This is a genomic window from Novosphingobium clariflavum (genome assembly GCF_026420865.1).
In the GTDB taxonomy this organism is placed as follows: domain Bacteria; phylum Pseudomonadota; class Alphaproteobacteria; order Sphingomonadales; family Sphingomonadaceae; genus Novosphingobium; species Novosphingobium clariflavum.
The window spans coordinates 227,337-285,007 of record NZ_JAPCWC010000006.1 but is presented as its reverse complement, the minus strand read 5'-3'; the positions used below and the strand labels follow the sequence as shown (position 1 = coordinate 285,007).

Annotated in this window: 50 protein-coding genes and 1 tRNA gene (2 of these 51 cut by a window edge); 17 read left to right on the top strand and 34 right to left on the bottom strand. The window is 66.2% G+C overall.

The window, feature by feature from the left end:
* Both OKA11_RS11035 and trmFO read left to right on the top strand, forming a co-directional pair.
* A protein-coding gene (locus OKA11_RS11035) for a DUF952 domain-containing protein (RefSeq protein WP_267220220.1) crosses the window boundary here: on the top strand, window positions 1-12 show its 3' portion. Its footprint begins 330 nt before the window's first position; the window shows 12 of its 342 coding nt (coding positions 331-342); its start codon lies beyond the left edge, outside the window; it ends in the stop codon at window positions 10-12.
* Window positions 13-66: 54 nt separating this feature from the next.
* Window positions 67-1,413, top strand: a complete 1,347-nt coding sequence (gene trmFO, locus OKA11_RS11030) for a methylenetetrahydrofolate--tRNA-(uracil(54)-C(5))-methyltransferase (FADH(2)-oxidizing) TrmFO (protein WP_267220219.1) — start codon at window positions 67-69, stop codon at window positions 1,411-1,413.
* Window position 1,414: 1 nt separating this feature from the next.
* Here the strand turns inward: trmFO and OKA11_RS11025 are convergent, their stop codons facing one another.
* The 10 genes from OKA11_RS11025 to OKA11_RS10980 all read right to left on the bottom strand — a co-directional run bounded on the left by OKA11_RS11025 (window position 1,415) and on the right by OKA11_RS10980 (window position 12,414).
* Window positions 1,415-1,879 (bottom strand): EF-hand domain-containing protein, encoded by a 465-nt coding sequence (locus OKA11_RS11025; RefSeq protein ID WP_267220218.1) that lies wholly within the window; start codon window positions 1,877-1,879, stop codon window positions 1,415-1,417.
* Window positions 1,880-1,962: 83 nt separating this feature from the next.
* A complete protein-coding gene (locus OKA11_RS11020; protein ID WP_267220217.1) occupies window positions 1,963-2,643 on the bottom strand; it encodes a hypothetical protein in 681 nt (226 codons plus the stop codon).
* A 103-nt stretch (window positions 2,644-2,746) separates the two neighbouring features.
* Window positions 2,747-4,102: a pyruvate dehydrogenase complex E1 component subunit beta gene (locus tag OKA11_RS11015; protein WP_267220216.1), complete on the bottom strand. Its 1,356-nt coding sequence runs from the start codon at window positions 4,100-4,102 to the stop codon at window positions 2,747-2,749.
* On the bottom strand, window positions 4,102-5,190 hold the full coding sequence (gene pdhA, locus OKA11_RS11010; RefSeq protein WP_142633781.1) for a pyruvate dehydrogenase (acetyl-transferring) E1 component subunit alpha: 1,089 nt from the start codon (window positions 5,188-5,190) through the stop codon (window positions 4,102-4,104). Before pdhA ends, OKA11_RS11015 begins: the two co-directional genes overlap by 1 nt.
* Before the next feature lie 179 nt (window positions 5,191-5,369).
* On the bottom strand, window positions 5,370-5,684 hold the full coding sequence (locus tag OKA11_RS11005) for an FtsB family cell division protein (protein WP_142633783.1): 315 nt from the start codon (window positions 5,682-5,684) through the stop codon (window positions 5,370-5,372).
* 140 nt (window positions 5,685-5,824) lie between these two features.
* On the bottom strand, window positions 5,825-7,330 hold the full coding sequence (locus OKA11_RS11000) for an efflux transporter outer membrane subunit (protein ID WP_267220215.1): 1,506 nt from the start codon (window positions 7,328-7,330) through the stop codon (window positions 5,825-5,827).
* A 12-nt stretch (window positions 7,331-7,342) separates the two neighbouring features.
* The gene (locus tag OKA11_RS10995; protein WP_267220214.1) at window positions 7,343-8,491 is read right to left on the bottom strand and encodes an ABC transporter permease; all 1,149 of its coding nucleotides are present in this window, start codon (window positions 8,489-8,491) and stop codon (window positions 7,343-7,345) included.
* A gap of 4 nt (window positions 8,492-8,495) precedes the next feature.
* Window positions 8,496-9,644, bottom strand: coding sequence for an ABC transporter permease (locus tag OKA11_RS10990; protein ID WP_267220213.1), 1,149 nt, complete (start codon window positions 9,642-9,644; stop codon window positions 8,496-8,498).
* Complete coding sequence (locus OKA11_RS10985; RefSeq protein WP_267220212.1) at window positions 9,641-11,401, bottom strand: ATP-binding cassette domain-containing protein; 1,761 nt, start codon at window positions 11,399-11,401, stop codon at window positions 9,641-9,643. Before OKA11_RS10985 ends, OKA11_RS10990 begins: the two co-directional genes overlap by 4 nt.
* Entirely contained in the window at window positions 11,398-12,414 is a 1,017-nt protein-coding gene (locus tag OKA11_RS10980; protein WP_267220211.1) for an HlyD family efflux transporter periplasmic adaptor subunit, read from the bottom strand. The genes OKA11_RS10985 and OKA11_RS10980 overlap by 4 nt, the downstream gene beginning before the upstream one ends.
* Before the next feature lie 175 nt (window positions 12,415-12,589).
* Between OKA11_RS10980 and OKA11_RS10975 the strand changes: the two genes are divergently transcribed.
* The gene (locus OKA11_RS10975) at window positions 12,590-14,470 is read left to right on the top strand and encodes an ATP-binding cassette domain-containing protein (RefSeq protein WP_267220210.1); all 1,881 of its coding nucleotides are present in this window, start codon (window positions 12,590-12,592) and stop codon (window positions 14,468-14,470) included.
* Window positions 14,467-14,925 carry a GreA/GreB family elongation factor gene (locus OKA11_RS10970; RefSeq protein WP_267220209.1) on the top strand — a complete coding sequence of 153 codons (459 nt, stop codon included), beginning with the start codon at window positions 14,467-14,469 and terminating at the stop codon, window positions 14,923-14,925. Before OKA11_RS10975 ends, OKA11_RS10970 begins: the two co-directional genes overlap by 4 nt.
* A 121-nt stretch (window positions 14,926-15,046) precedes the next feature.
* Here the strand turns inward: OKA11_RS10970 and OKA11_RS10965 are convergent, their stop codons facing one another.
* A complete protein-coding gene (locus tag OKA11_RS10965) occupies window positions 15,047-16,846 on the bottom strand; it encodes a DEAD/DEAH box helicase (protein ID WP_267220208.1) in 1,800 nt (599 codons plus the stop codon).
* A 257-nt stretch (window positions 16,847-17,103) separates the two neighbouring features.
* Between OKA11_RS10965 and OKA11_RS10960 the strand changes: the two genes are divergently transcribed.
* The 5 genes from OKA11_RS10960 to OKA11_RS10940 all read left to right on the top strand — a co-directional run bounded on the left by OKA11_RS10960 (window position 17,104) and on the right by OKA11_RS10940 (window position 21,892).
* On the top strand, window positions 17,104-17,892 hold the full coding sequence (locus OKA11_RS10960; RefSeq protein ID WP_267220207.1) for a polysaccharide deacetylase family protein: 789 nt from the start codon (window positions 17,104-17,106) through the stop codon (window positions 17,890-17,892).
* A 163-nt stretch (window positions 17,893-18,055) separates the two neighbouring features.
* Window positions 18,056-19,246 (top strand): glycosyltransferase, encoded by a 1,191-nt coding sequence (locus OKA11_RS10955; RefSeq protein WP_267220206.1) that lies wholly within the window; start codon window positions 18,056-18,058, stop codon window positions 19,244-19,246.
* A gap of 28 nt (window positions 19,247-19,274) precedes the next feature.
* A complete protein-coding gene (locus OKA11_RS10950; RefSeq protein ID WP_267220205.1) occupies window positions 19,275-20,216 on the top strand; it encodes a hypothetical protein in 942 nt (313 codons plus the stop codon).
* Window positions 20,213-20,740 (top strand): DUF2141 domain-containing protein, encoded by a 528-nt coding sequence (locus OKA11_RS10945; protein WP_267220204.1) that lies wholly within the window; start codon window positions 20,213-20,215, stop codon window positions 20,738-20,740. The genes OKA11_RS10950 and OKA11_RS10945 overlap by 4 nt, the downstream gene beginning before the upstream one ends.
* 3 nt (window positions 20,741-20,743) lie before the next feature.
* Complete coding sequence (locus OKA11_RS10940; protein WP_267220203.1) at window positions 20,744-21,892, top strand: glycosyltransferase; 1,149 nt, start codon at window positions 20,744-20,746, stop codon at window positions 21,890-21,892.
* A 153-nt stretch (window positions 21,893-22,045) separates the two neighbouring features.
* Here OKA11_RS10940 and OKA11_RS10935 read toward each other — a convergent pair whose 3' ends face one another.
* From OKA11_RS10935 to OKA11_RS10915, 5 genes are read right to left on the bottom strand one after another with little or no spacing between them, the layout of a single operon-like run.
* Entirely contained in the window at window positions 22,046-23,428 is a 1,383-nt protein-coding gene (locus tag OKA11_RS10935) for an efflux transporter outer membrane subunit (protein ID WP_267220260.1), read from the bottom strand.
* A 41-nt stretch (window positions 23,429-23,469) separates the two neighbouring features.
* Window positions 23,470-24,426: an efflux RND transporter periplasmic adaptor subunit gene (locus OKA11_RS10930; RefSeq protein WP_267220202.1), complete on the bottom strand. Its 957-nt coding sequence runs from the start codon at window positions 24,424-24,426 to the stop codon at window positions 23,470-23,472.
* Window positions 24,423-24,638, bottom strand: a complete 216-nt coding sequence (locus OKA11_RS10925; RefSeq protein WP_267220201.1) for a DUF1656 domain-containing protein — start codon at window positions 24,636-24,638, stop codon at window positions 24,423-24,425. The genes OKA11_RS10930 and OKA11_RS10925 overlap by 4 nt, the downstream gene beginning before the upstream one ends.
* A complete protein-coding gene (locus OKA11_RS10920; RefSeq protein ID WP_267220200.1) occupies window positions 24,635-26,692 on the bottom strand; it encodes an FUSC family protein in 2,058 nt (685 codons plus the stop codon). The genes OKA11_RS10925 and OKA11_RS10920 overlap by 4 nt, the downstream gene beginning before the upstream one ends.
* Window positions 26,689-27,141: a MarR family winged helix-turn-helix transcriptional regulator gene (locus OKA11_RS10915; protein ID WP_267220199.1), complete on the bottom strand. Its 453-nt coding sequence runs from the start codon at window positions 27,139-27,141 to the stop codon at window positions 26,689-26,691. Before OKA11_RS10915 ends, OKA11_RS10920 begins: the two co-directional genes overlap by 4 nt.
* Window positions 27,142-27,398: 257 nt before the next feature.
* Here OKA11_RS10915 and OKA11_RS10910 point away from each other — a divergent pair, with 257 nt between their 5' ends.
* From OKA11_RS10910 to OKA11_RS10895, 4 genes are all read left to right on the top strand, one after another.
* Window positions 27,399-29,147, top strand: coding sequence for a gamma-glutamyltransferase family protein (locus OKA11_RS10910; protein WP_267220198.1), 1,749 nt, complete (start codon window positions 27,399-27,401; stop codon window positions 29,145-29,147).
* A 49-nt stretch (window positions 29,148-29,196) separates the two neighbouring features.
* Window positions 29,197-30,975, top strand: coding sequence for a tetratricopeptide repeat-containing sulfotransferase family protein (locus OKA11_RS10905; protein WP_267220197.1), 1,779 nt, complete (start codon window positions 29,197-29,199; stop codon window positions 30,973-30,975).
* Window positions 30,976-31,141: 166 nt separating this feature from the next.
* Entirely contained in the window at window positions 31,142-33,502 is a 2,361-nt protein-coding gene (locus OKA11_RS10900) for a TonB-dependent receptor (RefSeq protein ID WP_379489285.1), read from the top strand.
* A 13-nt stretch (window positions 33,503-33,515) separates the two neighbouring features.
* Complete coding sequence (locus tag OKA11_RS10895; protein WP_323748317.1) at window positions 33,516-34,832, top strand: amino acid permease; 1,317 nt, start codon at window positions 33,516-33,518, stop codon at window positions 34,830-34,832.
* On the opposite strand, the gene OKA11_RS10890 is transcribed toward OKA11_RS10895, so the two are convergent.
* The gene (locus OKA11_RS10890) at window positions 34,761-35,402 is read right to left on the bottom strand and encodes a TetR family transcriptional regulator C-terminal domain-containing protein (protein WP_267220196.1); all 642 of its coding nucleotides are present in this window, start codon (window positions 35,400-35,402) and stop codon (window positions 34,761-34,763) included. The two genes, OKA11_RS10895 and OKA11_RS10890, sit on opposite strands and share 72 nt — an antisense overlap.
* A gap of 39 nt (window positions 35,403-35,441) precedes the next feature.
* On the opposite strand from OKA11_RS10890, the gene OKA11_RS10885 reads away from it, so the two are divergent.
* From OKA11_RS10885 to OKA11_RS10875, 3 genes are all read left to right on the top strand, one after another.
* Window positions 35,442-36,623, top strand: coding sequence for an aromatic ring-hydroxylating oxygenase subunit alpha (locus tag OKA11_RS10885; protein WP_267220195.1), 1,182 nt, complete (start codon window positions 35,442-35,444; stop codon window positions 36,621-36,623).
* On the top strand, window positions 36,620-38,224 hold the full coding sequence (locus tag OKA11_RS10880) for a phytoene desaturase family protein (protein WP_267220194.1): 1,605 nt from the start codon (window positions 36,620-36,622) through the stop codon (window positions 38,222-38,224). The genes OKA11_RS10885 and OKA11_RS10880 overlap by 4 nt, the downstream gene beginning before the upstream one ends.
* Before the next feature lie 108 nt (window positions 38,225-38,332).
* Window positions 38,333-39,415 (top strand): acyltransferase family protein, encoded by a 1,083-nt coding sequence (locus OKA11_RS10875; RefSeq protein WP_267220193.1) that lies wholly within the window; start codon window positions 38,333-38,335, stop codon window positions 39,413-39,415.
* Window position 39,416: 1 nt separating this feature from the next.
* Here OKA11_RS10875 and OKA11_RS10870 read toward each other — a convergent pair whose 3' ends face one another.
* The 17 genes from OKA11_RS10870 to grxC form a co-directional block, all read right to left on the bottom strand.
* Entirely contained in the window at window positions 39,417-40,703 is a 1,287-nt protein-coding gene (locus OKA11_RS10870; protein WP_267220192.1) for a Xaa-Pro dipeptidase, read from the bottom strand.
* Between the two features lie 2 nt (window positions 40,704-40,705).
* Window positions 40,706-42,112 carry a M20/M25/M40 family metallo-hydrolase gene (locus OKA11_RS10865; protein ID WP_267220191.1) on the bottom strand — a complete coding sequence of 469 codons (1,407 nt, stop codon included), beginning with the start codon at window positions 42,110-42,112 and terminating at the stop codon, window positions 40,706-40,708.
* A 146-nt stretch (window positions 42,113-42,258) separates the two neighbouring features.
* Window positions 42,259-43,926 (bottom strand): acid phosphatase, encoded by a 1,668-nt coding sequence (acpA, locus tag OKA11_RS10860; RefSeq protein WP_267220190.1) that lies wholly within the window; start codon window positions 43,924-43,926, stop codon window positions 42,259-42,261.
* Between the two features lie 97 nt (window positions 43,927-44,023).
* Window positions 44,024-45,643 carry an alkaline phosphatase D family protein gene (locus OKA11_RS10855; protein WP_267220189.1) on the bottom strand — a complete coding sequence of 540 codons (1,620 nt, stop codon included), beginning with the start codon at window positions 45,641-45,643 and terminating at the stop codon, window positions 44,024-44,026.
* Between the two features lie 23 nt (window positions 45,644-45,666).
* Window positions 45,667-47,964: a TonB-dependent receptor gene (locus OKA11_RS10850; protein ID WP_267220188.1), complete on the bottom strand. Its 2,298-nt coding sequence runs from the start codon at window positions 47,962-47,964 to the stop codon at window positions 45,667-45,669.
* Window positions 47,965-48,057: 93 nt separating this feature from the next.
* Window positions 48,058-48,450, bottom strand: a complete 393-nt coding sequence (gene speD, locus OKA11_RS10845; protein WP_267220187.1) for an adenosylmethionine decarboxylase — start codon at window positions 48,448-48,450, stop codon at window positions 48,058-48,060.
* Window positions 48,450-50,057: an NAD(P)-binding protein gene (locus OKA11_RS10840; RefSeq protein ID WP_267220186.1), complete on the bottom strand. Its 1,608-nt coding sequence runs from the start codon at window positions 50,055-50,057 to the stop codon at window positions 48,450-48,452. The genes speD and OKA11_RS10840 overlap by 1 nt, the downstream gene beginning before the upstream one ends.
* Window positions 50,047-51,606 (bottom strand): polyamine aminopropyltransferase, encoded by a 1,560-nt coding sequence (locus tag OKA11_RS10835; protein ID WP_267220185.1) that lies wholly within the window; start codon window positions 51,604-51,606, stop codon window positions 50,047-50,049. Before OKA11_RS10835 ends, OKA11_RS10840 begins: the two co-directional genes overlap by 11 nt.
* Window positions 51,599-51,808, bottom strand: coding sequence for a DUF350 domain-containing protein (locus OKA11_RS10830; protein ID WP_142633839.1), 210 nt, complete (start codon window positions 51,806-51,808; stop codon window positions 51,599-51,601). The genes OKA11_RS10835 and OKA11_RS10830 overlap by 8 nt, the downstream gene beginning before the upstream one ends.
* A gap of 130 nt (window positions 51,809-51,938) precedes the next feature.
* Window positions 51,939-52,100, bottom strand: a complete 162-nt coding sequence (locus tag OKA11_RS10825; RefSeq protein ID WP_267220184.1) for a hypothetical protein — start codon at window positions 52,098-52,100, stop codon at window positions 51,939-51,941.
* 38 nt (window positions 52,101-52,138) lie between these two features.
* Window positions 52,139-53,476 (bottom strand): DUF4178 domain-containing protein, encoded by a 1,338-nt coding sequence (locus tag OKA11_RS10820; protein WP_267220183.1) that lies wholly within the window; start codon window positions 53,474-53,476, stop codon window positions 52,139-52,141.
* Window positions 53,473-54,135 carry a DUF4178 domain-containing protein gene (locus OKA11_RS10815; RefSeq protein ID WP_267220182.1) on the bottom strand — a complete coding sequence of 221 codons (663 nt, stop codon included), beginning with the start codon at window positions 54,133-54,135 and terminating at the stop codon, window positions 53,473-53,475. Before OKA11_RS10815 ends, OKA11_RS10820 begins: the two co-directional genes overlap by 4 nt.
* Before the next feature lie 27 nt (window positions 54,136-54,162).
* On the bottom strand, window positions 54,163-55,146 hold the full coding sequence (locus OKA11_RS10810; RefSeq protein ID WP_267220181.1) for an SPFH domain-containing protein: 984 nt from the start codon (window positions 55,144-55,146) through the stop codon (window positions 54,163-54,165).
* A gap of 195 nt (window positions 55,147-55,341) precedes the next feature.
* Window positions 55,342-55,418, bottom strand: a tRNA-Arg gene (locus tag OKA11_RS10805).
* A gap of 45 nt (window positions 55,419-55,463) precedes the next feature.
* Window positions 55,464-55,955, bottom strand: a complete 492-nt coding sequence (locus OKA11_RS10800) for a DUF1178 family protein (protein ID WP_267220180.1) — start codon at window positions 55,953-55,955, stop codon at window positions 55,464-55,466.
* A gap of 37 nt (window positions 55,956-55,992) precedes the next feature.
* The gene (locus OKA11_RS10795; RefSeq protein ID WP_267220179.1) at window positions 55,993-56,814 is read right to left on the bottom strand and encodes a carbon-nitrogen hydrolase family protein; all 822 of its coding nucleotides are present in this window, start codon (window positions 56,812-56,814) and stop codon (window positions 55,993-55,995) included.
* A 1-nt stretch (window position 56,815) separates the two neighbouring features.
* Complete coding sequence (gene grxC, locus OKA11_RS10790) at window positions 56,816-57,079, bottom strand: glutaredoxin 3 (protein ID WP_142633934.1); 264 nt, start codon at window positions 57,077-57,079, stop codon at window positions 56,816-56,818.
* 195 nt (window positions 57,080-57,274) lie between these two features.
* Here grxC and OKA11_RS10785 point away from each other — a divergent pair, with 195 nt between their 5' ends.
* Window positions 57,275-57,671, top strand: the 5' portion of a protein-coding gene (locus OKA11_RS10785; protein ID WP_142633936.1) for an Hsp20 family protein. The gene runs 71 nt beyond the window's last position; only the first 397 of its 468 coding nucleotides appear in the window; it begins with the start codon at window positions 57,275-57,277; the stop codon falls past the right edge of the window.

Sequence of the window (57,671 nt, the reverse complement as noted above, 5' to 3'; positions counted from 1 at the left end):
TTTCCTGCGTAAGCGGGGCGCGCTTACCCTTTCCCATCCCGTCGCAAAGGTCTAGGCGCAGGCGCCATGACATACGACGTTCACATCATCGGCGGCGGCCTTGCCGGCAGCGAAGCCGCCTGGCAGTTGGCCCGCCGCGGCTTCAAGGTGCGCCTCTCAGAAATGCGCGGCACGGGCGAGAGAAGCCCCGCGCATCAAGGCGATGGCCTGGCCGAACTGGTCTGCTCCAACTCGTTCCGCTCGGACGATCACGAAAAGAACGCCGTCGGCTTGCTCCACGAGGAAATGCGCCGCTGCGATTCGCTGATCATGTCGGCGGCGGGCAAGGCGCAGGTTCCCGCAGGATCGGCGCTCGCGGTCGACCGTGACGTGTTCTCGGCCGAAGTCGAAGCGCGCCTTGCCGCCCTGCCCAACCTCGACATCGTGCGCGAACGGATCGACGTTCTGCCCGAGGCCGGCACCACCATTGTCGCCACCGGGCCTCTCACGGCCGAAGCGCTGGCCCACAGCATCGGCGCGGCGACCGGCGCGGACAGCCTGGCGTTCTTCGATGCCATCGCCCCCATCGTCTACCGCGACACCATCGACATGGATGTGTGCTGGATGGCCTCGCGCTGGGACAAGGGCGAGACCAAGGACTACATCAACTGCCCGATGGACAAGGACCAGTACCTGGCTTTCCATCAGGCCCTGCTCGACGGCGAAAAGACCGCCTTCAAGGAATGGGAAGCCAACACGCCCTATTTCGACGGCTGTATGCCGATCGAGGTCATGGCCGAACGCGGCGTCGAAACCCTGCGGTTCGGCCCGATGAAGCCGGTCGGACTCGACAATCCGCACTGGGCGACCGAAGAGCACCCCAAGGGCCGCTGGGCCTATGCGGTTGTCCAGCTTCGGCAGGACAACAAGCTGGGCACGCTGTGGAACATGGTCGGCTTCCAGACCAAGCTCAAGCACGCCGAGCAGGTGCGCCTGTTCCGCACCATTCCGGGGCTTGAAAATGCGGAATTCGCGCGCCTCGGCGGTTTGCACCGCAATACTTTCCTGAATTCCCCGGTACTGCTGGATCGCCAGCTTCGCCTGAAAAGCGCGCCGCACGTCCGCTTTGCCGGGCAGATCACGGGCTGCGAGGGCTACGTCGAAAGCGCCGCCGTCGGCATGATGGCGGGCCTGATGACGGCAACCGAACTCGCGGGCCGCGAATGGCAGGCACCGCCGCGCACGACCGCGCTCGGCGCCCTGCTCTCGCACATCACCGGCGACGCCGAGGCGGACAGCTATCAGCCGATGAACGTCAACTTCGGCCTGTTTCCGCCGCTTCACGAGGTGAAGAAGAAGCAGCGCAAGGAGGCCTATACCGAGCGCGCCAAGGAAGACATCGCCCCCTGGCTGGCCAGCCTTTCGCCCGCCTGAGCTATTTGCAGGAACATCTGGGCTTTGGTTTCGCCGGTGGCGGAGCCGTTGACCGGAACTCCTCGGGCGTCAGGATCTGGTCGTGGTCATCGTCGGCATGGTCAAACTTGTCGACTGTCGCCACGGCCCATTCCTCGAACGTCAGCAGATTGTTGCCGTCCTTGTCGAGCTTGCGGAATGCGGATGTGCGCGTCGAGAGCATCTCCTCGCGCGTGATCCTGCCGTCACGATTGAAGTCATAACGCGAGAAACGCCGCTGTTCGCGCGTCAGCGGCGTTGCCTCCGGCAATTCGGGACCAGCAAGGTTTTCGAGATCGGCGCTGGGTATTTCGGTGGGCTGTGGCTGCGCCTGTACCACAGCCGGCGGCGGAGCGGCCTTCTCCACTTCCGCCCGGCCCTGCCACCAGAACAAGCCCAGCGACAGTAGCACAAGCACTGTCACACCGCCGAGGATGAAGCGCTGCATCGCCAAACTCCCTGAAGTCGCGCGCGGCTTATCCCCTCACCACGGCATTCCAGGGAAATTACATAACTGTTATCGCGGGCAATTCAGCGCCCCAGCAGGCCGATCTTCATGGCCTTCAGTACGGTTTTAGCGGAGCCATGCCCGCCATTGGCCATGTTCTCGCTAGCCAGCCCTTCCAGCACGGCGAGAGGACGCAGCATCCGCGAAACGCGCGCCAACCGGCCCTCCTCGGCCTGAGCCAGACGCCGCACCACCACGCTTTCACCTGGATGGTTGAGTTTGGTGGCAAGATCGGCCAGAGCCCAGCGCCGTCCGAGAGCGCGCGCAACCCCCGCCTCGCCGTCACGACCGAGCGCCTCGGCCAACCCGCCAAAAGCAGCGGCACGGCCATCCACCATCTCTTCCAGAGCCGAGGGCGCCAAGGGGGCTTCTCCCGTCAGCGCTTCCCAGCCATCGACCAGGCCGACAAGAGCACGGTGCTTGCCGTTCCAGCTTCGCAAGGCGGCCAGCAGCGGCTCGCCCTCCGGCCATTCCGCCGCGTCGCGATCCAGCGTCTCACGCCACCACGCCAGGCGGATCTGCGCCATCATCGGCTCGCGCGAATGGCGCAGCAAGCCCGCCAGGCGCTGATCGAGCGCCAGCAACGCCAGCGTCGGCAGCTTCGACCGCACAGGGGCATAGGCCAGCGCGAGTTGCATGGTCTGCGGCAGCGCAGGCAGCAAGAGATCTTCGGGGCGGCTTGAAGGGGCAGATGGCTCGAACACCCCGCCTCTCTAGCCCGCACGGCCTCGCGCGCAAGTCCGTAACGCAAAACGGCGGCGAAGCCTGAGCCTCGCCGCCGTTTCACATGTCAGCCGCGAGGCTGGATCAGCGATAGCAGACCTTGCGGACCGCCTCGACGATGCGCGGCGTATCGATCAGCGCCAGCTTCTCGAGGTTGGCCGCATAAGGCAGCGGCACGTCTTCGTTGCAGACGCGGACAACCGGGGCATCGAGGTCGTCGAAGCCGTCTTCCATGCAGATCGCGATGATTTCCGAAGCGATCGAGCAGACCGGGAAGCCTTCTTCCGCGACGACCATGCGGTTCGTCTTGGCGAGGCTGGCCAGCACGGTTTCCTTGTCGAGCGGACGCAGGGTGCGAAGGTCGATCACTTCGGCATCGATGCCTTCACCGGCCAGTTGCTCGGCAGCTTCGAGCGCAAGGCCGACGCCGATCGAGTAGGACACGATGGTCACGTCCTTGCCTTCGCGCATGATGCGCGCCTTGCCGATCGGCAGGACGTGATCATCGAGTTCGGGCAGTTCGAAGGTGCGGCCATAGACCAGTTCGTTCTCAAGGAACACGACCGGATCCTCGCTGCGGATCGCCGCCTTGAGCAGGCCCTTGGCGTCCGACGCGTCATAAGGCGCGATGACGACCAGACCCGGCACGTTGGCGTACCACGGACCATAGTTCTGCGAGTGCTGCGCGCCGACGCGGGCGGCGGCACCGTTGGGACCACGGAACACGACCGGGCAGCGCATCTGGCCGCCAGACATGTAGTTGGTCTTGGCGGCCGAGTTGATGATGTGGTCAATCGCCTGCATGGCGAAGTTGAACGTCATGAACTCGATGACCGGACGCAGACCGCCCATCGCGGCGCCGGTGCCGATACCGGCAAAGCCGTACTCGGTGATCGGGGTATCGATCACGCGGCGCGGACCGAACTCCTCGAGCAGCCCCTGGGTCACCTTGTAGGCACCCTGGTATTCGGCCACTTCCTCGCCCATCACGAAGACGCGGTCGTCGCGGCGCATTTCCTCCGCCATCGCGTCGCGCAGAGCTTCGCGGACAGTCGAGGTCTTCATGTTGGTGCCGTAAGGAACCTCAGTATCCTTCTTCGCAACCGGAGCAGGTGCTTCGGGGCGAGCCGCAGCCGCGCCGGCAGCAGGAGCAGCCTCGGCCTTGGGTGCAGCGGCCGAGACGGTCGAAGCATCTTCGCCTTCACCGGCGAGAACCGCGATCACGGTTCCAACCTTCACGCCGTCGGTGCCTTCGGCCACAAGCAGCTTGCCGACGGTGCCTTCATCGACGGCTTCGAATTCCATCGTCGCCTTGTCGGTCTCGATTTCGGCGATGATGTCACCCGAAGTGACTTCGTCGCCTTCCTTTACCAGCCAGCGGGCAAGCTTGCCCTCTTCCATCGTAGGAGAGAGCGCCGGCATCTTCAGTTCGATCGCCATCAGTAGCGCTCCACCAGGACGTCAGTATAAAGTTCAGCAGCTTCGGGCTCGGGCGAATTTTCGGCAAAGTCAGCCGATTCGGCGACGGCCGCACGCACGCGCTTGTCGATGTCCTTGAGCGCGGCTTCATCCACGCCCATGGCGATCAGTTCGTTCTTCGCGTGATCGATCGGGTCGCGCTTTTCACGCACGTCCTGAACTTCCTCGCGGCTGCGGTACTTCGCCGGATCCGACATCGAGTGGCCGCGATAGCGGTACGTGTTCAATTCCATCAGAACCGGACCGTTGCCTGCGCGGACATATTCCAGAGCCACTTCAGCAGCCTTGCGGACTTCAAGCACGTCCATGCCGTCGACCTGCATGCCAGGGATACGGAACGCGGTGCCGCGACGGTAGAAGTGCGTCTCGGCCGAGCCGCGCTTCACGGCGGTGCCCATGGCGTAGCCGTTGTTTTCGATCACGAAGATGATCGGCAGCTTCCAGAGAGCCGCCATGTTGAAGCTCTCGTAGACCTGGCCCTGGTTGGCTGCGCCGTCGCCGAAGTAGGCCATCGCGACGCCGCCGTCTTCACGGTACTTGTGCGCGAAAGCGAGGCCTGCGCCGAGCGAGACCTGCGCGCCGACGATGCCGTGGCCGCCGTAGAACTTATGCTCGACGCTGAACATGTGCATCGAGCCGCCCTTGCCGCGCGAGATACCGGCAGCGCGGCCGGTCAACTCGGCCATGATCACCTTCGGATCGATGCCGTAGGCAAGCATGTGGCCGTGGTCGCGATAGCCGGTGATGACCGAATCGCGTTCACCGTCGAGCGCGGACTGCAGGCCCACGGCAACGGCTTCCTGGCCGATGTAGAGGTGACAGAAACCGCCGATCAGGCCCAAGCCGTAAAGCTGGCCTGCGCGTTCCTCGAAGCGGCGGATGAGCAGCATCTGCTCATAGAAGTGAAGCAGCTCTTCCTTGCTGGGCTTGTAGCGCTTGTCGGCTTCCAGGGCTTCCTGGAGGCTGCGCAGCGCAAAGTCTTCGTCCTGTGCCGGTACTACGGCTGCTGGCTCGGCGCCGGACCCGGCGTCACTCTTAGCTTTGGGCAACGGGACTCCCCATCGTTGGTGCGATTGATTACCGGCCGCTTATAGGACGCCGGACGGAAATCGGAAGCGCGATGACGGAAATTTGCCGTACCCGGCACAAAAATTATGGCGAATGGAAATGTTGCATCGCAGCATGATGCTGAACGAAGCTTAGGAGCAAAGCCCTGAAAGGCGCAAAATCAGCGCTTGATCAGCATGACCATTTCATCAGGGCGCGCCACATTGAGGTTCGAGCGCAGCAGTTCACCGGCAAGATCGGGGTCAACCTTGCTGGAATCGAGCAAGGCAACGCGATTTTTCAGTCGATCGCGCTGGCCTTCCAGTTCAGCCAGCTTTTCGTGGCGCTGCTCAAGAAGACGCTGATTTTCGCCCCAGGCGAGCACGCCACTGGGTCCGGCGATTACGAAACCACCCATGAGCAGAAGCAGGGCCAGGGCACCGCCCTGAACCAGTCGCTCTTTCGCAAGGTTGTTGTCGTGATGCATGGCCCTCATGCCGTGATAGAATCACAAGTGATTCCGCGTTGCAAGCACGAATATTACCCGATTCGCCCCCACCAGCGACAGACCTGCGCGCCACGCTGCACCGCAAAATGAACAATTTAGGTGTTGATAAGTTTTACGCGCCAGCAACATCAAGCGGGCGGATCACTCGGTGGAACATTGCCGATGGCCTTGTTGATGGCAGCTAGGCGGGTTCGCAGCCGGGCATCGCTCTCGTCCAGATCCCGCTGTGCCCCCACAACCGCACGGCGAGCGTCGATCACCGGAAGGTAGTTGACCTGCCCTGCCCGGTGGCGCGCCTCCACCAGCGCGGCATGCGCCCCTGCGTGATCCAGCCGCATCGCGAGGTCGGAACGGACCTGCCATTCAGCCGTATAGCCGGTCAGCGCATCGTCGATCTCCTGCCAGGCCTTCAGCACCGTGACCTGGAAATTCACAGCAGCCTCGCGCTCTTCCAGCTTGCGGACCTGTACCGCCGCGCGGCGACGGCCACCATCGAATAGCGGCAGGCTGAGGCTGGGGCCGATCTGCCAGGTCCGGCTCGCCCAGTCGAACAGGTTCTGCGCGCGATAGCTTTCCAGGGCAAACCCGCCGCCGAGCGTGATGCTCGGATAGAGGTCAGCCGTCGCCACGCCGATCTGCGCGGTTGCCGCATGGAGCCTTGCTTCGGCAGCCCGCACGTCGGGCCGCCGAAGCGCCACTTCGGATGGCAACCCAAGGGACATGTCGGGCAGGCCCGGCGGCATCGGGCCGAACGGCGCCGGTTTCAACAAGTCGCGCAAGCCCCCGGGCTGCACGCCGAGTGCAACGGCGATTCGATTGGCCTGCACCGCCTCCTCGGCCCGTGCCTTCGGAAGACCGACCTGCGAGGCGCGCAAGCTTGCGGAATCGGTTTCGATCGCGGCGTGATCGCTCAGGCCTCCAGCCATCCGCGCGCGAGTGAGCTCGACCCGGCTTTGCAGGAGAGAGATGTCATCGGACGCTGCCCGGACCTGCATCTGGGCGCTTCGCATGGCAAAATAGGCCTGCGCGACTTCAGCGGTAACCGCCAGCCGCGTGAGGTCCAGCAAGGCACCCTGCTGATCGACGCCGGCATCCGCCGCCTCGACCGAACGCCGGACCTTGCCCCAGAGGTCGATTTCCCACCCCGCATCGAAGCCGGCCTGATAGTCGGTGAACGGATCACCGATGACCTTGGTGATCTCGTCCCGATTGGAGCCGGCAAGGGCATTGAACAGGCGCGTAGACGCACCGTTCTCGCTCATGCGTTCACGCGTCACGCCGCCGCTGGCGTTGACTTGCGGCAGAGCCGCGGAGGCGATTCCCCCGCGCTGGGCCCGGGCCTGGGCATAATGAAGCGCCGCCGTCTGAAGATCGGGACTGGCAGCCAGGGCCCTGCGCTCCAAATCGTCCAGAACAGGATCGCCAAGCAAAGTCCACCACTGCGCCGGCATCGCCTGCGTCCCTGCCGGAACGGCAACAACATCGCCGCTCCCACTGCGCCACTGCGACCAATCGCCGGGGGCGACCACCACCGGCGCCTTGAAATTCGGGCCCACCGTGCAGGCCGACATGCCGAGGCAGAGAGCAAGCGCGCCGCCAACCGGCAGCCAGGCAATGGTCCGGGCACGAGACATGGCCAATTATCCTCAGGAAAGCCGGTGGCGGAACAGCCACGCGGAAAGCGGCAGGGTCACCGCCGCGACCGCGAGTAGCGGCACGAAGTTGATGGCGATCTCGCCGAGTCCGGCGCCTTCAAGGTAGACCCGGCGTACGATGGCGACCCCGAACCTCAGCGGGTTCACATAAGTCGCATATTGGAGAACCAGCGGCATGTTGCGGATGGGGGTCAACAAGCCGGACAGCAAGGTCAGCGGCATGATCAGCACGAAGGAATACAGCATCGCCTGCTGCATGTTCAGCGCGAAAGCCGATAGCGTCATGCCGATGCCGACTGCGGCGATATTGAAGCAAAGAAGGCCAAAATACAGGAGGAACGGCGAACCGCTCATCGGTATCCGGAACCAGAGCAACACGATCAGCATCACGATCGTCGATTGCAGGAGCCCGACGACGATGGATGGCAGCGCCTTGCCGACCAGTATCTGCAAGGGTGTCATCGGCGTGACGAGAAGCTGGTCGAACGTCCCCTGCTCCCGCTCGCGCGCCACCGAAAGGGCTGCCAGCAGCATGGTCTGAAGCATCGACAGCGTCGCGATCATGGCCGGCATGATCTGCCAGCGCGACTCCAGGTTGGGGTTGAACCAGGCGCGCCGTACGACGGCGACCCCCTGCCCGCCCGAGCGCGAGGCATTGAGCGCCCGCACCACGGCACTGACGTAGGACGCCGCAGCCCCCGCCGTCGTCGAATTGCGACCGTCGAACACGACTTGCACCTCGCCATTGCCCCCGCTGGCCAGCTTGCGATCGAAATCAGCAGGAATGGTGACGGCCATCAGCACCTTCTGACGGTCTATCAGCGGTGCGATCTGGTTGGCGCTCACAAGCGTCGCCTGCCGGGTGAACACCCCCGTCCCGTCAAGCCGCGCGATGAGTTCGCTGGCAGCCTGACCCCGGCTCTGGTCAAGCACGGCATAGGGCACATGTTGCAGATCGAGGATCGCGCCATAGCCGAACAGCAAGGTCTGGATGAAAGCCGGCGCGAACAGGATGATGCGGTTGGCGGGATCCTTGAAAAGCGCCAGCACTTCCTTGCGGAACAGGAAGGCAACTTCCCCCAGCCACCCGAGGACCGAGGCCAACATAGGAGGCAGAGCGCGGCCGGATTCACGGTCCATCGCGTCAGCCCAGCCGCTTGCGCAATGTTCTGCGCGTAAGGAATGTGAGAACGACGATATAGCCTAGCAGGATTGCGCTGTTGCGGGCGACCAAGCCCCAGTCGGTGCCCGCGAGGAACAGCGTCTTAATCACGCCCATAAAGTGCGTTGCCGGAAGAATTTCCGCAACGATGCGGACGGCGAGCGGAATGTTGCGGAGATCGAAGACGAAACCGGACAGCATCAGCGCCGGCATGAAGCTGGCGAGCAGGGCCACCTGGCTGGCCGCGAACTGGTTGCGGGTAACGCCGGATATCAGCAGTCCCACCAACAGCGACACCAGCAGATAGAGGAAAGACACCAGGACGATCGCCACCAGTGACCCGCGGATCGGCACGGCAAACAGCACGACCGCCGCGATGATGCACATCGCCAGATCGATCAGGCCGATGATGATATACGGGGCCAGTTTGGCAAGCACGAGTTCCAGCGGCCGCACCGGCGTGACGAACAGCGCCTCCAGCGTGCCGCGCTCCCATTCGCGCGCGATCAGCAGCGAACTGAGGAAGGCGCCGACCAGCGTCATGATCAGCACGACGAGGCCCGGCACCAGGTACCAGCGGCTGTTGCCTTCCTCGTTGAACCAGGTCCGGGTCATCAGCGTGACCGTGCCAGTGGCCATACCACCGCCGCGATCCGCCTGCCGAGCCATGGCGGTGGCGATAGCGCCCTGCACATAGGCCTCGAGCGTCTGCGCCGTGGTCGAATCGACGCCGTTGAGGACGAGCTGCACCTGCGCACCGCCCTTCACCTGGCGACTGGCGAAATCGCCGGGGATCTGGACGATGGCATCCACCTTGCCATCCACAAGCATCCGGCTGGCCTCCTCCATCGTCTGGACGTCGACAGGGTCGAGGTACGGCGAACCGCGCAGCCCCGACACCAGCTCGCTCACAGTTTCGGAGCGATCCTGGATCACCAGTGCAACCGGCGCATCCCTGACGTCGAACGAGAGGCCATAACCGAACAGCAGGATCAGCACGACCGGTAGCAACAACCCCACCATCAGGTTGCTGCGATCGCGCAGCATCTGGCGGGTTTCCTTGCGCACCAGGGCGACCAGACGGGTGGTGAAGCCGCTGTCGTCCGCGGAGGTGTTGCGCGCATCGCTCATGCCGCGGACCTTCCCTTGACCCGGCCCTGCTCGACGATGGCGATGAAGGCTTGGTTCATGTCGTCCACGCTTTCACCGCCAGCCTGCTCGCGCACTTGCCGGGGAGTGCCAAGTGCCAGCATGCGGCCTGCGTCCTGGATGGCGATGCGGTCGCAATACTCGGCCTCTTCCATGAAGTGGGTGGTGACGATCACGGTCACCCCCGATTGCGACAGCGATGTGATCGTGCGCCAGAACGCCCGGCGCGCCAGCGGATCGATGCCGCTGGTCGGTTCGTCGAGGAACAGGATCTCCGGCGCGTGCACGAGGCCCGCCGCCATGGCGAGGCGCTGCTTGTAGCCGTGAGGCAAAGCCCCGCTGGCCGCCGCACCGTCGAGCCCGAACTGATCGAGAATGGCGTGGACGCGCTGCTTCAGCACAGTCCCGCGCAGCCCATAGGCACCGCCGAAAAATTCGAGGTTCTCGCGCACCGTGAGATTGGCATAGAGCGAGAATTTCTGCGCCACATAACCGATCTTGCGCCGCGCCTCGGAGCGCGCACGGCGCAAGTTCACGCCAGCGACTTCCAGCGTGCCGCTGGTCGCCGGAAGCAATCCGCACAGCATGCGGAAGGTCGTTGTCTTGCCCGCGCCATTGGGGCCGAGCAACCCGAATATCTCGCCGCGCCGGACATCGAACGAGGTATTGGCGACGGCCGTGAAATCCCCGAAACGGCGCACCAGATCGCGCACATGAATGACCGCTTCGCCCGCGGCATCCTCCTTTGCCGCCAGCCGTATTTCCGGGATTGCCGCATCGCGCGGCGCATTCGGCTTCGGGGCGTCATGCTGGCGCAGCAGCAGCATGAAAGCGTCTTCCAGCTCCTCGCCGCGCGGTTCGACCGGGCGCCCCTGGAGCAGATCCGCCATGCCGTCCGCCGGGCAATCGCTCTGGCGGATAAAACGGACGGCGCCGCCGCGCGGCACGGCATCCACCACCCGCTCCGGAGCATCGATCAGTCTGGCCTGCAGATCGCGCGCAGGCGTGCCGGGTTCGGGCGTGACGCGATAGGTGAGGCCAGCTGCCCTTGCGGTAATCGCCTGAGGCCGGTCCTGGGCCAGCAGCCGTCCGTGATCCATGACCAGCACGTCGTCGCAGCGCCCCGCCTCGTCCATGTAGGCGGTACTGACGAGGACACTGAGGCCATCGGAGGCAATCAACTGCTCGATGATCTCCCAGAGATCGCGGCGCGACAGGGGGTCGACACCCACGCTCGGCTCGTCCAGCAGAAGCAGGTCGGGAACGCGCACGAGCGTGCAGGCCAGCCCCAGCTTCTGTTTCATGCCCCCCGACAGATTGCCCGCTGCCCGCGCGGTAAAGCGGGCCATATCGGTCATTTCCAGCATGCGGCGGAAACGTTCGGCCCGCACCTCCTGCGGCACGCCGTGAAGATCTGCATAAAGATCGAGATTTTCCTGAACGGAAAGATCTTCATAAAGACCAAATCTTTGCGGCATATAGCTGATACGGTTCTGAACTGCCTGCGGATCGGCAGCGACATCTGTACCCAACACTTCGAGCGACCCGCCATCCGGCTTCAGCAGCCCGCTCACCATGCGCATCAGCGTGGTCTTGCCCGCACCGTCCGGCCCCACCAGGGCCGAAATCGTTCCTCGCTTCAGCGAGAACGTCAGATCGTGGACGGCATCAAACGGACGGCCGTCCGCCCCGGCGAAGACCTTGCGCAGGCCTTCGCAGACGACGGTGCAATCGCTCACCGTGGCGATCCGGCCTTCGCGGCGCCCGCGTCGATGCGTACCGTCACCGGCTGTCCGAGCCGAAGCCGGCCCTGCCGGTCGTCCACACGCACCCGCACTTCGTAGACCAGCGCGGTACGCAGCGATTCGGTCTCCACCGACTTGGGTGTGAATTCGGCGACCGAGGAAATGTACCCGATCGTTCCGGCAACCGGCTGATCGGGGAAACTGTCACTGGTCACGGCAGCCCGCTGCCCCATGCGGACCCGGCCAAGGTCGGCCTCCTCGACATAGACCCGGATCCACTTGGGACTGGTGAGCGCCAGTTCGTAAGCCGGTTTCTGCGGTGCGGCCATGTCGCCCACTTCGAGCAGGCGTGAACGCACGACCGCATCCGATGGCGCCTTGAGTGCGCCCTGATCGATCTGGTGTGTCAGCAGCGCCAGTTGCGCCTCGGCGCTCTTCACCTGGGCTTCTGCGGCAGCGATGTCCTCCGATCGCGGGCCGCGCAGGGCCAGCCGCAGCGCGGCATCCACCTCCCTGAGCTGCGCCTTGGCGACTTGCGAGGCATTGCGCGCCTGATCGAGTTCCTGGGCGCTCACGCCGCGCCCGTCGGTGCTTGCGGATACCGTTTGCGCCCGCTGGTAATCGTCCGCGGCGCGCCGTGCCGTGGCCTGCGCGGAGGCGAGCCGTGCCCGTGCCTGCGCGATGTCTTCAGGGCGCGTGCCGTTCTGCAGCTTGAGCAGGCTTTCGCGCATCGCCGCCAGCTGGGCTTCGGCATTGCGTGCCTGCAGACCGAGGCTGACCGTGTCGAGCCGGGCGATGATCTGCCCGGCCCTGACGGCATCGCCTTCCTCCACCGCCATCTGAATGACGCGGCCAGACCCGTCAAAAGCCAGTGAAACCTGACGAATATCGACATTGCCGTGCAGGATGATCGCATCCTGCTCCTTGCCGCTTCGGGTGAACCAGAATACCAGCCCGGCCGCCAGCAGTATTGCCACCACACCTGCGGCGACCACGGACTTCTTCATCGACGTACCTCGCCAAGCGTTTCGGGAATCGGAAAAGTACTCACGCTTTACCAGTCACATAGTGACACTGCGTTGGCGCAAATCAAATCGTGTTTACGCATAGGGAAGCGAGGTCTCGCAGCGCCTGCGCAGTGAGGGTTTCCCCAAGCCGCAAAAATGCTCTAGGCGCTGCGCCATGCTGAATATTCGCGATATCACAGTCCGTCTCGGCGGGCGCACCATTCTCGACCAGGCTGCCGCCACCATTCCCAAGGACGGCAAGGTCGGCCTGATCGGCCGCAACGGCGCGGGCAAGTCCACGCTGGTGAAGGCGATCATCGGCCAGCTGGAACCCGATGGCGGCTCGGTGGAGATGCCGCGCCGGGCCCGTCTCGGCTATATCGCCCAGGAAGCCCCTAGCGGCACCAGAACCGCCCTTGAAGCGGTCCTGGACGCCGATACCGAGCGCAAGGAACTGCTTGCCGAATCCGAAACCTGCGTCGACCCCCATCGCCTTGGAGACGTCCACGAACGCCTCCTCGCGATCGACGCCTATACCGGTGAGGCACGCGCCGCGCGCATCCTTGTCGGCCTCGGCTTCGACGAGGAGATGCAGAACCGTCCGCTCGACAGTTTCTCCGGCGGCTGGAAGATGCGCGTCGCGCTCGCCGGCCTGCTGTTCTCGCAGCCCGACGTGCTGCTGCTCGACGAACCTTCGAACCACCTCGACCTCGAAGCGACGCTGTGGCTGGAGAATTTCCTCCAGACGTATCCCAAGACGCTGATCGTCATCAGCCACGAACGCGATTTGCTGAACAACGTGGTCGATCACATCCTGCATCTCCAGCAGGGCAAGCTGACGCTTTATCCGGGCACGTACGACAGCTTCGAGCGCATCCGTGCCGAACGCGCCGCGCAGGCGGCCGCCGCGCGCGCCAATCAGGATGCGCAGCGCAAGAAGCTGGCCGAATACGTCGCCCGCAACTCCGCCCGCGCCTCGACCGCAAAGCAGGCGCAGTCGCGCGCCAAGATGCTGGCCAAGATGCAGCCGATCGCGGCCATGGCCGAGGATTCCTCGCTCAGCTTCGATTTCCCCAGCCCCGACGAACTGCGCCCGCCGCTGGTCACGCTGGACCTTGCCGCGGTCGGCTACGAGGCCGACAAGCCGATCCTGCGCCGCTTGAACCTGCGCATCGACCCCGAGGACCGCATTGCCCTCCTCGGCCGCAACGGCAACGGCAAGACCACGCTGGCGCGCCTGCTGGCCCGTCAGCTGGAGCCGATGGAAGGTTCGCTGAGCTTCTCGCCCAAGATCCGCATCGGCTACTTCACGCAGTACCAGGTCGAGGAACTGCCCTCGGATTCGACGCCGCTGGAACTGATGACCCGCGCGATGGAAGGCAAGCCGCCGGTTGCCGTGCGCGGGCAGCTCGGCCGCTTCGGCTTTTCCGGGGACCGGGCGACGGCGCAGATCTCCACGCTTTCGGGCGGCGAGCGCGCGCGCCTTGCACTGGCGCTGGTCACCCGCGACGCGCCGCACATGCTGATCCTCGACGAACCGACCAACCACCTTGACGTCGACGCGCGCGAGGCACTGGTGCAGGCGCTCAACCAGTTCGAGGGCGCGGTCATCCTCGTCAGCCACGACCGCCACATGGTCGAACTCGCTGCAGACCGGCTGGTGCTGGTCGATCAGGGCACGGCGGCCAATTACGACGGCTCGATGGAGGACTACATCGACTTCGTGCTCGGCCGCAACCAGCCCAAGGGCGACGGCAAGGCGCAGGCCGATGCCAAGCCCGCCCGCAAGAACGGCGCCGTCGCGCGCGAGGAACTGAAGGCCCTGCGCAAGAAGGTTTCCGAGACCGAGACGCGCATGAAGCGCATCCAGCAGCAGATCGAGGCGCTCGATGCCGCGCTGGCCGATCCCACCTCGGTCAAGGGCGATCTCGCCAAGCTGGGTATCGGTGAGATCGGCAAGCGCCGCACCCAGGCTGCCGAGGACCTCGAAGTCGCGGAACAGGGCTGGTTCGAGGCCAGCGAGGCCATGGACGAATACATGGGCGGCGGCGCATGAGTGTCGCTTTCCGGCGCGACGGGGACGAGGAGCATCTCGAGCCCAAGTTCGAAGTGCCGATCCCGCCGGGACCGAACCTCGTCACTGCCGCAGGCCGCGCCCTGATCGACACCCGCATAGCGGCGCTGGAGGCGGACATCCCTGCCCTGACCGACGAAACCGCACTCAATGCCGCCAAGCGCGACTTGCGTTACTGGCGCAAGCGGCTGGCAACGGCCGAAGTTCAACCCGCGCCGTCGGGCGAGCGGGCCATGTTCGGGCACCGTGTCCGCTTCGTGCTCAATGGCAAGGAGCGCGAGGTGCACATCGTCGGCCATGACGAGGCCGATCCCGCCAAGGGCGCGCTGGCGTTTACCGCCCCGCTTGCCCGTGCCTTGCTGGGTGCGGAAGTCGGCGAATTCGTCGATTTCAATGGGCAGGAAGAGGCTATCGAGGTGCTCGCCCTGAACAGCTGACGCACCGGCCACCGGCGCCCTGACGCCGACCGCGTTCGACCGCGTTCGAGCATCAGGGGCGCAAAAAAAGGCGGGGTGGTGAACCCCGCCTTTTTTCATGACCTGACGGCCGGAAAGCCGCTTACCAGTTGCCCTTCTTCGGCTTCTTGTGGAACGGCTTGCCGCCGCCGCCACTACGCTCGGGACGGGCGCCGCCGGTCGGGCGCGGCTGGTAGCGCTGGCCTTCATAGCCGCCACGACCACCTTCCTCACGGCCGCCATGCGGCTTGCGGCCGCGGCCCTGCGGGCCTTCGCGGCGGCGTTCACGGGCGACTTCGCGCGGGGTATCCTGCGCCTGCACGATGCGGATGGTGTTCTCCACGTCGCCGCTATCCTCGTTCGCCGTACGCTCGACGGCGCGAACGAACTGTTCGGCCTGCGCGCGCGGGATCTGGAAGTAGGTCTCGTTGGCCATGATGCGGATCTGGCCGACCGCGTTGCGGGTAACATGACCACGGCGGCACAGCAGCGGCAGGATCCAGCGCGGATCGGCGTGCTGCTGACGGCCCACGTCCATGGTGAACCAAACCACGTCGTCGAAGCCGGGACGCTGGCGCGCCTCGCGGGCCTCGGGGCTGTTGCCGATGAGCTCTTCCGGCTGCGGCATGGCGGCGCGGTGAGCGCGGACCAGGGCAGCGGCCAGATCCTCGGCGCTCACCTTTTCGAGGATTTCGCGGGCGATCTCGCGATCTTCCTCGTCAGCCTCGACCGGGGCGAGCAGCTTTTCCATCAGGCGGCCACGGTCGGCGGCGCGGATGACCTCGGGGGTCGGCGCGGCCACCCATTCGGCCTCGATGCGCGCACCGCGCAGCATGCCTTCGACGCGGCGACGGCGCGGGAACGGCACGATGAGCACGGCCGTGCCCTTCTTGCCGGCGCGGCCGGTGCGCCCCGAACGGTGCTGCAGCGTTTCGGCATCGCGCGGGATTTCCACGTGGATGACGAGCGTGAGCGAGGGAAGATCGATGCCGCGCGCGGCAACGTCGGTGGCGACGCAGACGCGGGCGCGCTTGTCGCGCAGCGCCTGGAGCGCGTTGTTGCGCTCGTTCTGCGAGTGATCGCCCGAAAGCGCCACGGCCGAGAAGCCGCGCTCGGTCAGCGTCGAGTGCAGGTGCTTCACATTGTCGCGGGTGGCGCAGAACAGGATCGCGGTTTCGGCGTCGTGAAGGCGCAGCAGGTTGACCACCGCGTTCTCGACGTCGGCCGGGGCAACGGTGACCGCCTGATAGGAAATGTCGCCGTGGCCGCGGTTCTCGCTGATCGTCGAGATGCGCAGCGCATCGGTCTGGTAGCGGCGGGCCAGCGCCTCGATCGGGCGCGGCATGGTGGCCGAGAACAGCAGCGTGCGGCGGCTCTCCGGCATCGCGTCGAGCATTTCTTCCAGGTCTTCGCGGAAGCCCATGTCGAGCATCTCGTCGGCTTCGTCGAGCACGACGACGCGCAGCGCCGAGAGGTCGAGCTTGCCGCGTTCCAGATGGTCGCGCAGGCGGCCCGGGGTGCCCACCACGATCGTCGCACCGCGTTCGAGCGCCTTGCGCTCGCGCACCGGGTCCATGCCGCCGACGCAAGTGACGATGCGCGCGCCGGTCTTGCCGTAGAGCCATTCAAGCTCGCGGCTGACCTGCTGCGCCAGTTCGCGCGTGGGGGCAATGGCGAGGGCCAGCGGCGCCTCGGCGTAAGGAATCGAACCGTCCGCCAGCAGTTCGTCGCTCATGGCGATGCCGAAAGCGACGGTCTTGCCCGAGCCGGTCTGCGCAGAAACCACGAGGTCGCGCCCGCGCGCTTCGGCTTCCGAAACGGCGGCCTGAACGGGGGTCAGGGCCTCGTAGCCCTGCGCCGTGAGGGCGTCGGCAAGGGGCTGGGGGAGCTGTGAAAAAGTCATGAGTTTGTGAATCAGTCCTGTGCCGCTTGCGCGGTCTCATGGGGGTAAGTTGCCGTGGAGTGTTTTTGTGCGACCCAATGGTCCTTGAACGCCCCATAGCGGAAAAATCCACGTTTGGCGCGTCCCAATTTCACATCGTTCATCGCAGCAGTCGCAAGACTGCGGATCTACCAGTCCGGCGGCGTCACGGAATGGTCACGCTGTGCGCATAGTCCGCTCAGCGGGGACCGCAAGCAAAAAACAGGAACTGCATCAACTTGGCACCACGTCACCCCAAGCGCCTGCTGGCCTCGATCCACGATGTCGGGCCGGCAAGCGAACGCGCCGTATTGCAACTGGCGGACATTCTGGAAGCGCGGCTGGGCGGGCCGAACTTCGCCATGCTGGTGGTGCCGGACCATTGGGGCCACCATCCGCTGGCCAGGGACAAGGCCTTCCAGGCACGGCTGCGGCACTGGTCCGATCGCGGGATCGAGATGTTCGTGCACGGCTGGTTCCACAAGGACATGGTCGCGCTCGGCAGCGGCCACACCAATGTCGCCGCGCGCTTCAAGGCCCGCCACATGACCGCTGGCGAAGGCGAATTTCTCGGCCTCGACGACACGACCGCGCTCGCCCGGATGCTGGAAGGCAAGGCGCTGGTCGAAGACGTGATCGGGCGCGAGAGTGCCGGATTCATTGCACCGGCATGGCTCTACGGGGACGGCGCGCGGACCGCGCTGCGCAAGGCCCGCTTCGCCCTCAGCGAGGACCACTGGCGGGTATGGGACGCATCGACCGACCAGGTGCTGGCCAAGGGACCGGTGATCACCTGGGCGAGCCGCTCGGCGATGCGCACGGCATCCTCGCTCGCCTTTGCCGGGATCGCCCGTGCCGCGCTGGGCGCCCTCGATACGGTGCGCATCGCCGTGCACCCCGGAGACGTCACCAGGCCCTCGCTGCTCGCCAGCATCGATGCCACCCTCAGCCGCTTCGCCAGGACGCATCGGCCGGCCCGCTATGGCGAATTGCGCGCTCCGGCACGCCCCGTCGGAATGACTGTTTGAATACGGTTTCCAATCCAGCGAATGACAGCGCCGGGAGCGTCACGAACCCGACACGATAGCCGAAGTACCGCGACACCGGCCGCCGAAGCTGCGGTCTTGATCGGTCGCGAAATTTTGCGCGCAGCGACTGCGGAGCGATGCAGTCGGTGACGTCGGGGGTAGCATGAACGACAAGCTCAGGATCGTCATTCCGATCCACAGTCTCGATCCGGGGGGAGTGGAACGCGTCGCGCTCGGCCTCGCGGTGCACTGGGACCGTGCGGGACACGATGTGGTGATCGTGCTGGGCCGCTCAGCCAGCAGCCACCTGACCAGCGCCCCGGCGCTCGATTACTGGCAGCTCCCCGCCCCCTTCCCCACCGCGTCCTGGGAGACGCCGTGGATGATCCACTGCCTCCACAGCTACCTCCTCAAGAACGACGCCGATGTGGTGTTCCTTGCGGGCAACACGTACGCGGTGGTCGGCGCGGCCTTGCGGCTGATGCTGGGCGAGCAGATGCCGCCGATGATGCTCAAGGTCAGCAACGCCCTGCACCGGCCCGACATGCCGCCCCTGCTGCGCAGCGGTTACCGGGCCTGGCTGCGGACGCAGGGGCGGATGTTCGACCGCCTGATCGCGCTGTCCGAACCGATGGCGCGCGAGATCCGCGAGATCGCCGATGCCCATCCCCGGCAGGTCGCGACGATCGCCAACCCCGTTCTCGGACGCCGCCGCCTGGCCGACCTCGCCCGCATCGAACGGCGCCCCGCCTCGGCCTGGGGCACCCGCTATCTTGCCGCCGGACGGCTGGTCCCGCAAAAGAACTACGGCCTGATGCTGCGCGCCTTCGCGCGCTCCGCCCGCCCCGGCGACACCCTGACGATCGCCGGCGAAGGTCCCGAACGCGCCGCCATCGAGCGGCTGGCCGGCGAACTGGGCATAGCCGACCGGCTGCACCTTCCCGGCCATCTCGCCTCGATCGACCCCTTGCTCGCCCTGGCCGACGCCTTCGTGCTGAGTTCCGACTACGAAGGCCTGCCGGGCGTCGTCGTCGAGGCACTGGCGAGCGGCCTGCCGGTGCTCGCCACCGACTGCTGCGTTTCGATGGCCTGCCTGCTGGAAGAGGAGCGCACCGGCCTGCTGGTGCCGACCGGCGACGAGCAGGCCTTTGCGGCGGGGCTGGCCCGCCTGCGCGAATTCCGCGGCGACCCGGCCCGCGCCCGGGCCATCGCCGCGCGCTACGAAATCGAGGGTGCAGCCTCACGTTACCTGGACCTCATGGAAAAACTGCGCCGCGAAAACGAGCGCAGCCGCCAGCGGATGCGCGACACCAGCGCCTGGCTGTCTCCTGCCCCCCGGCAGCGAACGCTTTGAGCATCCGCGCACACCTTCGGAGAATCGCGTGACCGAAATCGTCACGGCCATGGCACCCGCTTCAATCGGCGCCGACGGCCCCACCATTCAGCTTACCCCGCAGGACCGCAGCCCCCATCGCGGCAGGCAGGCCCTGTTCTCGATCGTGCTCTCGCTCGCGGTCATCGCTGCCGTCATCCACGAGATGGGCGGCCTTGAAGTCGCGAAGATGCGCGCGATGATGCCGATGGGCATCGGCTTCTGGCTGGTCTTCGCCGCCGGATACCTCGTGACGCCGGCCAGCGAGTGGCTGATCTTCCACCGCCTCTGGGGCATTCCGGCGGGCGGCATGCTCGCGCTGATGCGCAAGAAGATCTACAACGAGCTGCTCCTCGGCTATCTCGGCGAGGCCTATTTCTACACCTGGGCGCGCAAACGCGTCTCGCTGGCGGCGGCGCCGTTCGGCGCGGTGAAGGACGTGGCGATCCTCTCGGCGATGACCGGCAACGGGGTGACCATGCTGCTGGTGGCGATCATGCTGCCGATGGTGGGCATGACCCGCCTCGGTCTCGATTCGCACATGCTGGTCTATTCGCTGGCGATCCTGCTGGCGGTCTCGGTCGGCGCCATGGTGTTCCGCCGCAAGGTCTTCACCCTGCCGCGCGCCGACCTGGTGATGATCACGCAGGTCCACCTTGCCCGCATTGCCTTCACCACGCTGGCCAATGCCGTGATGTGGCACATCGTCCTGCCGCAAGTGCCGCTGAGCTGGTGGCTGTTCCTGGCAACGCTGCGCCTGCTCGTCTCTCGCCTGCCGCTGATGCCCAACAAGGACCTGCTGTTTGCCGGTTTCGCGGTGCTGGCACTCGGCCACGAGGGCGACATCGGCGCGCTGATGACGCTGATGGCGGGCCTGCTGCTGGCCGCCCACCTCGTGCTTGGCGGCCTGCTCGCCGTGCGCGACCTGATCGCACCGGAGGCCAGCGCATGAGCCTTGCCCTGCTGCTCCCGCTCGCCATGGCGGCGGCGATCCCTTCCACCCCTGATCTCGGCAAGGCCGAGGGCCAGTGCCGTGCGGGCGAGCGCGGCCCGGCCTTCGAGGTGGAGGTGCTTGGCCTCAAGGACCGCGCCGGCAAGCTGAAGCTGGAAGTCTACCCGGCAAACGAGCAGGACTTCCTGGCTGACGACAACGTGCTAGTCATGGCCGGCAAGACCTTCCGCCGCGTGGAAGTGCCGGTCCCCGCCAGCGGCACGCCAAGGCTCTGCGTGCGCCTGCCCGGCCCCGGCACTTATGCCGTCAGCCTGCTGCACGACCGCGACAACGACCGCCGTTTCAGCTGGCGGATCGACGGCATCGGCTTTTCCGGAAACCCCAGGCTCGGCTGGGGCAAGCCTGCCGTGCGCAATGTTGCCGTCAGCGCCGGCAGCGGCCTCACCGCACTGCGCATCGTGATGAACTACCGCAGCGGGCTGGGCGTAGCCCCGCTCAAGTCCCCACCCAGACAGGAATCCTGAACCATGCGGATTGTCGATGTCTGCGCCTTCTATTCCCCCCAGGGCGGCGGCGTGCGCACTTATGTCGAACAGAAGCTGCGGATCGGCCCGGCGCTCGGCCACGAGATCGTCATTCTGGCCCCCGGCGACGAGGATGCGGTGATCGAGCGCGACCCCGGCGCCCGCATCGTCACCCTCAAGAGCCCCCGCTTCCCGCTCGACCGCAAGTACTGGTACTTCAACGAGGCGCCGCGCCTCCACGCCGCACTCGATGCCCTCGCCCCCGATTTCGTCGAGGCGACCTCGCCCTGGCGCAGTGCCGGGCTGGTGGCGGACTGGGCCTCGCCGACACCGCGCAGCCTCGTCATGCATGCCGATCCGCTGTCCGCCTATGCCTATCGCTGGCTGGGCGACGTGTTCTCGCGCCAGACCATCGACCGGCAGTTCTCGATGTTCTGGCAGCACTTGCGCCGCAATTCACGCCGCTACGACTATGTCGTCTGCGCCAATAGCGACCTCTCCCGCCGCCTCGACGAAGGCGGCGTAAGCCGCACGGTGACGATCCCGATGGGGGTGGAGGCGAACCGCTTCTCGCCGCTCCATCGCGATCCCGCCTTGCGCGCGCGGCTCCTGGCCGACTGCGACTTGCCCGAAAGTGCCGCGCTGCTGCTGGCGATCGGCCGCCTCGCGCCCGAAAAGCGCTGGCCGCTGGTGATCGACGCGGTGAGCATGGCCAGCCAGCAGAGCCCGATCGGGCTGGTGATGCTGGGAGAAGGACGCGAGCAGCGCACGATCCTGCGCCATATCGCCGGCAACCCGCATGTGCGCCTTTATGAGCCCGAGCGCGACCGTGCCGCTTTTGCCCGGATCATGGCGAGTGCGGACGGCCTCGTCCATGGCTGCGAGGCGGAGACGTTCTGCATGACCGCCGCCGAAGCACGGGCCAGCGGGGTTCCGGTGATCGTTCCCGATGCCGGGGGCGCTGCCGACCATGCCCGCGGCGGCGCAGGCCGGACCTATGCGGCGGCCGATGTCCATGCCGCCGCCGAAGCGATCCGCTCGGTGGTGCGCGAACGCCCGCGTCCCGCCGCCACGGCGCGCACGATGGACGAGCATTTCGGGGATCTTTTCGCGGCCTACGAAGCGCGCCTGCGCCATCGCCGCGCGGCCTGAGCGTCTGATCCGAAACTATCGTTTCGCATAGTTCGGCACCGGCCCTCTCCCCCACCCGACCACCCATAAGGTACTGTCGTCGAGTGGTCGGGTGGGGGAGAGGGCCGGTGTCGCAGAGTGCCCGCCCCTATCGGGCGGGCACTCTGCGAGCCATCACTTACCTTCCCAGCCCCCGCCGAGCGCCAGGAACACGGCGATCTGGTCATCCACCAGCGAGGCTTCCGCCGCCGCGTGGTTGACTTGCGCGGAGGCGAGGTTCGCCTGCGCCGTCAGCAACGACAGCAGATCGCTGCGACCGAAGCGGAACAGCTTGGCCGCCTGCGCCGAGGAAACCCCGGCGCTGGACGTTGCACTCCCGAGCGCGGCAGCACGGTCGGTATCGCGCGCATAAGTCTCCAGCGCCGTTTCGGTGCCGCGCAGAGCATCCAGCACGACCGCGTCGAACCTGGCGATATCGCCTTCGACTTGCGCATTGGCCGCATCGATCCGCGCCTTGACGACCGGACGGTTCGGGAAGCTCCAGTTCAGCAGCGGACCAAGGCTGAAGCCGAAGCTATGCGTCTTGCCGAGGTTCTCCAGCTTGCCGTCATTGATGATGCCGCCGCCGATGCTGACGGTGGGATAGAGGTCTGCCGTGGCGACGCCGATCCTTGCGGTGTCGCCCGCGATGGTCCGTTCGGCCTGACGGATGTCGGGTCGGCGACGGATCATCGCCGCACCGTCTCCCACCGGCATCGGTGAGCGCAGCCTTGGCAGCGCGGCGCAGCTCTCGACATCCGCAGGGTATTGTGCGGGTGGTTTGCCCAACAGCGTCGCCAGCAGATAGAGCGCCGCCTTGCGCTTGGCGGTGAAGGCCGGAAGGCTGGCCTTGCTGGTCTCCACTGCCGTGCGGGAACGGCTGACGTCGAACGCGGTGCCGCGTCCGCCGCGTTGCAGCCGGGTGGTGGCGGTGAGCGTCTGCTGCTGGAGCGCGATCACCTTCTCGACCGTCGCCTGCTGGTAATTCGCCGCGCAGACGTCCGCATAGGCCTTGGTGACTGCCGCCGCGACGCTGATGCGCACGGCATCGCGCGCTGCCTCGACAGCCTCGCGGTCGGCCAGGCTGCCCTCGATCGCGCGCTTCAGCTTGCCATTGAGGTCAAGCGGATAAGTGACTGAAAAACCGAGGTCGTAAGTCAGCACACCCGGCATGTTGGTGCCGGCCGAAGTGGTCGTATAGTCCCGCTCGAGGTCGGCGTCGGCCAGCACCGAAGTGCCCAGCGTCTTCTGCCCGGTCGCCTCGCGCACCACGGCATCGGCGCGGCGCAAGTTGGCATCGGCCGCCCGCAAGTTGGCATTGGCCTCCAGCGCCTGCTCGACCAGCGCATCGAGGCGCGGATCATCGTAGAGGCTCCACCAGCGGTCCGGCAGCGGCTCCTGCGAGAACTCCGGCCCCTGCCCCGAGGCGAAGGCACCATTGGCGGAAGGCATGGTCGCCACCGAATGCTCCGGCGGCTTGTAGTCGGGACCGGCAACGCAGCCGGCCAGCATGGCCATCGCGCCGAGCGAGGCGGCTCCAAGGAGACGGGGGGCGATGGTCACTGGGCAGGCTCCGCCGATGCGTCAGCCGCGGGGCTGTGCTGGGGAGCGGGCTTTGCGGCCTGCTTCTGGCCCTTGGCAGGCGCCTGATCGTTCTGCTCGATGGTCACCGTCGCGGTGCGGCCCGCGATCAGGCGCACGTCCTTGGGCACGTCGGTCAGCTTCACGCGCACCGGGATGCGCTGGGCGAGGCGGACCCAGGTGAAGGTCGGATCGACGCTGGGCAGCAGGTTGCGCGAATCGCTGCGGGTGGTGTCGTTGATACCCGCCGCGATGCTCTCGACCACGCCCTTGATCTGGCGCGTCTCCCCCATCAGCACGACGGTCACCGGCGCGCCGACATGGATGTTCGGCAGCTTGGTTTCCTCGAAATAGCCTTCGACGCGGATCGAATCCCGGTCGATCAGTGCCATCGCCTGGCTGCCCGGCGCCACATAGTCGCCGGGATGCAGGTCGAGGTTGGTCACGGTGCCGTTGACCGAGGCGTGGACATTGGTGCGTGCCAGGTCGAGCTTGGCCTTGTCGAGCGCGCTCAGCGCCTGATCGAGCGCGGCGCGGGCGGTGGCGACGGCGGCAACGTTCTGTTCGTGGCTTTCGGTCGCCACCAGATCGCCGAGGGCGAGGTCGCGCGCGGCCTCGCGCTGGGCCTGACCCAGCTTGGCCTGCGCGCTGGCGACCGCGGCCTGTGCCTGCTGCATCGCCAGCGTGTAGCGCGGACGGTCGATCACGAAGAGCAGGTCGCCGGCCTTGACCTCCTGGTTGTCGCGCACTTCCACCGAGGTGACGAGGCCGCCGATGTCGGGCGTAACGCGCACAACGTCGGCGCGGACACGCCCGTCGCGGGTCCAGGGGCTGTCTTCGTAATGGTTCCAGAGCCAGTAAGCGACGCCCGCAGCGAGGACGACGAGGACGATGGTCGCAAGGCTCGGGGCGATCCGGGCAAGCAGGTTCTTCATTGGCGGAAACCGATCAGCGGAGCGGCCCAGACCAGAAGCCCGAGCACGAGGATGTAAAGGCACAGGTCAACCGCCGCACGATAGGCGAACAGGCGGTAGAAACCCACGAGATTGGCGATGCGCATGAGCATCAGGGTGATGATCGAGGCGATCACCGCGAGCACCAGCAGCGTCGGCACGAAGACGCCGTCGAACGAGATCTCGCCCCTCATGCCGCCACCCTTTCGGGATCGGCCATGGGCGGCGCTTCGGGGAAGATGTTGCGGCGCAGGCTGTAGAGGCTGAGCACACCGGAACGGCCGACGGCCGGATCCTCGTCATGCTGCACGGCACCGAGCGCGACGTCGATCTCGTGCAGCAGCCTGGGGTCGGCAGGAGCGGGACGATCCGGCTCGAGGCCGCGGTAATAGTCGCCCACGCTCGCCAGCACGGCGGTGAGCGGGGCGCTGCGTTCAGGCGACATGCCCAGGCGCAGCTCACGCAGTTCGCCGATGGCAATGCCGGTGCGCAGGTCGCGCAGGGCATCGTAGAGCGGCTTTCCGGGTGAACGCCCGGCCATGGCAAGGCGGGGGGCAAGGTGTGCGATACGATCGAGCATGCGGTTGATCCAGGCGCGCACGTCAGGCGGGCCCATGAGGTTGGAACGTTCGGCGATATCCCCCCATCCGGCGCGGATCGTGCGCCGGATGGCGGCTTGCGCGCCGGTCGAATTGAGCAGGCGGATCATGATGATGGCGTAGATAATGCCCACCAGCTGGGCGATGCCGCCGTTTATGCAGCTGGCGAAACCGCCGACATACTCGTTCGCCACCAGCACCGGCGAGCCGAGGCCAAGCAGCATCGGCATCGCCACGCCTGCGTAACGCGGGGACTGCATCAGCATCCCCAGCATCAGCAGCATCGGCGCCATCGTCGCGGCAAACTGCAGGTAGCCGTCCAGCCGCGGCATCAGCACGAAGCCGTAGACCATGCCCAGCAGCACCGCGACGAAGGTGCCGACGAAAAACGTGCGCAGCGGTGCCAGCGGGTCCGGCGCGGAAGCGAACAGCGCGGTGAACACGCCTGCCAGCATGATCGCGGTGCTGCCGTCGTGCCAGCCGCTCATGATCCACAGATAGCAGCCGAACACGATGGTGGCGAACGCCCCGAGCGCGCCGCGGACCGCTCCGCCATAATCGCGATGGACCTCCCTCCCGCGCCGCCCTTCGAGCAGTTCCGCTGCGCGCGCGCTGACCGGACGGGTGCTCGGCGACTCCAGCTGTTCGGCGAGATCGCGGCAGTCGCGATGCGCCGCGATCAGTGTCGAAAGGCGCGAGAGCAGGCTGAGCAGGATGATGTCGTGCCAGGGCGTGGCGGCGCGAACCGGCGGTTCCAGCGCGGCGCAGCGAGCGCGCAGCGCGTCGGCTTCGGTGGTGCGGGCGGCGATGTCCATCTGCCCGAGGCGCGCAAACCAGTCCCGCGTATCGTCCAGCAGGCGGGCGATGTCGGGATGAGGGATCCCTGCCTCATGAAGCTGCGCGATCCGGTCGGCGACGGCGGCCCCCAGCGGCATGATGAGCGAAAGCTGGTCCTGCAGGGCGCGCACGGTGCGGATGCGCGGGGCAATGCGGGTGCTCTCGTAAGGAAGGTGAATCGAGAGCTGCTGCAATTCGGTGACGTCCATCGCCAGCCGCCGCCGCTCCCCGTCGATCGCGGGATCGGCATCGACCGCCAGCGAATCGCGCGACCAGCGCTCGGCATCGGTCAGGATCGCGGTCACCCGCTGCAGCATGAAGGCCGAGACCGACTGCGGAAACACCAGTGCATGGACGAAGCTGCCGCACAGGATGCCGATGGTGATTTCCTGCACGCGCAGCGAAGCCGTGGTGAAGATGAGCTGCGGGGTATCGACGCTGGGCAGCACGATCAGCACCGCCGTATAGCCCGCCAGCACCGAGGCATAGGAGCGCGGCGTGCGGTCGAGCAGCGAGACGAAAACGCAGATCGCCAGCCAGCCACCGATCGCCAGCGTGAGCAGTTCGGGCGAATGGGCCAGCGGCGGCACCATGAACACCGCGGCGGCCGCCCCGATGAACGTGCCGACGACGCGGAACATCGCCTTCGACACCACCGCACCCGCCAGCGGCTGGGCGACGATATAGGATGTCAGGAACGCCCAGTACGGCCGGTCCAGTCCGATCGACAGGGCAATGTAGACAGCCAGGATCGCGGCGAGATACGCCTTCACCGAAAACAGCGCTGCATCAAATCCAAAGCGCTTGGTCATGGCTTGCTGCTGCTTTCAGCCACGCGGGCAGCGATTCGGTCGAGAACCGCCACGGTGGTTTCGAGGTCCGCATCGGTGATGCCACCCAGAAGGCCCGCGCGCAATGTGTTGAGCCGCGCGTCAATTCTTTCCGCCAGCGCCTCTCCCTCCGCCGTCAGCGAGAGGTGCTTGGCGCGGCGATCGGTTTCATCGGCGATCCGCACGGCCAGCCCGGCACCTTCCAGCAGATTGAGCGTGCGCACCAGCGAGGGTTCGGTCACGCCGACCACCCGTGCAAGCTCGCTCTGGCGCACGGTCTTGCCAAGGCGCAGCAGATGCACCAGCGCCCAGCCCGAGGAATTCGAGATCCCGAGCGAGGACAGTGCATCGTCCGCCAGTTGTCGCCATGATCGCGACACCGGCGCCAGCCTTTCGGCAAATGCCCGCTCGCGCTTTCGTCGTTCCTGCATGGACGGGTACTTAGCAGCCTAACTAATGACCGCAAGGCACGCGAACGGAGATATTATTGCAAGTCCCGCAAGCCAATCGGCAATTGCATCTGCTGCATTTGCGAAGGCACGGGGAGCAGAATCGGGGCCCAGCCAGCCGTTCTGCCAGCCATCCTGCCAGCCGTCCTGTACCCGGCAAATGGCGGCGGGGCTGGCACAAGCCGAAAAGCATCGTTAAGCCACGGGAAAACCGGTCGCTCCCAGACAGGAGAACGCTGTTGCGTCGTCCCACCGCCTTCCGCCGTATTACCGCTTCCGCCCTCGCCATTTCGCTGACTTTCGCGTTGACCGCGCCGTCGGTCGCGCAGGCCGAGGCGCCTGCCGATGTTGCCGCTGCGAACACCCGCCCGCAGCAATGGGGCCTTGCGCGCCACGCCATGGTCGCGGCGGCCAATCCGCTGGCGGTCGAGGCCGGGGTCGAGGTGCTGCGCAAGGGTGGGTCGGCCGTGGACGCCGCGGTCGCCATCCAGGCGGTGCTGGGGCTGGTCGAGCCGCAAAGTTCGGGCCTCGGCGGCGGCGGCTTCATGATCTACTACGATGCGAGCACGCGCAAGGTCACCGCCTATGACGGGCGCGAGATGGCGCCGTCGGGTGCCAGCAACCACCTTCTGGTCGATGATGGCGGCAAGCCCCTGCCCTTCGTCGACGCGGTGCTGGGCGGCATCTCCACCGGTGTTCCCGGCGCCGTCGCGATGCTCGACATGGCCCACCGCGATCACGGCAAGCTCGCCTGGGGCAGCCTGTTCGGCAAGGCGCACGAACTGGCCGCGGACGGCTTCATCGTCAGCCCCCGGCTTGCGGGCATGATCAAGTCGCGCGCGCCGCAGGCCTCCTCGCCCGACGCCGTGCGCTATTTCTCCAAGCCGGACGGCACCCGCTACGTCGCGGGCGACCGGCTGCGCAATCCCGCTTACGCGCAGACGCTGGAGAGGATCGCCAAGTTCGGCGCCTCCGGCCTGCTCACCGGCCCGGTGGCGCAGGACATCATCACCCGCCTCCACGAAGGCCCGCGACCCAGCACGATGACGCTGGCCGATCTGGCCGCCTACAAGCCGCGTTCCGGCCCGGCGCTGTGCAATCCCTACCGCACTTATGTGGTCTGCACCCCCGAGTCCCCCTCGGGCGGTCTCGGCCTGCAGGTCGCGCTAGGCCTGCTTGCCCATACCGACATCAACAGGCGTTCGGCCAGCGACGAGAAGGCCTGGTTCCAGTTCGCCCAGGCCAGCCGCCTCGCCTATGCCGACCGCGACCGCTACGTCGGCGACCCGGCCTTCGTGAACGTGCCCGAACAGGGCCTGCTCGACCCCGAATATCTCGCCGGCCGCGCCGCGCTGATCGGCGAGAAGGCCGGCCCGGTGACGTTCGGCAAGCCGAAGGGCGCCCCCGTCGTCGGCCCCGATGCCACGGCGGAGCCGGGCGGCACCAGCCACTTCGTCATCATCGACACGCAGGGCAACGCCGTCTCGATGACCACGACGGTGGAAAGCATCTTCGGCTCGGGCCGCATGGTCGACGGCTTTTTCCTCAACAACCAACTGACCGACTTCTCGTTCGCGCCGCGCGACGCCGACGGTGCGCCTGCCGCCAACGCCCCGGCCCCGGGCAAGCGTCCGCGTTCGAGCATGGCCCCGGCCATCGTCCTCACCCCGCAGGGCAAGCTGGTGGCGGCCGCCGGATCGCCGGGCGGCACCTCCATCCAGGCCTACAACCTCAAGGTGCTGGTCGCCCTGCTCGACTGGAAGATGACGCCGCAGGACGCCGTCGCGCTGCCCAACCTGGTGGCCAAGGGCGACGCCTTCAGCGCCGACAAGTTCCCCGAACCGATCATGGCCGGTCTCGCCGCGCGCGGCATGCCGCTGTCGACCGGAAAAGGCGAGGAATCGGGCCTCCAGGCGGTCATCGTCACCCCCAAGGGGTACCTCGGCGGCGCCGATCCCCGCCGTGAGGGCGTGGCCAGGGGATTCTGACGCGGCTCCGGCTTGAGCGGAGCGGATCGGCCACGCATAGTCGGCGCCGATGAATCACACCGCACCTGCCGTTCCGCTCGGCCAACTCGTCGCGACCGACCCTGCCGGGGCCGTGCCCTTGCTGCGCGAGGTGCTGGCTCGCAAGGGCGAGGACCCGCGCGTGCTGCGTCTGCTCGGGCAGGCCCTGCGCAAGCTTGGACGGGACAGCGAGGCGGAGCTGGCCGAAAACGCCGCGATCCGCGCCTCGGTGCGCGATCCCGCGCTGATCGCCATCGCGCAGGCCCTGCTGGCGAACGATTTGCCGGCCGCCGAGGCGGGCCTGCGCGAACGCCTGTCCGCCCAGCCGCGTGATGTCGCCGCGATCCGCATGATGGCGGAACTCGCCGGGCGTATCGGCCGCTACCGCGACGCCGAAACCCTGCTGCTCCGCGCGCTGGAACTGGCCCCCGGTTTCGCCGCGGCCCGCGCCAATCTTGCCACGGTTCTCTACAAGCAGAACCGCTTCGCCGATGCGGTGGCCGCGCTGGACCACGTACTCGCCGCCAATAGCGCCAGTGCGGGCGATCTCAACCTCAAGGCTGCGGCGCTGGGGCGGATCGGGGAATACGAGGAATCGCGCAGGATCTACCGGGAGTTGCTCGAAAGTTTCCCGGACCACGCCAAGCTCTGGATGAGCTACGGCCATATCCTCAAGACGCTGGGCGAACAGGCCGAAGCCGTCAGCGCCTATCGCCGCTGCATCGCCGTCGAGCCTGCCCTCGGCGAGGCATGGTGGAGCCTTGCCAACCTCAAGACGGTCCGCTTCGGCGATGCCGACGTCGCGGCCATGCGCTGCGCACTGGATCAGGCCGACATCGGGCCGGACGATCGCCTGCACCTCCATTTCGCTCTCGCAAAGGCGCTGGAGGATCGCGGCGAGGCCGAAGCGGCGTTTGCGCACTACGCCCAGGGCAACGCGCTGCGCAGCATGGAGCTGCAGCATGATCCCGAGGCCGTGGGCGAGCAGGTGGATGCGGTCATCGGGACGTTCTCGCCGGCCTTCCTCGCCGCCCATGCCGATGGCGGCGATCCCTCGCCCGCGCCGATCTTCATCCTCGGCATGCCGCGCGCGGGCTCCACGCTCATCGAGCAGATCCTCGACAGCCACTCGCAGATCGAGGGCACGATGGAATTGCCCGATATTCCGGCACTTGCCATGCGCGAGGCGCAGGCCACCGGCGGACGCCCGCGCGACTGGCCTGCCGCGCTGGCCGCCATGTCGCCGCAGCGCCGCGCCGAACTGGGGGCAGAATTTCTCGAACGCACAAAGGTCCAGCGCAAGACCGCCAAGCCCTTCTACATCGACAAGCTGCCCAACAACTGGGCCTACCTCGGGTTCATCGCACTGATCCTGCCCCATGCGAAGATCATCGACGCCCGCCGCCATCCGCTCGATTGCTGCGTCTCCAATTTCCGCCAGAACTACGCCAAGGGGCAGGCATTCTCCTACGATCTCGCGCACATGGGCCGCTATTATGCCGACTATGTGCGGGCGATGCGCCACTACGATGAGGTGATGCCCGGCCGCGTTCACCGGGTGATCCACGAGGACCTGCTGGACGATCCCGAAAGCCGCGTCCGTGCGCTGCTGGACTACCTGGGCTTGCCCTTCGAGCCGGCCTGCCTCGAATTCCACACCAACACGCGCTCCGTGCGCACGGCCTCGAGCGAACAGGTCCGCCGCCCGATCAACCGCGACGGCGTCGGCCAGTGGCGCGCCTACGAGGCCTGGCTTGCCCCGCTCACGGCGGCATTGGGCGATCTTCCAGAGACTTACGCAAAATCCTGAACATCCGTTCATGTGGCAGAAATGTCATAGTTGCACCGCAACATGAGCGGCCTCCCAAAGCCCTATTGCCGGTTCCCGAAAATTATGGAGACCTACGCATAGAGGACATAATGGGGGTTAACGGGTGGTCGTTTCCGGCATTTCGTTTCGTCGCAGCATGGTCGCCATGCTGCTGGGGTCGTCCGCGATTGCTGCAGCGCAGCCTGCCCTGGCGCAGGACAACAAGGCCGCACAGGCGCCTGCTGCCGATGGCGTCATCTACGTCACGGCCCAGAAGCGGGTCGAGAACCTCCAGGACGTACCGATCGCGATCACCGCACTCGGCGCGGAAAAGCTGAAGGACCTGCAGGTCAAGGAGCTGCAGGACGTCGTCAAGTTCCTGCCCTCGGTGACGATCCAGACAGTGCAGCCCGGCTTCAGCCAGGTCTATTTCCGCGGCGTCGCCTCGGGCGAGAACGCCAACCACTCCGGCCCGCTGCCCACCGTCGGCACGTATCTCGACGAAATGCCGATCACGACCATCCAGGGCGCGCTCGACATCCACGCTTACGACATCGCCCGCGTGGAGGCTCTGGCCGGGCCGCAGGGCACGCTCTACGGCGCCAGTTCGATGGCGGGCACGATCAAGATCGTCACCAATGCGCCGGACACCTCGGGCACATACGGCGCCGTCGATGCGGAAGTGAACTCGGTCTCGCACGGCGACATGGGCGGCGTGATGCAGGGCTTCATCAACTACAAGATCAGCGATTCCGTCGCCGCGCGCCTTGTCGGCTGGTACCGCCATGACGGCGGCTATATCGACAACGTGCACGGCAGCCGCACTTTCGCGGTCTCGGGCATCACCCAGGACAATGCCGATCTCGTAGAGGACGACTACAACGACGTCGACACCTACGGCGGCCGCCTGGCGCTGGGCATCGACCTTGACGGCAACTGGACGGTGAAACCCACCATCATGGGCCAGGTGCAGAAGACCAACGGCAGCTTCGCGCAGGAACGCTCCAGCGCGGTCAGCGGCAAGCTGCAGACCGTCCAGTACAATCCCGAGAAGAGCAAGGACGAGTGGTATCAGGCCGCCCTCACCATCGAGGGCAAGATCGGCAACTGGGATCTCACCGCCACCGGCGGCATCCTCAACCGCAAGGACTGGACGCAGTCGGATTATTCCGACTACTCGTACTTCTACGATGCCCTGTTCGGCTCGGGCGCCTATCTTTACGACAATGCCGGCGATCTCGTCAGCCCGAACCAGTACATCAAGGGCAAGGACGTCTACCACCGCCAGTTCGGCGAAGTGCGCATCAGTTCGCCGCAAAGCAACCCGCTGCGCTTCATCGGCGGCGTGTTCTACCAGCGCCAGCAACACCACATCGAGCAGAACTACATCATCGACGGCATTGCCGACGATCTGAAGGTGCCCGGCACCACCAGCGACATCTGGCTGACCCAGCAGAAGCGCGTCGACCGCGACTATGCCGCCTTCGGTGAACTGACCTACGACATCACCGACAAGCTGAGCGCCACCGGCGGACTGCGCCTCTACCACTACAACAACTCGCTGGTCGGCTTCTACGGCTACAGCGCCGGCTATTCGAGCCGCACCGGCGTCGCCGCCTGCTTCGAGGACGCGATCGTCAAGGGATCGCCCTGCACCAACCTCGACAAGTCGACCTCGAAGACCGACGCGATCTACAAGGCCAACCTCACCTACAAGATCACGCCCGACGCGCTGGTCTACGCCACCTGGTCGCGCGGTTTCCGCCCCGGCGGCATCAACCGCCGCGGTACGCTGGCGCCCTACAAGCCCGACCGGCTCGACAACTACGAGATCGGCTGGAAAACGATGTGGGGTCCGGTGCGCTTCAACGGTGCGGTCTATCAGGAGGACTGGAACGGCATCCAGCTCTCGTTCCTGGGCGCCAACGGCCTCACCGAGATCCGCAACGCCGGCGTGGCCCGCATTCGCGGCGTCGAATTCGACGTCGGCTACAACAGGAACGGCTTCTCGCTGGACTTCTCCGGCAGCTACAACGACGCCACGATCCGCAAGGACTTCTGCCTGATCGCCAACAGTTCCTTCGACTGCACCCTGGCCGGATCGGACGGGACGGACAATGAGCTGCTCGCCCCCAAGGGCACGCACCTGCCGATCACCGCCAAGTTCAAGGGCAATGCCGTGGCCCGCTACGAATTCCCGGTCGGCGGCTGGGACGGCCACGTCCAGTTCGCGGCCAACTACATCGGCAAGCGCCGCAGCGACCTTCGCACGCTGGAAAACAGCATCAAGGGCAACCTGGGCGCCTATACCACGGCAGACTTCAGCATCGGCGTGAAGAAGGACGGCTACCGCGTCGAGCTCTATGCCACCAACCTGTTCAACAGCAACGGCGTGGTCAACACCAGCGTGCAGTGCCTTGAAACGACCTGCGGCGACTATGCCGGTGACAGCAGCACCGGCGGCGTCTTCTACGACTACGTCATCCGTCCGCGTGTGATCGGCCTCAAGTTCGGCGCCGATTTCTGATATTCACTCGGCAGTGACGCAAGAAACCCGGAAAACCGCAGGCCCGGGCGCAAGCCTGGGCCTGCTGGCGGCGACCGCGCTGGTCATGGGAAACATGATCGGTTCGGGCGTGTTCCTGCTGCCCGCCAGTCTCGCCCCGTTCGGATGGAACGGGGTTCTGGGCTGGATTGTGACGATCAGCGGCGCGCTGATCCTGGCCTATGTGCTCAGCCGCCTGACCCGGGCCTGCCCGCAGGCGGGTGGCCCTGCGGGGTTCGTCACCGATGCCTTCGGACCGACCGTTGGCTTCTTCATCAGCTGGATCTACCTGATCTCGATTTGGACTTCGGTGGTGGCGATCGCCGTGGCGGCGATCAGTTACCTCTCCGAACTCTTTCCGTTGCTCGGCAAGGGAGAACACATCCCGGCAATCGCGGCGATGGCATTGCTCTGGCTGATGGCCCTCATCAACTTGCGCGGCACCCGCACGGCGGGCGGATTTCAGGTGGTGACGCTGGCGCTGAAGGTCATTCCGCTCTTTGTCGTGATCGTCATAGCGGTCATGGTCCTGAACGACGGGCGCGTGCAGATCGCGCCGCCCTCCCCCGGCAGCATCAGCTTCGGCAGCGTCAACGGCGCCGCCAGCCTCACGCTCTGGGCGCTGCTCGGGTTCGAGAGCGCCAGCGTGGCCGCCGCCCGCGTGCGCAATCCGCAAGTGAACATTGCCCGCGCCACGCTCTGGGGCACCGGGCTTACCGGCTTACTCTACCTGATCGTCTGCTCGGCCATCGCGTTGCTTCTGCCGGAGGCGGTGGTGTCCCACTCCGCCGCCCCTTTTGCCACTTTCGTCGGCCGCTTCTGGAGCACCGACGCGGCAACGCTGATTACCGTGTTCGCCGTGATCAGCTGCGTCGGCGCGCTCAATGGCTGGACCTTGCTGGAGGCCGAAATGGTACGCGACATGGCGCACCGTCGCCTCTTGCCCGCATGGTTCGCCGAAACCGACGCACGCGGCGTGTCCCGGCGCGCCCTGCTGATCTCCACCGTGATCGCCAGCCTCTTTGCCGCGATGAATGCCAGCCGCTCGATGCAGTCGCTGTTCGAATATCTGCTGCTGCTCTCCACCTCGGCAACGCTCTGGCTCTATCTGGCCTGCGCGCTCTCGGCACTGAAACTCGGCATCGCCAGGCCCGCCGCGCTCCTCGGCGCGGCTTACGCCCTGTGGACACTGTGGGGCGCGGGCATCGGCGCGAGCGGCCTCAGCTTCGTGCTGATGGCGCTAGGCTTGCCGATCTGGCTCCTGGTGCGCCGCAGGTCCGCCGAACAGCGCGTCCAGCCAGGTCTCGACTAGCCCTTCAGCTTCCTCCGGCGTGAACGGCGCCTTGCCCAGACTGAGTTCCAGCCAGAGCCCGTCGATCAGCGCGGTCAGCGCCACCCCGATCAGGCGGGTATCCGCCATGTCCGGCCGGCATTCGCGGATCAGCGCATCCATCCCGCCCCGGAACTCGCCGTAGATGTCCTCGTGCAGCCGCCCGATGGCCGGGTCCTGCGGCGTCATCGCCCAGAACGCGAGCCAGGTTGCCAGCAACTGCGGATCGGCAATCGGCGGACGGAAGCTGGCGACCAGATAGGCGAGCAACCGGGCGCGGGGGCTATCATCCGCCGCTGCCACCGCCTCTTCCAACGCGCGCGCCACGCGGTGCCCGGTCCAGCGATAGGCCTCGGCAATCGCATCCGCGACCCCGCCGAAATAGTGCCGCAGCAGCCCTGCCGAAACGCCCGCTTCCGCGCAGATCGAACGCACCGAAGTCCCGCCTATGCCATGCAGCGCAAGGCACCGTGCAGTGGCCTCGATCAGGCTTTGCCGCCGCTCGTCGGGATCGCCGCGACTAAAGGCGGGGGTGTGGGATTGCTTGGTCATCATGGCCTTGTTATACACTTGTACAACAAGGAGTCGCCAATGGCAACGCAGCCGATAGATCAGCCGCAGACCGACCCGCTCGCCGGCTGGAGCCTGCCGGCTTGGACCTATTCGGACCCCGAGTTCCTGGCGGTGGAAAAGGAGCGCATTTTCGCGCCGAGCTGGCAAATCGTCTGCCACGAGAGTGACGTGCCGAACGCGGGCGATTGGCACACGCTGGACTACATCGGCGAAAGCGTGATCGTCGTACGCGGCAACGACCGGCAGATCCGCGCCTTCACCAACGTCTGCCGTCATCGCGGATCGCGCGTGGTCGACGGCGCCAGTGGCTGTGCGAAGAAGCTGGCCTGCCCCTATCACGCCTGGGTCTACGATCTCGACGGACGCCTGACCGGGGTGCCCGACAGCCAGAGCTATCCCGATTTCGACAAGGCCAGTCACGGCCTTGCTCCGGTGGACGTCGAAGTCTGGCGCGGCTTCATCTTCGTGCGCCTCGTCGATGACGGCGGCCCCTCGATCGCGCAGATGATGGCCCCTTACGAGGCGATGGTCGCCCCCTACCGGTTCGAGGATCTGAAGGCGCTCGGCCGCGTCACCATGCGCCCGCGCGCGGTGAACTGGAAGAACGTGGGCGACAACTATTCGGACGGGCTGCACATCCCCGTCGCCCATCCCGGCCTCACGCGCCTGTTCGGCCGCAGCTACGGCGTGGAGGCCGAGCGCCATGTCGATCGCATGTGGGGCGACCTGATGGACGCGCCTTCCTCCAACTGGTCGGAGCGGATGTACCAGCGCCTGCTGCCGCCGGTGCCGCACTTGCCCGAGGACCGGCAGCGCCACTGGCTCTACTTCAAGCTCTGGCCCGGCGTCGCCTTCGACATCTACCCCGATCAGGTCGATTTCATGCAGTGGCTGCCTACGGGGCCGGAAACCTGCATGATCCGCGAGATCAGCTACGTCCTGCCCGATGCCGAAAATGAGCAATGGCGCCGCGAGATGCGCGCCGCGCGCTATCTCAACTGGCGCATCAACCGGCAGGTCAATGCCGAGGATACCGCCCTCATCACCCGCGTGCAGGCGGGCATGGCCTCGCGCACGTTCTCGGTCGGGCCGCTGTCCGACAAGGAAGTCTGCCTGCGTCACTTCTGCAAGCGCATCCGCGAACTGATCCCCGAGGCCCGCCAGAGCGAGCGGCCCGCATCCGGCTGGAGCCAAAAATGACCCAGAAATACGATGCCGTTATCATCGGCGGCGGCCACAACGGCCTCGTCTGCGCGTTCTACCTTGCTCGCGCGGGACTGAAGGTGCGCATTCTGGAGCGCCGCAACGTGGTCGGCGGCGCGGCGGTGACCGAGGAATTCCACCCCGGCTTCCGCAACTCGGTGGCCAGCTACACCGTCAGCCTGCTCCAGCCCAAAGTCATCGCCGACATGCGGCTGGCCGACCATGGCTACCGCGTGATCGAGCGGCCGATTTCCAACCTGCTGCCGCAGGAAGACGGCGGCTACCTCAAGCTCGGCGGCGGGCTGGAGCGCACACAGGCGGAGTTCCGCCGGTTCTCAAAGCACGATGCCGATGTGCTGCCCGCCTATTACGATTCGCTGGAAGTCGTGGCCGAAGTGCTGCGCGATCTGGCGCTGAAGTCGCCGCCCAACGCAGGCGACGGTTGGCGCGGGCTGATCGACGCGGCGCTGCAGGGCCGCAAGCTGGCAGGCCTTTCCATCGAGGCGCAGCGCGATGTGCTGGATCTTTTCACCAAGTCCGCGCGCGGGCTGCTGGACGGCTGGTTCGAGAGCGAGGCGGTGAAGGCGGCGTTCGGCTTCGACGCGGTGGTCGGCAACTATGCCTCGCCCGATACGCCCGGCAGCGCCTATGTCCTGCTGCACCACGTCTTCGGCGAAGTGAACGGCAAGAAGGGCGCCTGGGGCCACTCGGTCGGCGGCATGGGCAACATCACCCGCATCATGGGCGAAGTCTGCCGCAAGCTCGGCGTCGAGATCAGCCTCGAAAGCCCGGTCGATCAGGTCCTCGTCGATGGAGACAGGGCTGTTGGCGTGCGACTTGAAAGCGGTGAGGAGATTGCCGCCACCCGCGTGATCGCCAATGTCGGGCCCAAGCTGCTTTACGGCAAGATGATCGCACAGAGCGATCTCGATCCCGATTTCCAGCGCCGCATGAAGAGCTTCAAGACCGGCAGCGGCACGTTCCGCATGAACGTCGCGCTGTCCGAACTACCGACGTTCACCTGCCTGCCCGAGCCCGGCGAGCACCACCAGTCCGGCATCATCATCGCGCCGACGCTCGACTACATGGACCGTGCCTTCCTTGATGCGAAGACCCATGGCTGGTCGAAGAAGCCGATCGTGGAGATGCTGATCCCCTCGACCGTGGACGACAGCCTCGCGCCCGAAGGCCAGCATGTCGCCAGCCTGTTCTGCCAGCAATTCGCGCCGGAACTGCCTGACGGCCGGGACTGGGATGCCGAGGAAGACAAGGCTGCCGACACCATCATCGATACGGTCGAGGAATATGCGCCGGGCTTCCGCGCCTCGATCCTCGGCCGCCAGGTGCTCAGCCCGAAGGGGCTTGAGCGCAAGTTCGGCCTTGTCGGCGGCGACATCATGCATGGCAACCTGACGCTCGACCAGATGTGGTCGGCGCGCCCCGTTCTGGGCCACGGCGCCTATCGGGGCCCGCTCAAGGGGCTTTACATGTGCGGCTCGGGCACGCACCCCGGCGGCGGCGTGACCGGGGCGCCCGGCCATAACTGCGCACACGAAGTGCTGGCGGACAAGGGCCGTTTCGGGCGCTTCCGCACCTGAAACGGGGCCTTTCGTCCCTTTAAGGGGGCGATCCGCCGCTAGTGGGTTGGGTTCGGGAGCGAACGGCATCAGGTAGGCGGCAAGGTCGCCAACTGCCCGGATGTTTGTTTGCCCCAGTCCTTCATCGCCGATGCCCCGCGCAAATCCGCCGCGATCTCGATCGCACGGGTCATCTGCATCCTCGGCGTCGTCTACGTCCATGCCTGGACCGGGCTTACCGGCTACGACCTGCAACTGGCCAAGGGGTCCCCGCAGGAGGACTTGCGCTGGATCCTGATGGACGTGTTCGGACGCAGCGCGGTACCGCTGCTGGGCCTCATCTCCGGCTGGCTGGTCGCCTCCTCCAACCGCACGCGCGACTGGCCGACGCATGTTGCGCGCAAGGCCCGCACCATCCTGCTGCCGATGGTGCTGTGGAACGTGCTGGCGCTGGTGCTGGTTTCCGGCACTGCCTGGCTGCTCACCCTGCCCGCGCCTACACCGCATTCGCTGGACTGGGTCTTCGAGGAAATCTTCGTCGCCAGCCGCAATCCCGACATCAACGTGCAGATGCCGTTCCTGCGCGACCTGTTCGTCTGCATGCTGGCAGCACCGCTGCTGGTAAGGTTGGCCAATCCCTGGCTGATCGCGCTCGCCGCCATCGCCGCCGTGTGCCAGATCCTCGGGGTGGGAGCGCCGGTGTTCATGCGCGCATCGATCCCGTTCTTCTTCGTGCTGGGCATTCTGGCGCGGCGCGGCCACGTCGCAGACCGCATCGCGGCCTGGCCACTGGTTCTGACCGTTCTGCCTTTCGCGGGCTTGACCTGCCTCCAGCTTTACAGCGCGCTGCGGCTCGGCACCGATCCCGCGACGCCCGAGGCCGCCGCGCTGGACCTTGCGGTTCGGGTCGCCGCTGCCGTGACCTACTGGCGCGTGGCATGGGCCCTCTCGGACAGCCCCGCCCGCACATTCCTGCTGCGGATCGAACCTTTTGCGTTTTTCCTGTTCTGCTCGCACCTGATCCTGATCTGGCTGGGCGGACCGGTGCTGGGCGCGCTGTTCGGCAAGCTGGGCTCACCGCTCTATCCGCTCTATCTTCTGACCCAGCCACTGATCGTGCTGCTGGCCGTGATCCTGCTGGGCACCCTGCTGGTCCGGGCGGCTCCGGGACCGGCACGCGTACTGAGCGGGGGACGCCTCACCGCCCGTTGAGCTACTTTTCGAGTACCCCCGCCTTCATCACGTGCGAGACCTTCTCCAGCACGCCGATGTCGCGCAGGGGGTCGCCCTCGACTGCGATCATGTCGGCATATTTGCCGAGCGCGATGGAGCCCAGTTCGCTCTCATGGCCGATCAGCGTCGCCGCATCGATGGTGGCCGAACGGATCGCCTGCATCGGCGTCATCCCGTACTTCACCATGTAGGCGAACTGGCGCGCGTTGAGGCCGTGCGGATAGACGCCCGCGTCGGTGCCGAAACCGAGCTTCACGCCCATCTTCACGGCTTTCTCGAACCCGTCGCGCTGGGTCTGGGTGGTCTCGCGGTTCTTGCGCAAGTACTCGGCGGGCCAGCCTTCCCTGGTGCCCTGCTGGTCGATCCAGTCGCCGTCGTAGATGTCCATGACCAGCCAGACGCCCGCGTCCCTGGCCATCTGGAGCCCCTCGTCATCGATCAGGCTGGCGTGTTCGATCGAGTGGACACCCGAACGGATCGCCGCCTTGATCCCTTCCGCGCCGTGGGCATGGGCGGTGGCGTAGGAATGATGCTCCTTCGCGACCGCCACGACGGCACGCATCTCGTCCTCGGTCAGTTCCACCTGCCCCGGCTCGGTGCCGATGGCGAGGACCGCGCCGGTGGCGATCATCTTGATGAAGTCCGCGCCGTGTTCGAACAGGAACTCGGTCTTGTCGTGGGCTTCCTGCGGATTGCGGATCACGCCATAGCGCATGTCAGAGGGAAGCTGGTCGTTGGGGATCACGCCGTTGAGTTCGCCGCCGCCGCCGGGCCTGGTGATGTAGGCCCCCGCCACGAACATGCGCGGCCCCGCCACGTAGCCCCGCGCGATCGCGTCGCGCAGGGCTACGTCGGTGAGGCCGCGATAGGTGCCGACATCGCGCACCGTGGTGAAGCCTGCATCCAGCGTCACCTTGGCATTATGCGCGCCGATCAGCGCGGTAAGCTGGGGCGAGGTCCGATAGGGCGCGGCGACATCCGCGCTCTGCCCGGCATCGGCAAGGTGGGTGTGCAGGTCGATCAGGCCGGGCAGAACCGTGTAGCTCGACCAGTCCACTTCCCGGGCGCCCGACGGCGTCTTGCCGCAGCTATCGATGCGGGTGACACGCCCGTCAGTCACCGTCACGCACTGCCCGGTGCGGGTGGTCTGGTAATCGACGTCGATCAGCCGGCCTGCCCGCACATAGAGCGTATCCGCGACGGCGGGCGCTGCCAGAACGCCCGCCACCATTGCCGCCAGAAGCGCCCCCCGCTTCGCCCCGTCCATGCTCACTTGCTCGCGAGATCCTTGTACATCGAGAGGTAGTAGGTGATGCCCGGACGGATGTTGACCAGCGAGACACGCTCGTTGAGGCCGTGCGCGAACTCGTCGGAATCCTTCATCATCGACGCACTGGCGCCGTAGCTCGGCACGCCGACCGCGCGGTACCACATCGAATCCGACGCGCCCGAGGACTGCGCCGGAATGATCGGCACCGGCCCCCAGGCCGCCGTCACCGCCTTGCGCGCCGCCGCGACGAAGTCGGGCCGCATCGGCGAGGCGGGCGCCATGGTGGAATCGTCACCCGTCACGTCGCTGAACCTGGCGGCGGGCATCGCGGCCACCTTCTCCAGTTCGGCCATGATCTCCTCGCGCGTGTGGCCGGGGAAGATGCGACAGTTGATGTTGGCGGTGGCGCGCTGCGGCAGGGCATTGCGGGCATGACCGCCCGAGAGCATCGTCGGCACGCAGGTCGTGCTGACCCGGCCGACGGTGGCCGGATCGGCGCGCAGCACGGCGAGCGCGGCGGGATCGTTCGGATTGGCCACGAAGTCGCGCATCGCCTTGGCCTTCCGGGGATCAGCCTCCAGCTTGGCAGCCTCGGTCCAGTAGGCGCGGGTGACGTCGTTGAGCTCGGGCTTGAACGTGTAGGCGCCGATGCGGGCCAGCACTTCGGAAAGCTGGACGATCGCATTGTCCGGTCGCGGCGCGGAGCTGTGGCCACCGGGATTGGTCACCTCGATCTGGTAGTCGATGTAGGTCTTCTCGGCGCCCTGCCAGGTCCAGTAGAGCGGCTTGCCGGTCTCTTCCGAGAGGGTGCCCGAGGCGCCGTCGACGTTGAGCACGAGTTCGGCGTTCTTGAGCTTCTCGGCGATCAGCTTGGAGGTCGCCATCGAGGTTTCCTCGTCGCCCGAATAGGCGATCACCAGCGAGCGCTTGGGCTTGAAGCCTTCCTTGCGCAGCTGGATCATCGATTCCATCGCCAGCACCGCCTCGAACTTGGTGTCGCTGGCGCCGCGTCCGAAGAGGTAGCCGTTCTCCACCACCGGGGTGAAGGGATCGCGCTGCCAGTCGGCAGGCTTGGCTTCCACCACGTCCATGTGCGCGGAGACGACCAGCGGCTTGAGCGACGGGTCGCTGCCCTTCCAGGTGGCGATCAGGTAGGCGGTGTCCTTGTAGGGCACGATCTCGATGTCGGAGGCGCTCCAGCCCGCTTCGATCAGGCGCTGCTTGAACAGCTCGGCCACTTGCGGGGTCTGGTTGCCCTCACCCTCGACCGAGCGCAGGGCGATGGCCTTCTTGGCCATGTCGAGCACATGCGCTTCCGCATCGGGATAGGCCTTGGGAGCGGCCTCGGCGCCCGTTGCCAGCGCCATGGCGCCGAGGGAAGCCACGGTAAGAAGGATATGCCTCATGAAAATTGCCCTGCCCTGTAATGCGATCTTGCCCGAAGGTTCTTGCTGAACGGGGCCGGAAAGAATCGCCCCCGAAGCGGGCACTCTGTCGCATTCGCAGGGGCGGCGCACCTGTTTTGGTGCGCCGCCAGTCACTTCGTTGAAATTTACGCGATGTCGAGCGCGCCGGTCAGGTCTCCCGGGGCCACGCCGCCGGCAGCCAGCATCGCATCTTCACGCAGCTTCAGGCCTTCCAGCTTCTCCAGTCCGAAGCGGCGGGTGAGGAAACGGGCGATGGAGCCGGTGTCGTAGATCGTATGATCGACCGTCCCCTTCTTCGCATGGGGCGAGACGATCACGGCGGGGATGCGCGTGCCGGGGCCCCAGCGGTCGCCCTTCGGCGGGGCGACATGGTCCCACCAGCCGCCGTTCTCGTCGAAAGTCACGACAATCAGCATCTTCTCCCATTGCGGGCTGGCGCGCAGGGTATCGATGACGGCAGCGATATGGCGGTCACCGGCGTCGATGTCCGAATAGCCGGCGTGCATGTTGAGATTGCCCTGCGGCTTGTAATAGCTGACCGGCGGCAGCTTGCCCGCCTCGGCATCAGCCAGGAACCTGTTGGTGCGCGCGGTGCTGCCCTCGCCGCCGTCCCGCAGGAACGTTGCGCGGTCGGCGGTGCCGGGGGCGAAGCGGTCGTAATAGTTGAACGGCTGGTGGTGCGGCTGGAAGTTCGGGCGCGAGGGGGTGGACGTGTCGTTCATGCGCCCTTCGAGCGCGGCGTTCCATCCGCCCGCGTACCAGGCCCAGTTCACGCCCTTGGCGCTGAGCATGTCGCCGATGGTCTTGTGGTGCTGCGGCACCAGCGTGCTGGCGCTTTCGGCATTGGCGTAGCCGGGCTTCTCGGGGTCCAGTTCATAAGTCGGCGCGTAAGGCGGCAGCATCGTGTTGACCGCCCAGAAGTCGGGCGACAACGTGCTGGGGCCGAATATCGGCGGTCCGTCGATGGCGCTGGCCGGGGTCTTGGGATCCGGCTTCAGCCGCGTGCCCTTGGGATCGGTGCCTTCCAGCCTGGCGATCTTGCGGGCGGACGGGCTCTTGTCCGCATCGGGATAGAACGGCGGCTGCGCGGCGATCAGGTACTGGTGGTTGAGGAACGAGCCGCCGAAGGCGCCCATGAAGAAGTTGTCGCAGAGCGTGAACTCGCGCGCGATCTGCCACAGGCGAAGCTGGGCGCGCATGTCGCCGTAATGGCCCATGACCAGCGCGCCGCTGTCTCCCCAGGCGACGAACTGGTCGTTGGCGCCGCCGTTGATCTGCATCTGGTTGTGGTAGAAGGCATGGACCAGATCGCGGGTGACAAGGCCGTGCGGCAGCGGGTCGCCCTCGGGCGTCTTCAGCGCGAAAGGACCGTTCGGGATCGGCGCGAGGTCGTCCGGCCCGATCTGGTATTCGGCATGCTCGACAACCTGTTTGGTGGGCACCAGGCCTTCCCAGATCTTGGGCAGCTTTTCCATCACCTTGCCGTCACGGTCGCGCTGGCGGGTACGCTCGGCGGGCACTTCGGACAGCGGCTGCTGGAGGCCGGGAAAGTCGGCGAAGAGATTGTTGAAGCTGCGGTTCTCCGCATAGATCACCACGACCGTATCGATCGCTGCGCGCAGCTTCGCATCGCTGACCGGGCGCGCGGACGATCCCCTGGCCGGTTTCGCCTCCGCCGTCTCGGCGGCGCCGCCGGCAACCGCGGCAGCGCCCAGCGCTGCGGCAAGACCGCCGAGGAAATCGCGGCGGTCGGGATTGCCGGACTTTGGCTCGGCGGAATCGATATCGGACATGTGGGGGGACCTTTGGGAAGGAACGGAAATCAGGCACTCTGTGGGACGGTGACTGCCCCCGCGTCAACCGTCTCACCCGTCAATTGCGTAAAAGCAATCAGGCCTTGGCGAAGCGGCGCTCGCCCCATTTGACTGCCAGCGTGGTGCTGTCCGTGCCTGCCGTGGTGCGCTGGGCAATGGTCGACATGAAGTGCCAGGTGCCGCGCACCTGATCCGGCGTCACATCCAGCGAAACGTAACCGCGCCGGCTGACATCGGTGAACACCAGCCCCGGGTTGGCCTGACGCATTGCCCCTGCCAGCGCCTGCGGCCCGGCGCCGGGAAGGTACGCCTCGTACCCCGGAGACGTAACCGAATGGCCCGCGTACTCCACGCCTGCAGCTACCCCGCCGGTCGAAAGCTCGTTGCCCCAGGCATTGTGGCTGTCGCCCGAGAGCACGACGAGGTTGCAATCCGCCTCGCGCGCGGCCTTGAGCAGACGCTCGCGCGCTGCCGGATAACCGTCCCACGAATCCATGTTGAACGGCAGGCCGACCTTGACGGCGGCGGCGGCGGCCATGAGGGCGCCGCGCACCTTGGCGTCGCCGCCGGCGGGAACGAAATCGGCCAGCGCGGCGGGCGACTTCAGCGATCCCATGACGATCTGCTGCGCCAGGATCTGCCAGCGCGTGCCTGCCCTCGCCGATGCGGCGAAGCCCTTGTAGAGCCAGTCTTCCTGCACCTGCCCCATCAGCGTGCGGTCAGGCGCCATCCACGGGCCGTCGCGGAAAGCCAGCAGCGCCTTGGCAACGTCCTGCTGCCCCTTGAAGGCATCGCCGAGATCGAGCTGCTTCATGCGCGAGGACACCCGGGTCTCCGGGCGGAACAGCGTCGCCAGCGAACCGATCTCGTAGCTGCCCCAATCGGCATCGGAAACCGGCATCCACTCACGGTAGGCCTTCTCCGCCGCCGCCTTGCGAACGGACCACGGGCCTTCGGTTTCGCTCTGATGGTTCTCCGCGCCGTCCTTGTAGGCGTCGTTGGCGAACTCGTGGTCGTCCCACTGCGCGATCATCGGGAAACGGGCGTGGAGCGCGCGCAGGTCCGGATCGAGCCGGTAGCTGGCATAACGCAGCCGGTAGTCAGCGAGGCTGACGATCTCGTTCGCCGGCTCGATCACCCGGCCCGCCATCGGATGCGCGGGATATTCGCCCTGCTTGTATTCGTAGAAGTAGTCGCCGACGTGGACGACAAGGTCCAGATCCTCGCGCGCGGCGGCATGGGCATAGGCGTTGAACCAGCCGAACGGCATGTTCGAGCAGGAGAACAGGCCGATGCCGAAGCGCTCGACCGCGCCCACCGGCAGGGTGCGGGTGCGACCGACTTCGCTCATGGTGCCATCTGGCGCGATGAAGCGATAGAAGTACCACTTGCCCGGCTGCAGCCCGCCGACCACCACTTTCGCGCAGTTGTCCCGCGCGGGGCTGGCGATCACCTCGCCGCCGCCGGCGACCTTGCGGAAGTCTTGCACCTCGGCCAGTTCGCAGCGCAGCCTGGTCTCGCCGCTGCCGACGTAGCGGGTCCACAGCAGCACCGAATTGGCCGCCGGCTCGCCGCTGGCAACGCCGTGGGTAAAGCCCCGCGCGGTGAGGATCCGGGCCAGGCCGGGCGTCGAAAGCGCGGCAAGACCGAAGGCGCCGGCCTTGACGAGAAGGCGGCGGTCGAGAGCGATGGTCATGGGATCGTCCTGTCGTCGGAAGGTCAGTAGCGCGCGGTGAACTCGATACCGTAAGTACGCGGTTCGGCGGGGATGTAGGTCGCATGGCCGAAGGACCCGCCCGTGTTTCCGGCATCGAGCAGGTACTTCTCGTTGCCCAGATTGCGGGCATAACCGGCGATCTGGAACTTGCCGTTCATCAGCGAAACGCCGCCGCGCAGGTTCACCAGCGTCACCGGATCCTGGCTGATCTCCTCGCTGTTCGGGATCTCGAAGTAGATCTTGCTGCGATAGGTCACGCTGGGCGTCAGGAACACGCTGGTGTTCTCGGTCACCGGCACATTCAGGTTGAAGCCCGCCGCCCACTGCCACTTGGGCTGAAGACGGAACTGGTCGCCCGCATAGACGCCGTTCGAGGCATTGTCGTCGATACCGCCGCTGATGAAGCCGACATTGCCGAAAGCGCTCAGCCAGGTGGTGAGCTTCGCCTCCAGCTCCGCTTCCACGCCAAGGTTCGATGCCGAACCGGCACTGCGGGTAACGCTCTGCCCGTTCTCGGTCACCGTGACCTGGAAGTTGCTGTAGTCGTCGTAATAGACGCCCAGCGAGCCGGAGAAGATACCGACCGAGCCCTTGATGCCCGCTTCATAGTTCCACACCGTCTCCGCCTTGATCAGGTCCAGGTCGGCGACCGGACCGCCCGCCGCCGAAAGCTGCACCACCGGCGAGCGGCGGCCTTCGGAGATCGTGGCGTAGAAGTTGATGTTCGGCGTGAGGTGATAAAGCGCGTTGAGGCGCGGCAGCACCGCCGCGAAGGAGCGCTGGGCGTAGTAGGTCTCGCCATCGGTATCGACCAGCGGCAGCAGCGGCTGGCCATAGACCGGGGCATCGGGCTGATAGGCCGAATAGCCCGAGCGGCGCTTCTCGATCAGCACGCGCGCACCGGCGGTCAGTTCCAGTTGCGGCACCGGCTTGAAGGTAACGTCGCCGAACATCGACCACGACTGGTTGCGCCCCTTGTTCTCGTACCAGCTGGAGTAGGGAACCGCGCTATAGCCCCCCCCGGTCAGGTACGAGGTCGCCAGTGCGCCGGTCGCCACGTTGGCGGCGTTCACGCAGCCCAGCGACGGGATCAGGTTCGCCGTGCACTGCAGGTAGGTGCCCACTTCCGAGGAGAACGGCACGTACTGGGAGCTGTCCTCGATGAAGTAGTTCCACCCGAACGAGGCGCGCCACTGGTCGTCGCTATAGGTGAAACGGCCCTCGTGGCTTGCCTGCCAGCCCTTGGCGTGTTCGGCGAATTCGAGATACCAGGCAGCCGAGCCGTCCGCATCGAAGACTTCGAGGGCGTCGAAGTGGCGATAGCCGTTGACGGTGGTGAAATTCCAGCCATCCGCGAAGTCCCAGCTGGTCGTGAAATTCACATCGTAGACGTCGCGGTTAAGGCCCAGCTTGTCGCTACCCAGCACTTGTGCGGAATAGGGGGAGCCGCCGAGGTAGGCCGCGCCGTAGAGCCCGTCGACCGACGTCGAGCCGAGGTCCTTCGACAGGAACGGCGTACCCGTGTTGCGCTGGCGGTCATAGGTGAAGACAAGGTCGGCGGTGAAATCGCTGCTCGGCGTGAAGCGCAGCGATCCGCGCAGGCCAAGCTGGTCCTGCCCATAGAGATCGTCCTGATCGGGCGCGAGGTTCTTCACGTAGCCGTCGCGCTTCTTCCACTGCCAGGCCACGCGACCGGCAATCACGTCGTTACCCGCGTTCACGAACCCTTCGAGGCGGTAGGCGTTCAGGTTGCCATAGCCGCCGGTCACTTCGGCCGAGACACCCGGCTGAGGCTTCGCCGAAACGAGACTGATCGCGCCGATCGTGGCGGCGGTGCCGAACAAGGTCGCCTGCGGGCCCTTCACCACTTCGATGCGCTCAAGGTCGTAGTTGCCCTGATAGGCCCCGCGCGAGCGCGAGATGTCGACGCCGTTGTAATAGAGGGTGACGCGCGGCCCCTGCTGCGCCGAACCGCTGTCCGAGGTGATGCCACGGATCACGAAGCCGGGGTTGTTCGCGCTCTGCACCTGAATGTTGAGCCCGGGGATATAGGCCGAGAGTTCGCCGATGTCGGTGACGCCCAGTTCGCGCATGCGCTCGCCGCTGGCGACCGAGAGGGTGATCGGCACATCGACCGCGCGCTGCTCGACCTTCTGGGCGGTGACGACGATCTGGTTGGAATCGTCGATATCGGCTGCGCCCGAGGCGGCAGCCCCGGCCTCGTCGGCGTAAGCAGCGACCGGGATCCCCGCCAGCGCCGTGCCGACCATCAGCGTCTTGATGCAAATACCGAATTTCATTGCCGTTTCCCCTGCGCCCACGAGCGTCTGTCGTGGCGGGGCGTTAACGGCTTCAGATGAAGCTTCAATGGCGATTTGTTGCAGCAGCCGCAATCATGCGTGGGCGCTGCGCAATTTCTCCGCTCCTGCGACCGGCAAGCCAAGCCGCCGAACCGCCTGCTTCATCGCCACCCGGCCCTGCAGGCGCGCCGCGATGCATTTGAGCCCCGCTTCTGCGTCGGCCTGCCTGCCGCAGACAAAGAGGTCCACGGCGGCCACGCCGTGCTCCGGCCAAGTGTGGATCGAGATGTGCGATTCGGCCAGCAGCGCCACCCCCGTCACTCCCATGCCCGGCCCGAAGTGATGAAGCCGCACGTCGAGCACGGTGGCATGCGCGACCTCTGCCGCATCGCGCAGCGCTGCCTCGATGAGCGCGAGATCACCAAGGCCCTGACACTCCGCAAGGTCGGCAATGAGGTGCAGGCTGCTATCGGGCTGGTGCGCCATCAGGCGAAACTTTCGAATGGAAGACCGAGGTGGTCGAGCGCCGCTTCGGCCGCGACGACGCCGCGATAATGCGCCTCCTCGAACAGCGACAGGCCGCTCATGTCCGAATGCGCAAACAGCACCGGCGGGCGGGCGGCGATCGCCGCGCCGCGGGCCGGATCGGAAAGGAAACCGGGCGTGGGGCGGATCATCGCATGCCCCCAGCGCCACACGTCTATCCGCTCGATGGCGCCGTCGAGGTCGGGGTTCATGTCCAGCAGGTCGTCGCGCACGATCCGCTGCCACTCCCGCAGCGGGCGCGTCATCATGATCTTGCGCGCCGCTTCCGGCTTCTCCTTCGACAGCGGCAGGTACCAGGTCAGCACCGTCGGCCCGCCGTCGCTGGCTTCGCTCTGATGCGTGGCGACCACGTAGCCGAGCGATTCGCTGGCGGTCGAGACATTGTCCCACGCGAGCGAAACGCCCTTGCCTTCCGGATGACGCCCCACCGTGACATTGGCCACCACCCAGGGCGCGTAGGACATGGCGCCCTCACCTGCGAACCTGGGCGCGACCCGCGCGGCCACGAAATGGGGCATGGCCATGATGACGGCCTTGGCCCGCAAGCGGCGGCTGCGGCGCGCGGCATGATCGAACAGGTCGACCAGCGCGCCATCGCCGTCCGGCTCCACCCGGAACACGCTATGGGCCGGTTTCAGGTGCGACTCGATCCGCCCCGCCATCAGCGAGACGAGGCGGCCGTTGCCTTCCGGCCAGGTCAGTTCCCGGTCACCATCGCTGGCCCATCCCCGGCGTCCCGCAAAATAGTGGATGCCCGCCCATGCCGAGACATGCTCGGGCTCGCTGCCATAATCGTCGCGGCAGCAATAGCGCAGATAGGCGCGCAGCACCGGCGACGTGAAATGCTCGCCATCGAGCCACTGCGCAAAGTTCATCCCGTCAAGCGCGCGAAAGGCTGGGTCGGCGCTCGAAAAGGCCATGGGAATAGCGAAAGCCGGACGGCCATCCGATCCCACGGACTTGCGGAGTTCAGTCATCCGCCGCTCGAACGCGGCGTGCTGGGCGCGATCGGTGGCAGTCACGCCCGAATTGGGAAACAGCCCTTCCTGCCAGCGCCCGCGCCAGAGCAGGCGTTCCTCAAGGTCTGCGCAGAGCTGGTAGGGATCGTAGACCGGCACCCCATCCCGCTCCCCCGTAATCATGCCGAACTGGCCGAGCATGCGGCGCAGCGCCTTCGCCTCGCGATTGGGCACCGGCAGGTAATGGGCGCCAAGCGGATAAGCGCTGACGGCATTCCTGCCATTACGCGCATTGCCGCCGGTCCTGTCTTCCAGTTCGAACAGGGTGAAGCGGTCAAAACCGGCTTCCGCCAGTCGCCATCCGGCCGCGAGGCCCGCCGCGCCGCCGCCCGCGATCACGACGTCGATCTCCTCCACCGCCCCGTTCGGTTCGGGAAAGCGCCGGTCGCGCAGCAGGTGGCCGCGCTGCCAGTCCGCCCCGCCGAGGTCTCCGGCCATGGCCTCCTCGCCGCAGCCGCCCAGCGCCATCGCGCCGGCGGCAAGCGTCCCGCCCGCCAGAACCTGCCGCCGGGTTTGTTCAGCCTTCATACTTGCCCCATTCCTCGGCAAAGCTGCGCACGAGAGCCTGGTTGTCGAGGCGGTTCACCGGCGTCGGCCTGCGGGCCATGTCAGGCGGGAAATCGAACATCGCCCGCTCGCTGGAGGCGGTGAGGAAACGCAGGCCGCCGGGCAGGTTCACCGCGTCCGTCAGCGGCCGATGCGCGGCCAGCGTGAAGCCCCATTCGCCGAAACTCGGCACATAGGCGTGATACCCGCGCGAGAACAGGCCGGCGGCTTCCAGCGTGCTCGCCACCGTCCAGTAGGAGCGCGGAGCGATCAGCGGCGAAGTGCTCTGCACCGTCATCACCCCGCCGGGCGCCAGCAGGCGGGCGACTTCGCGGTAGAAACTCTCGGTATAGAGCTTGCCGAGCGAGAACTCGGTGGGATCGGGAAAGTCGACGATCACCGCGTCGTAAGGCCCCTCGGCCTCGCGAACCCAGCGGAAGGCATCGGCATTGTGCACGGTGATGCGCGGCGAGGAGAGCGAGTGGTCATTGAGCGCGGCCAGTTGCGGCGTATCGCGGAACAAGTGCGTCATTTCGGGGTCGAGATCGACCAGCGTGAGGTGCCGCACGCGCGCGTCCCGCAGCACCTCGCGTGCGGCAAGACCGTCGCCGCCGCCAAGGATCAGCACTTGCGCAGGATGGGCGACACGGCCCAGCACCGGCCAGACCAGCGCCTCGTGATAACGGTACTCATCGCGGGTGGAGAACTGGAGGTTGCCGTTGAGATAGAGGCGCAGGTCCTCGTTCCGGCGGGTGATGACGATGCGCTGATAGGGCGTCGAGCGGGCATGGATCACCGGCTCGGCATAAAAGGCGACTTCCGACCAGCGCTGCATGCGGTCCGCCATGGCAAGACCGACAAGCAGGCTTGCGGTGACCACCAGCGCCGCCGCCATGTCTGCGCCGATCCGGCGCTGGCGGCGCAGCGCGACCAGCAGCGCAAGCGCGACGGCCACGTTGGCAAGGCCGAAGACAAAACCGGTGCGGATCATCCCGAGCCACGGCACCAGCACCAGCGGAAACAGCAGCGAGGCAATCAGCGCGCCGACATAGTCGTACGTCAGGACATTGGAGACCAGTTCGCGAAACGCGAAACGGTGGCGCAGGATACGGATCAGCAGCGGGATTTCGAGGCCGACCAACACGCCGATCGCCAGGACCAGCGCATAGAGCGCGACGCGGAAGTCGCCGACCAGCGGGAACAGCATGAACAGCCCCGCCGCCGACCACCCGCCGAGCGCGGCGATCATCACTTCCACCCGCACGAAGACGCCGATCTCGTCGCCCCGGACATGGCGCGAGAGCCAACTGCCCACGCCCATCGCGAAGAGGTAGGAGCCGATCACCGTCGAGAACTGGGTGACGCTGTCGCCCAGCAGATAGCTCGCCAGCGTGCCCGCCAGCAATTCGTAGATCAGCCCGCAGGTGGCAACGACCAGGACCGAAACCAGCAGAATGACCGCAAGCGAGGCAGGGCCCTTTTCCCCGCCCTCACCCACGGCCCCTTCTGCCACGAAGTCCTGTTCAGCCATGAATGGCCGCAGCGATGATGTTCGAGATGCCAAGCGCCACGGCGCCCGCGAGGATCGCGACGGCCATGTTCTTGCGCTCGATGATCTCGCGCCAGAGCTCGCCCGGGGTCAGCTTGTCCACCAGCACGAAGCTGACGATGAAGATGACGATGCCGAGCCCCGCGTAGAGCAAGGTCGCGAGGAAGACGGAAAGCGTGAGCATGTCTGGGCTCCCTGCCGTTAGGGCGCTTTCCGATCAGGTGGACTTACCTGATGACCCGGAAAGCGCGGAGAAACAAAATCTTGGAGCAGTCGATCCGATGCGGTCGGATCGGAAACCGCTCTGGCGTGAATTACTTGTGGGTGGGGCCGCTGCCCCGGATGCCGGAACCGCCACCCGATCCCGCCTCGCGTTTCTCGTCGGAATAGGGCGACCAGGCGTAGAAGCTGGATGCCGCCACGCCCGCCAGCAGGAACAGGCAGCACAGCGCATGGAAGAACAGGCGCGCCCTCATGACAAAGACCTCATGGCAAAGACCTCATTGTTCGGGCCTCATCGGTATTTCCATCCGCGATAGAGTGCGAAGGCGGGCATCAGCGCCACCAGAATGCACAGCGTCCAGAAGTTGCCCCTGGGCACCGTATTGGTCTTCACCGTCACCGCGACCGGAACCGGGCCCGGCCGCTCCTCGCCCCATCCGCCATACGTCGAAGCCTCCCAGGGCGAGGCGCTATTGACGGGCGGCACGTCGGTCGGCCAGCGATGCGCGCCGGCGTCGACAAAGACGTCGTACGTGCCTTTCCGGATATGCCCGAACTGGATCGTCGCCTTGGTATCGCCTTCGCTCCACGCGCCGTCGCTGTCGCGGCCGGTGTAGTGCTCGACGAGGCCATAGGCATCGATCGACTGGCCGGTCGCCCGGTCGACAAGGCTGTAGTCGAGATCGACCCACTGATTGTCGAGGGTATTGGCCCGTGCGGTCACGCTGACGAACTGCCAGGGGCGATTGACGGTAATCGAACCCAGGCGGATGCCTTCGGCGGTGCGCCCGAACGGCGCTTCAATATCCGTCCTGACTTCGGCAGAACCGCCGGCAAAGCCCAGCATCAGGACCAGCGCGGCGATGAGCGTCAGCAACGAAAGGCCAAGCATCGCCGGAACATCGTCGACGCCGCGCGCCGCCGCGGCCTGCGCTTCAGCCTGCGCCTCGGTCTCGAACAGCGCATAGCCGCGCGCCTTGTTGCCGCCACCCCGGGGTTCTTCCGGCTCGGGAGGCAGGATTCCGAAGGCGCTTTCGACATGGCCACCGGAGAGCGCGACAAGGTGCGTCCAGTTGACCTCGCCGTCCGCTTCCTCGCGCGAGAGCGTGAAATCCCGGCTGGTATAAGATGCACAAAGCACGCGGTCCCCGCTGGAAACGCGCCAGTAGAATTCACCGATCACCGTCTCGGTAGTGGCGAGCACCGCCTCGTCCTCCTGCCGGTAACGCTGCCCCTGCCAGACGACGGTCTTGCCGCTCTCCTCAGGTCGGCCCAGCAGCATCGTGCCGAACTTCCAGTCGCCCTCGTACTCGACCAGCCAGCGATACCCGGTGTAAGGATTGAGCAGCAGGTATTCGCGCCAGGTCGACCAGGCATCGCTGCGTTTCAGCGCGCCGATCACTTGCCATTCGGTGTCGAACAGCCGCCCCCTGCTGCCGAGCGGTAGCGCGAAACCGGCAGCGGCACGGTTGTGCTGCTCAAGAAGTTGCACTTCGGGCCGCGACACGTCGAGGATGGAGCCGCAGTACCGGCAGGCCAGGTTCACCGACCAGCCCGCCGCGCGCACCTCCAGAGTGCCGCCGCAATTGGGACAGGTTACCGCGCGCACGGCGTGCTTGGGGGCGTTCACTGCATGGCCTCCGGCACCGTCCAGCCCTCGATCTCCGCCAGCGCACGCGGAGCGAGGTCGGCAAGTTCATGCCAGGTTCCGAGCCAGGCCGACGCCCCCTGCCCGTCCCGCTGGAGCGACAGCGCCGCGCCGCCGGTCGTGCGGAAATCGACATTGGTCATCGCCCAGCCGGTGCGCGGCGGAAACGGCAGATCACCCTCGCCGCCAAGGCATTCGGCCTGCTTCACATCGGAGACGGCATATTCCGCACCGTCCACCACAAACGTCTGCCCGGGCACCAGTTCGCCGCCACCCGCAAAGTCGCGCGCCAACGATGACGTCATGACATCGGCACGCTCGGCCGTCAGCATGTACATGCCCATGGCCTCGCCCAGCCAGCGCGTCTGGCCGTCGGCCGCATAGAGCAGCCATTCGTTCCACGAGCCGCCGCTCCAGCCCCAGCGCACGCGGCCCGCGGCAACGAAGTCCACGCCGCCGACATGAAAACGCGTGCCGATCCGCACCGGCGAAACGTCTTCCGGCACCACGGCAACCTTGCCGATCTCCTCCACCGCCTGCCCCTGTCGCAGGATCAGCGTCTGGCAATGGCTGCAGGTCGTATAAGGCGCGGAAAGGCCCCGCACAGGCAGGGCCGCGCCGCAGGACGGGCAATTGATCACGCCGCTATTCCCCCCGAACCCTTCGCGTCAGCGAATACGCGAAAGCAGTTCGGCTTTCTTGGCGTCGAATTCCTGCTGGCTGAGCGCGCCGAGCGTGACCAGCTTGTGCAGCTTCTCGATCGTGGCGATGGGATCTTCCTCGGCCTGCGCAGGAGCGGCCGGGACAGCGCCCAGCCCTGCCGACATGGCCCCGCCGAGCGCCGTCGCCGCTGCCACGCCAGCACCGATCCCGGCCACGCCGCCATCGGCGCCCGCCGCCTGCTCGATCGCCTCTGCGGCCTGGAAACGCGTATACTGCGCCAGATCGCCCAGCACCCGCATCGAGGAGCCCTTGTCGAGATGGGCCTGCACGTCCTCGGGCAGCGAAACGCTCTCCACGTAGAAGGTCAGGCATTCGAGGCCCCACTGGGCAAAGGCCTTGTCGACTTCCACCTTGATGCGGTCCGACAGCGCCTGCTGGTTGGCGGCGAGGTCGAGAAAGGCGATGCCGCTGCCGCCCAGCGCTGCGGCCAGCGCGGTCTGGATCGCAGCGCGCAGCTGCGGCTCAAGCGAAGCGGCGGAAACGCCTTCCAGCGTGCCGACCACCCGCGAGACAAAGGGTTCGAGCTGCGCCACACGGAACGAGTAGGACCCGAAAGCCCGGATACGCAGCGCACCGAATTCGGCATCGCGCACCGTCACAGGCTGGGCCGTGCCCCACTTGAGCCCGTGCTGCTCCTTGCGGGACAGGAAGACGACATCGGACTTGAAGGGCGATTTGAAGCCCTTGTCCCAGTTCATCAGGTTGGTCAGCACCGGCAGGTTGGCGGTGTTGAGCGTGTGCAGGCCCGATTCGAAGAAATCCGCCACGCAGCCTTCGTTGACGAAGACGGCGACCTGCCCCTCGCGCACCGTCAGCTGGGCGCCGTTCTGGATCTCGCGGTCCTCGAACGGCACCCGCCATGCCAGTTCACCCGGCTTTTCCAGCCATTCGATAACGTCGACGAACTGCTTCTTCAGAAAACCAAACATGTCGCACATCCCCCTGGGGCATCGGCCAAGAGTAATCGCTTCGGCGACAAGTGGAAAGCACCCTTGATGCTGCCGGTCTGGTTCGAATTAGCGGTTCGACGATGAATTGGCGGGATTTTTTTCATAACAGCTGCCAGGCGAGGGCATGCCCGACAAAGAAAAACCCCCGGGAATACCGGGGGCTTTCCTGAAACGTGGTGCGCCCGACGGGATTCGAACCCATGGCCCCCAGATTAGGAATCTGGTGCTCTATCCGGCTGAGCTACGGGCGCCCCTGCCCGGCCTCCTACCGTGAGGAACCGGAGTTGGCAATTCGTTCAGTTCGCGCTTTCGGGGGGAACCACCGGAAACGGCAGGGCGGCGACAGCAATGCCTTCCTCGATCAGTTCCTGAGCCTGCTCGGCACTGGCTTCGCCGTGGATCACTTCGCGCTCACGCTCGCCGTAATGCATGGCACGGGCATCCTCGGCAAAATTCCTGCCGACATAGCGGCTGTCCTTGAGCGCCTCGGCCTGCATCGTGGCGAGCTTGTGGATCAGTTCCACTGCCTGCGGCGGCAGTGGAACGCTGGCCACCGGTGCGGCGGGTGCCGCAGGTGGCTGCGGCGCGCGGGTCGGAACCGGCTCGCTACGCTGGTTGCCCTTGCGGGTCAGTCGCGGCGCCTGCAACGCCTTCTCCACGTCATCGCTGCCGCACTGCGGGCAACAGAGCAGGCCGCGTTCCTGCTGGCGCGCGAAGTCGTCCGAGGACTTGAACCAGCCCTCGAAACGGTGGTGCGCTGCGCGGCACTCGAGATCATAGACAATCATGGCGATATTCTTGCGCGAAACCCGTCAACTTTCGGACTTAATCGGCGATCGTGCGCCGATTGGCAAGGCTCGGCAATTGGGCCCGGATTTCGGCGATCCGCGCCGCCTCCAGATCGACGAAGCCAAGCCCCGCCGCTTCACCGCCCATGTCGAGCAGGATCTCGCCCCAGGGATCGATGGCAAGGCTGTGACCGTAGGTCTCGCGCCCGTCCTCATGCCTGCCCACTTGTGCCGCGCTCAAGACATAGGCGCTAGCCTCCACCGCGCGGGCCCGCTGCAAGAGGTGCCAGTGCGCCTTGCCGGTCGGCACGGTGAAGGCTGCAGGCGCGGCGATCACGTCGCACTTCGCCCGTCCCAGCGCCTCGAACAGAGCCGGGAACCGCACATCATAGCAGATCGCCAGGCCAAGGCGGCCCAGCGGCGTCTCCACCGTGACCACTTTGTCGCCGGGGGCATAAGCGCTCGATTCGCGCCAGGATTCGCCGCTCGCGAGATCGACGTCGAACATGTGCATCTTGTCGTAGCGGGCGCGGATCTCGCCCTTGTCGTCGATCACGAAGGCGCGGTTGGCATAACGACCGTCGCCGCCTTCCGGGCGAACCGCCAACGAGCCGATGTGGACCCACAGTCCTTCACGCGCGGCGGCCTCGCGCACGGCGGCAAGCACGGGGTCCTCCCCCTCGGATACGATGCTGGCCGCTGCCCGCTCGCGCTGACGGTCGAGCAGGCCGGACATTTCCGGCGTGAACAGCATCGCCGCGCCGCCCGCCCGGGCCTCGGCCACGGCAGCAACGATCGCCCGGGCGTTGGTCACGGGATCGATACCCGTGGTCATCTGGAACAGCGCGGCGCGGGTCATCTCAGAGCCCCAGCACGGGATCGAGTTCGCCCTTGCGGTCGAGCGCATTGATATCGTCGAACCCGCCATAGGGCTTTCCGTCGACCAGCACCTGCGGAACCGTACGCGCGCCGGGCACACGCGCTTCCATCTCGGCGCGCTTCTCGCCGCCCATGGTCACGTCGTATTCCTCGTAGGCCACGCCTTTGCCGTCCAGCAGCGACTTGGCCATCACGCAATAGGGGCAGCCCCACTTGGTATAGATCTCGACCTTGGGCTGGCTCATCGAACACTCCTTGAATTCAGACTCTTGGCATTTTTTCGGCGACCGCCTCGCACCTTCCGGGGCAAGCCTTGAAACGCGGCGCGGCTAACATATCTAGGGTTACAAGTCATGGCCCGCCATGGGGATGGCTTGAAAACGAGGCGCCGGCGAACCGGGCCTCCTCACACGAAGATTGCTCAAACGAGGATTTTTGTCATGAACCGTATCGACTTTACCCCCTACCGTCGCACCATGGTCGGCTTCGACCGTCTTTTCGACATGATCGAAAACCAGGGCCGCGCCAATGCGGGCGACAAGTATCCCCCCTTCAACATCGAACGCCGCGGCGCCGATGCCTATCGCATCACCCTGGCGGTCGCCGGCTTCAAGCCTGCCGACATCGACATCACCGCGCAGGCCAACCTGCTGGTGGTCAAGGGCCACAAGCCAGAAGAGGCCCCCGAAGGTGAAATGCTGCACATCGGCATTGCCCAGCGCGGGTTCGAGCGCCGCTTCGAACTGGCCGACTATGTCCGCGTGGACGCCGCCGACCTTGCCGACGGCCTGCTGGTGATCGACCTCGTGCGCGAAGTGCCCGAGGCGATGAAGCCCA

Bases quoted from the DNA above. Each gene is read 5' to 3' on its own strand.
- OKA11_RS10930 (WP_267220202.1), bottom strand. From the start codon at position 24,426: ATGAAGAACCTGCTTGCCCGGATCGCCCCGAGCCTTGCGACCATCGTC.
- OKA11_RS10970 (WP_267220209.1), top strand. From the start codon at position 14,467: ATGAGTGTCGCTTTCCGGCGCGACGGGGACGAGGAGCATCTCGAGCCC.
- acpA (WP_267220190.1), bottom strand. From the start codon at position 43,926: ATGTCCGATATCGATTCCGCCGAGCCAAAGTCCGGCAATCCCGACCGC.
- OKA11_RS10835 (WP_267220185.1), bottom strand. From the start codon at position 51,606: ATGGCTGAACAGGACTTCGTGGCAGAAGGGGCCGTGGGTGAGGGCGGG.
- OKA11_RS11005 (WP_142633783.1), bottom strand. From the start codon at position 5,684: ATGAGGGCCATGCATCACGACAACAACCTTGCGAAAGAGCGACTGGTT.
- OKA11_RS10965 (WP_267220208.1), bottom strand. From the start codon at position 16,846: ATGACTTTTTCACAGCTCCCCCAGCCCCTTGCCGACGCCCTCACGGCG.
- OKA11_RS10915 (WP_267220199.1), bottom strand. From the start codon at position 27,141: ATGCAGGAACGACGAAAGCGCGAGCGGGCATTTGCCGAAAGGCTGGCG.
- OKA11_RS10890 (WP_267220196.1), bottom strand. From the start codon at position 35,402: ATGACCAAGCAATCCCACACCCCCGCCTTTAGTCGCGGCGATCCCGAC.
- OKA11_RS11025 (WP_267220218.1), bottom strand. From the start codon at position 1,879: ATGCAGCGCTTCATCCTCGGCGGTGTGACAGTGCTTGTGCTACTGTCG.
- OKA11_RS10795 (WP_267220179.1), bottom strand. From the start codon at position 56,814: ATGACCCGCGCCGCGCTGTTCCAGATGACCACGGGTATCGATCCCGTG.
- OKA11_RS10880 (WP_267220194.1), top strand. From the start codon at position 36,620: ATGACCCAGAAATACGATGCCGTTATCATCGGCGGCGGCCACAACGGC.
- OKA11_RS10840 (WP_267220186.1), bottom strand. From the start codon at position 50,057: ATGAAGGCTGAACAAACCCGGCGGCAGGTTCTGGCGGGCGGGACGCTT.
- OKA11_RS10885 (WP_267220195.1), top strand. From the start codon at position 35,442: ATGGCAACGCAGCCGATAGATCAGCCGCAGACCGACCCGCTCGCCGGC.
- OKA11_RS10945 (WP_267220204.1), top strand. From the start codon at position 20,213: ATGAGCCTTGCCCTGCTGCTCCCGCTCGCCATGGCGGCGGCGATCCCT.
- OKA11_RS11015 (WP_267220216.1), bottom strand. From the start codon at position 4,102: ATGGCGATCGAACTGAAGATGCCGGCGCTCTCTCCTACGATGGAAGAG.
- OKA11_RS10925 (WP_267220201.1), bottom strand. From the start codon at position 24,638: ATGAGGGGCGAGATCTCGTTCGACGGCGTCTTCGTGCCGACGCTGCTG.
- grxC (WP_142633934.1), bottom strand. From the start codon at position 57,079: ATGAGCCAGCCCAAGGTCGAGATCTATACCAAGTGGGGCTGCCCCTAT.
- OKA11_RS10850 (WP_267220188.1), bottom strand. From the start codon at position 47,964: ATGAAATTCGGTATTTGCATCAAGACGCTGATGGTCGGCACGGCGCTG.
- trmFO (WP_267220219.1), top strand. From the start codon at position 67: ATGACATACGACGTTCACATCATCGGCGGCGGCCTTGCCGGCAGCGAA.
- OKA11_RS10825 (WP_267220184.1), bottom strand. From the start codon at position 52,100: ATGAGGGCGCGCCTGTTCTTCCATGCGCTGTGCTGCCTGTTCCTGCTG.
- OKA11_RS10995 (WP_267220214.1), bottom strand. From the start codon at position 8,491: ATGGACCGTGAATCCGGCCGCGCTCTGCCTCCTATGTTGGCCTCGGTC.
- OKA11_RS10810 (WP_267220181.1), bottom strand. From the start codon at position 55,146: ATGTTTGGTTTTCTGAAGAAGCAGTTCGTCGACGTTATCGAATGGCTG.
- speD (WP_267220187.1), bottom strand. From the start codon at position 48,450: ATGGCGCACCAGCCCGATAGCAGCCTGCACCTCATTGCCGACCTTGCG.
- OKA11_RS10870 (WP_267220192.1), bottom strand. From the start codon at position 40,703: ATGGACGGGGCGAAGCGGGGGGCGCTTCTGGCGGCAATGGTGGCGGGC.
- OKA11_RS10935 (WP_267220260.1), bottom strand. From the start codon at position 23,428: ATGGCCATGCTGGCCGGCTGCGTTGCCGGTCCCGACTACAAGCCGCCG.
- OKA11_RS10800 (WP_267220180.1), bottom strand. From the start codon at position 55,955: ATGATTGTCTATGATCTCGAGTGCCGCGCAGCGCACCACCGTTTCGAG.
- OKA11_RS10865 (WP_267220191.1), bottom strand. From the start codon at position 42,112: ATGAGGCATATCCTTCTTACCGTGGCTTCCCTCGGCGCCATGGCGCTG.
- OKA11_RS10900 (WP_379489285.1), top strand. From the start codon at position 31,142: ATGCTGCTGGGGTCGTCCGCGATTGCTGCAGCGCAGCCTGCCCTGGCG.
- OKA11_RS10955 (WP_267220206.1), top strand. From the start codon at position 18,056: ATGAACGACAAGCTCAGGATCGTCATTCCGATCCACAGTCTCGATCCG.
- OKA11_RS10920 (WP_267220200.1), bottom strand. From the start codon at position 26,692: ATGACCAAGCGCTTTGGATTTGATGCAGCGCTGTTTTCGGTGAAGGCG.
- OKA11_RS10990 (WP_267220213.1), bottom strand. From the start codon at position 9,644: ATGAGCGATGCGCGCAACACCTCCGCGGACGACAGCGGCTTCACCACC.
- OKA11_RS10905 (WP_267220197.1), top strand. From the start codon at position 29,197: ATGAATCACACCGCACCTGCCGTTCCGCTCGGCCAACTCGTCGCGACC.
- OKA11_RS11000 (WP_267220215.1), bottom strand. From the start codon at position 7,330: ATGTCTCGTGCCCGGACCATTGCCTGGCTGCCGGTTGGCGGCGCGCTT.
- OKA11_RS10940 (WP_267220203.1), top strand. From the start codon at position 20,744: ATGCGGATTGTCGATGTCTGCGCCTTCTATTCCCCCCAGGGCGGCGGC.
- OKA11_RS10975 (WP_267220210.1), top strand. From the start codon at position 12,590: ATGCTGAATATTCGCGATATCACAGTCCGTCTCGGCGGGCGCACCATT.
- OKA11_RS10980 (WP_267220211.1), bottom strand. From the start codon at position 12,414: ATGAAGAAGTCCGTGGTCGCCGCAGGTGTGGTGGCAATACTGCTGGCG.
- OKA11_RS10855 (WP_267220189.1), bottom strand. From the start codon at position 45,643: ATGACCATCGCTCTCGACCGCCGCCTTCTCGTCAAGGCCGGCGCCTTC.
- OKA11_RS10830 (WP_142633839.1), bottom strand. From the start codon at position 51,808: ATGCTCACGCTTTCCGTCTTCCTCGCGACCTTGCTCTACGCGGGGCTC.